This window comes from Candidatus Hydrogenedentota bacterium (genome assembly GCA_016791475.1).
Classification (GTDB): domain Bacteria; phylum Hydrogenedentota; class Hydrogenedentia; order Hydrogenedentales; family JAEUWI01; genus JAEUWI01.
Genome location: JAEUWI010000011.1, coordinates 115343 through 157996 on the forward strand (window position 1 = coordinate 115343; position 42654 = coordinate 157996).

The 42654-nt window shown below is 63.9% G+C and carries 19 protein-coding genes (1 of these 19 running past the window's edge); 9 read left to right on the forward strand and 10 right to left on the reverse strand.

The genetic code is table 11. The features are described from left to right. The 7 genes from JNK74_08170 to JNK74_08200 form a co-directional block, all read right to left on the reverse strand. Positions 1 to 487: the start of a glycoside hydrolase family 9 protein gene (locus tag JNK74_08170; protein MBL7646148.1), read on the reverse strand. 2093 nt of this gene lie to the left of the window's left edge; only the first 487 of its 2580 coding nucleotides appear in the window; it begins with the start codon at positions 485 to 487; its stop codon lies beyond the left edge, outside the window. A 408-nt stretch (positions 488 to 895) separates the two neighbouring features. Next, a complete protein-coding gene (locus tag JNK74_08175) occupies positions 896 to 3457 on the reverse strand; it encodes a glycoside hydrolase family 9 protein (GenBank protein ID MBL7646149.1) in 2562 nt (853 codons plus the stop codon). 253 nt (positions 3458 to 3710) lie between these two features. Continuing rightward, on the reverse strand, positions 3711 to 4334 hold the full coding sequence (locus tag JNK74_08180; GenBank protein ID MBL7646150.1) for a hypothetical protein: 624 nt from the start codon (positions 4332 to 4334) through the stop codon (positions 3711 to 3713). A 93-nt stretch (positions 4335 to 4427) separates the two neighbouring features. Beyond that, on the reverse strand, positions 4428 to 6374 hold the full coding sequence (locus JNK74_08185) for a hypothetical protein (protein ID MBL7646151.1): 1947 nt from the start codon (positions 6372 to 6374) through the stop codon (positions 4428 to 4430). A 217-nt stretch (positions 6375 to 6591) separates the two neighbouring features. Continuing rightward, on the reverse strand, positions 6592 to 27021 hold the full coding sequence (locus JNK74_08190) for a hypothetical protein (GenBank protein ID MBL7646152.1): 20430 nt from the start codon (positions 27019 to 27021) through the stop codon (positions 6592 to 6594). 495 nt (positions 27022 to 27516) lie between these two features. Then, the gene (locus tag JNK74_08195) at positions 27517 to 29004 is read right to left on the reverse strand and encodes a hypothetical protein (GenBank protein MBL7646153.1); all 1488 of its coding nucleotides are present in this window, start codon (positions 29002 to 29004) and stop codon (positions 27517 to 27519) included. 92 nt (positions 29005 to 29096) lie between these two features. Further along, entirely contained in the window at positions 29097 to 29672 is a 576-nt protein-coding gene (locus JNK74_08200; protein ID MBL7646154.1) for a hypothetical protein, read from the reverse strand. Between the two features lie 274 nt (positions 29673 to 29946). Between JNK74_08200 and JNK74_08205 the strand changes: the two genes are divergently transcribed. From JNK74_08205 to JNK74_08220, 4 genes are all read left to right on the forward strand, one after another. After that, positions 29947 to 31296, forward strand: a complete 1350-nt coding sequence (locus JNK74_08205; protein ID MBL7646155.1) for a hypothetical protein — start codon at positions 29947 to 29949, stop codon at positions 31294 to 31296. 62 nt (positions 31297 to 31358) lie between these two features. Then, positions 31359 to 32609 (forward strand): hypothetical protein, encoded by a 1251-nt coding sequence (locus tag JNK74_08210; protein ID MBL7646156.1) that lies wholly within the window; start codon positions 31359 to 31361, stop codon positions 32607 to 32609. 147 nt (positions 32610 to 32756) lie between these two features. Continuing rightward, on the forward strand, positions 32757 to 33005 hold the full coding sequence (locus JNK74_08215) for an AbrB/MazE/SpoVT family DNA-binding domain-containing protein (protein ID MBL7646157.1): 249 nt from the start codon (positions 32757 to 32759) through the stop codon (positions 33003 to 33005). 60 nt (positions 33006 to 33065) lie between these two features. Then, positions 33066 to 34082, forward strand: a complete 1017-nt coding sequence (locus tag JNK74_08220; GenBank protein ID MBL7646158.1) for a DUF1835 domain-containing protein — start codon at positions 33066 to 33068, stop codon at positions 34080 to 34082. 232 nt (positions 34083 to 34314) lie between these two features. On the opposite strand, the gene JNK74_08225 is transcribed toward JNK74_08220, so the two are convergent. From JNK74_08225 to JNK74_08235, 3 genes are read right to left on the reverse strand one after another with little or no spacing between them, the layout of a single operon-like run. Further along, entirely contained in the window at positions 34315 to 34893 is a 579-nt protein-coding gene (locus tag JNK74_08225) for a hypothetical protein (protein MBL7646159.1), read from the reverse strand. Position 34894: 1 nt separating this feature from the next. Further along, complete coding sequence (locus JNK74_08230; GenBank protein ID MBL7646160.1) at positions 34895 to 35263, reverse strand: hypothetical protein; 369 nt, start codon at positions 35261 to 35263, stop codon at positions 34895 to 34897. Further along, positions 35260 to 36537, reverse strand: a complete 1278-nt coding sequence (locus JNK74_08235; protein ID MBL7646161.1) for a DUF3592 domain-containing protein — start codon at positions 36535 to 36537, stop codon at positions 35260 to 35262. The genes JNK74_08230 and JNK74_08235 overlap by 4 nt, the downstream gene beginning before the upstream one ends. Positions 36538 to 36831: 294 nt before the next feature. Here JNK74_08235 and JNK74_08240 point away from each other — a divergent pair, with 294 nt between their 5' ends. From JNK74_08240 to JNK74_08260, 5 genes are all read left to right on the forward strand, one after another. Next, a complete protein-coding gene (locus JNK74_08240; protein MBL7646162.1) occupies positions 36832 to 37719 on the forward strand; it encodes a hypothetical protein in 888 nt (295 codons plus the stop codon). Positions 37720 to 37800: 81 nt separating this feature from the next. Further along, entirely contained in the window at positions 37801 to 40209 is a 2409-nt protein-coding gene (locus JNK74_08245; GenBank protein ID MBL7646163.1) for an FAD-dependent oxidoreductase, read from the forward strand. Positions 40210 to 40283: 74 nt separating this feature from the next. After that, on the forward strand, positions 40284 to 41531 hold the full coding sequence (locus tag JNK74_08250; protein ID MBL7646164.1) for an ATP-binding protein: 1248 nt from the start codon (positions 40284 to 40286) through the stop codon (positions 41529 to 41531). A 408-nt stretch (positions 41532 to 41939) separates the two neighbouring features. Continuing rightward, positions 41940 to 42257: a transposase gene (locus JNK74_08255; GenBank protein ID MBL7646165.1), complete on the forward strand. Its 318-nt coding sequence runs from the start codon at positions 41940 to 41942 to the stop codon at positions 42255 to 42257. A gap of 152 nt (positions 42258 to 42409) precedes the next feature. Then, positions 42410 to 42646, forward strand: coding sequence for a hypothetical protein (locus tag JNK74_08260; protein ID MBL7646166.1), 237 nt, complete (start codon positions 42410 to 42412; stop codon positions 42644 to 42646). Positions 42647 to 42654 lie beyond the last annotated feature (8 nt).

A 42654-nucleotide genomic window follows, 5' to 3' on the forward strand; every position in this document is an offset into this window, starting at 1 on the left:
CCAGGGTGCGGCCCACCTGAAGCGGGATCAGGGGCACGCGGTAACGCGGATCGGCCGCGCTCGATATCTGGTAGGAAATCGGCAGATCGAGCAGATCTTCCCCCGCGTTGATGCGCCCAAGCGCGTAATACTGTTCGCGGAGCGACCGCATGGTATTGCGCGCCGTCCAGTTCGGGCGATCCGTGTCGCGCGTCGCATCCCACAGCGCCACCGCCGGAAGCATCTTTCCCCCGGAGAGTTTGTCGATCTCGTTCACCACCTCCTGCTCCGTGGACGTGGCGACGATGAGCCAGCGATCCGACAGCACGAGCAACTGCTCCACGCCGTCGTACGTGGGAATGGATATGGGATAAGCCGTTTGAAATTCGGAGAGGCTGGAGGGCGGGGCCGTCTGGGCGACGCCGGAGAGGGGGGGTAGGAAGAGTGCGCATAGGGCCACCAGGGTGGCGGACAGAGATGGTGAGAGAAGGGATGGTTTCAAATGCATAAGATACCTCCGCGGCAACAAAATCGCGTTGCCTGGTTACTGCCCGGTGTGGCGAATAGGTACACCACACCCGTTGTGGGTGTCAGGAATCTGACGGCCTGGTCATCGGTGAGACACCGGCGCTACGCCGGCACAATACGGAATCGGCCAGAATCAGTGGAAACAATGATTTGGCCAGCGCCCTGTGTTTACGGCCAGATACCGTTTACAGAGGCGGACGCCGTGTATCGCATACGTTGTGGAGACGAGCCCCACACCCGCTGACCACTGCAACACCCGACGCCAGTGAGAACATTTTTGTCAACAATTTACAAGCAACGAAATTCTACCATACGATTCGCCGACGCGCAATTCAATACCACAAAAAAAACCAGCAATTTTCGGGTTTGTTCCATACTTGGGCGCGCTTCAGGGCAAATAGTATTTCCCATACAAGGCGGACTCGGGGCGCGCCTTTCGCGAAAGGAGCGCCGCGGGCGGTGTCCAGCCTTCGTTCAACAGCAACGCGCTGCAGAATATCGTAGAACTCATTGTTTCCTGCACGGTGAATTCACACTGGGCGACATTCAAAGTCGGGTGGCACGACCAGCGCCGCCATACGGGAACCTCCGGCACCTTGAACGCGATCAGGTCCTTGGAACCGGGGCCCGCCGGAGAGTTCCAGACGGTGCTTCGAAGCGCACCGTACATCACGCCCGTGATGCCGTAAACCGTGATACCGGGGACCGGATCCGCGATGCCGTCCGTCATGCTCACCTCGTGCTGGATATTCACCGGATAGGCCTGCCCCAGTCCCGTGGTCCACGACATGCCCATGGGGTTCGCGCCCAGCATGAAATCAAAGTTCAGAATTGCCGCATCGCGATACTTGCTCTCTCCTGTCAACGCATGCGCGATGAGAAGCGCCCGGCCCGCGTTGGTCATATCGCTCAGACCAAAGCCCATATAGTAATCCTGATCCCGGGGCCACGTCTGCCGGTAAGGACCGCCGTCCAGATAGCCCACCAGCTTGTCGGCCTGGGGAATCAGGCGCTTCTTCATCAGTTCCTTCCGCTGGCCCTCCGGAATGAAACTGTCCGCGCGGTGACAGAGGCTGAAATAAATCCAGGGAGAATAGTCCATCAGCGTGTAGGGCCAGGCATAGGGCGCCGGAGCGACGGCCAAAGCTTCTTTCACCCCGTCGAGGAATTGCTCCTCCCCGGTCAGCCAGAACATGCGCGCTTTCGCCATCAATAGAAACGGAATCAGATAGGAGTCCTTCTCCTCCCAACTCACCGTGTAGGGCGCGCCACGCCCCCGATCCGCCTTTGCGGGGATCTCGATTTTTCCCAGGCTGTTTGCCGGGTTTGTGCCGAAATCGTAGGCCTTACGCGCCAGGCCCGCCCACCGTTCCGACGCCTCGGCGGCCAACGGCTTCAGATGCTCCGCAAGCTGCGCCGCCGCCGCCGCGAAAAGCAGTGAATCCCAGCGGGTCCGTCGGGAAAACGCGTAAGGGGCGTCTGAATCCATGGGCACGTGGCCGATCGTCTCCACGTGGCCCGAAACCCCGCCCTCCGGCGTCATGCTCTTGGCCCAAACCTCCAACCCAAAGGCCGCCTCGTCCAGTATATCCGGTATGCCGTTGCCCGACTCCGGTAGATTGAGCTGGCCATCCACAAAATTCTTCGGGGCGATCTCATAGGCGTTCAACAGGTCGAAAAGCACCGTGTAGTGCTGATTCCGGCGATCCCAGTCGGCCGCGTCGTGCCAGCCGCCCCACACATGCTCCGTCGCCTTCGACTTGTCCATCGTGGCCGCGTAAATATCAAAAACATTGTAGGGCTTGGGCAGGCCAAACTCTCCGTAGGCAAAGGCCACATAGCCCGATTCGTACACCGGAGCCTGGTGGCAGATCGCCCGCTTCCACGGGGTATGGGCCGGGTCATAGGCCACGCCGCAACGCTGGTGGTAAAGGCCCCGCGCCGACGTGTAAAACGCCTCCCCATACACGTCGTCGCCCACCTGGAAAGGCCAGGATCGCCCCACGCCCGGAATGCGGATGTAGTAGCCGCCCGGTTCGTTCAACGCACCAAGATCGAGCTCGTACACATCCTCGCCCGTGATCAGCGGGGGAACGACGGACTTCTCGCCTTTCTTATCCGCCTTCGGAATGATGCGTGAATTCCTGTCCCGCAGCCGCACCGCACCCTCCAGCGCCACGGTACCGTCCGAGGCCCGAACCACCTCATACTTCGGGTACATACTGCAATCCATCGCGCCAATCTCGTACAGATGACAGCCGAGATAGGCAAACTTCCGCGGCGCATCGGTCAGATATCCCACCTGATTCACCTTGATGGCCCGGGAGATTGTCTGGTCTTCATCGAATCGAAACGTCGCCCGCTTCTTCCCCTGTACCGCCACAGTGTAGGTCCGCCCCGATTCCATCGGCTCGGGAAGGCCCACGTAGGAATAGTGCGCGTAGTCCACCTCGGGCGCGCCCGCATAGCGCGCCGCGCCAATACCCACCAGCACCCGCCCCACCTGGGCCGGCGCGCGCGGTGTGCCATAACGTCCATCGTCGGCGCTCGTGATGCTGTACGACGAAACCGAATCCAGCTCCCCTTCCCCCGCCCGCACCCGCGCCTCGGCGATATACTGCTCCCGAAGTTTGTCCGCCGTCCGCTTGGAGGTCCAGTCCTTCTTGTCGGAATCCCTGGTCTTTTCCCAGCCTTCCGCCGCACGCTTGAGCTGACCATGGGACAGCGCGTCTATCTCCCCCACCACCTCCGCGATGTTGGAGGTGACCACAATCACCCAGCGGTCGGACAATACGAGGACCTGCTCCACGCCGTCATAACTCGGCGCGGGTATTTCCGGTATCGCCTGGGACGACGCAGCCGGACACGCCAGGGCCCCCAGAAGTATCACCACCATCGAAAAAACCGCCGAATACCCCCGGTCCGTCAACCCACTCTGCTTCCGTTTCATGCGCTCTGGCCTCGCTTGTTGCTGCTCATCGGACGTGTCTACCCGCCGTTCCCCGGCATCGCTGCCGCCTGCCGCGCCCGGCGCCAGCACCCGACCCATCGGAAAAGGCTGGGATTGGGCCGAGATAGCCTCGCCGTAAACGGGCGCACCTCGTGCAGGCCGATCCATCACGACGGGTGGCCGGTACGCTGGCGATGCACGTCCGGCGGGAGCCACGACGGGGGGCAGGCGATTTACACCCGCAACTGTGGACTTAATCCACGAGATGCTCCGTAACCGTCTCCGCTCCGCCGTGGCGGCGGCCGTTTTCACTGCGAAGGGGGGCCGCGGCCGGTGCGCCACCTTGTGGGCCGATCATGCCCGCCAGCCGCGCCACCAGCTCCGCCGCCTGGATCTGCACGGCGTCCGTCGCCCCGTGCAGCATCTTTTCCATCGCCACACGGCGCACCGCGCGCATCGCGTCTTCGTCCAGCTCGTCCCCGGCCACCTGGCCCGCGTACGGGCCGGGCAGGTGGAGCGGATCGCGACTCCGCGCTTCGGCGCACTGCCGCCGCGCGCGCTCTATCTCGATACTGTCCGGAAACTCGGCCTGAAGCGCGTCGAAAATCGCCAGCGCTTCGCCATAGTGCCCCGCGCAGTACAGATCCACCGCGCGACCGAACTGTTGCTTGGCATCCATCGAGGGGCGGTTCCGCGTGCCCCATCGACCGCGGGAAGCCGCACCGACCGACGCGGTCGCCTGCGGCTGGCGCGTGGTGGTCTCATGATTGATCGGAATCTTCTCGCCGCACGAGGGGCACTGCCCCATCTTGCCAATGGCCGACCGAGGCACCTGCATCTGCTGACCGCATTCGCAGGTAATGTAAAGTTTTCGCATAAGGCTCTTGTATTCCACTTCGGGCGTTGGTAACACGCGCGCCGAAGTCCAAACGGACCTTGCCGGCTACCGGGCGCGTGGCCCTATTGTACCCTACTTGTTGAGAAAATCCGACAGCGCATCCATCATTTGCTTCTTCTCGAGCTGGCGGCGCTGCTCGGCGCCCGCGTCCGGAGGGACCACCGTGGCCCCCGACGCCGGGCGACCGCCCGATTCGGGACCCAACAGAATAAAACCCACGTCGCCCTCATCTTCGTCGCCTTCCCCGTCTTCCTCCTCGCTTTGCGCCCGCGCCGCCGCCAGCGCCGCCTCCAATTCCGCTATGCGGGCCCGAGAGGCACCCAGGGCTTCGGCGAGATGCTCCTCCTCCACCTGATGCAGCGAAGAAAGCTCTTCATCGCGCTCGCGCCGCGCTTCCAGTTCGGCGATGCGCTGCTCCGCCGCAACCAGGGCCTCCCGAAGGCCCGGTGCATCCAACGCCTCCGCCGCGGACACCCGCTCCTCTTCACGATGGAGCGCCTGGCTCAAATTCATGATTTCGGCCTGAAGTTCCGCCACGGTGTGCTCCAGCGACGCCTTCACCGCCGCGCCCTCCTCCTCCGCGCGCTGAAGCGCGCGGCGAGACTCGGAAAGCTCCGCCTGAAGCGCCGCCGCCACGGGCTCGTGGGAGGCCTTCGCCGCCGCATCCGCGCGGGCCGCCTCCAGCGATTCGTTCAATGAGGCAACCCGGGCCGCGAGTTCCGCCGAGCTCCGCTTCAACCCGTCGTTCTCCGCCGCACTCCGGTCCTGCGCATCCTGAAGCGCCTGTAGTTCCGCAGCCAGCCGCTCCGCGCGACTCTCGGCCGACTTGGCCAGGCGCGCGTTCTTCTCCAGCTCCAGAACCGCGTCGCCCTGGCCCGCCGCCATCAATTGCAGCTCTTCCGTAAGCTTGCGGATCTGCTCGTCGCGCACCGCAAGCTCGCGCTGGAGGTGCTCCGACGCCATGCCGCGCTCGGCCTGTGCGGAAAGCGCCTCGGCCAGCGAGGCCTCAATCGCCACAATCTTTTTCTGGAGCAGCGCCTCGCTCTGGTGGGCGCCGTCCAGCGCCAGGGACGTGTCCAGACGCTCCTGTTCCAACTCTTTGATCCGCGACTGGAGCCCCGCCATCCGCTCTTTGATTTCGTTAAAGAGCAGAACCTGCGATTCCATCGCCGCGATCTGATCCCGGGTGCTCCGGCTCGATTCTTCCCGCTGGGCCTTCAGTTCGCTCAACGACGCATTCAGCGCATTGATCTCGCGATCCTTCTGGAGCAGCAGCAGTGCGCTGTCGCCGGCTTCCGTCGTTCCCTCTTCCAGAATCGACGCCAGGCGATCACGCTCCGTCTCGGCCTGGTGCAACTGAGCCTTGAGGGTTGCAACCGCGCCCTCCAGCGCACGGAGGTTCACCCGATCCGCCGCCGACGTCTCTTCGAGCCGTTGCAACGCCGCCGCCGACGCCCGCAGGGCGACGACTTCCGCTTCAAGCTCGCCGAAAGCGCGGTCGCGCTCGGCGAGTTCAAGGGTTAATTGCTCGCGGACTTCCCGCGCCGCGGCAAGGTCGGCGCGCACCGTCTCCAACTCGACGGTGCGCCCCGCATCGGCCCCCGCCGAGCCATCGCTCAGCGCCTGCTCCAGCTCCGCCACCCGGGCGTCTTTCTGGAGGAGCGACTGGGCAAGGGCGTCGTACTCCGTCCGGAGACGCTCCTGCGCCCCGTCCCGTTCGGAGAGGGCCACACGCGCCTGCTGGAGCAATTCCTCCAGATGCGCGGTGTGTTCCTGCTCTTTCGCCTGGCGCGCCAGATGGATCTTATATTTGTCCGCCTTCGTCGCGGCGTATTGGAGCAAGCGCTGAAGCCGCTCGTAGCCCTCTTCGGGGGGAAGATCTTCCACACGCTGAACCGGGCCGTCTCCGCCCGGAACGATCACCATCCGCTTGCAGACGCGGCACCAACCGTCACGCCCCGCATAGGTGTCGTTAAGGTGCAGTCCTTTTCCGCAATGCTGGCACTTGAACTCTATCATCGTGGCAAGCCCTGTTCATGCCCGCCGGGCGCCGCCGTCGTGGCCGATAAGCCAGACGCGCCCCGGTCTTACGCCAGCATAGCAACGCCCTTACCCCTAAACCAATCTTCTAACGCCGGGCACGGGGGCATCGCCACCCGGAATGGGGTGGCGTGCCGTTTGCGGCGCGCGGCTCATACGCCGCATACGCCGAATGCCCGTCAACAACCTCAGCTTTTCAATCACGGACGTCCGTGCGGGGCGCCCGGCGCCGCGCCATCCGCGACACCGCAACCAGCAGCAAAACTACAGCCAGCATCACCGCGCCGTCGCCGCTCCGGGCGCCGAAAAGCGCCTCAAGCGGAAGGGCGCTCGCGCCGCTCACCGCTTCGCTCTTTCCCGCCGCCGGGCCCATGCGGACCACCGCGCCGTGGCGCACCACGAAGCCCACATAGCGGACACCGTTCAACTCCAGCTCGAGGATACTGTCGTCCACGAGCCAGCCCTTGATATCCGATGCGGCAAGCCAGCCGCTTTCCTCGCCGGCCTTGTCCACGAAGTAGTAGTAGGGCGCGACATCCGAGGCTTCCACGCCGTCTTCCAGCGGTATCCAAACCCGCTGGTGGAGCGGGTAGGCCTCGTCCGGAACGATGGCATAGGTCTCACCCGTGCCGCCGGCCAGCGGTGCGGGCGTCGTCGTCAGCGTGTACACGGACACCTGGTCGTTGCCTTCCAAATTCGTGTTGATCCCGCTGGAATCGAATTCGCCATATCCCGGCTGGTAGATGGCCTCCGCCGAAGCGCCCAGGCGCTCCAGGAAGAACTCCTCCGTCTCGATGGTGAAGCTGTAGCTCAGCGGCCCGATCGATTCGCCGGAAAGCGTCGACGCGCTCACCGTGAAGGTCACCGTGTCACCTTCCACAAACTCGCCCTCGGCGGGAACGTAGATCGCCCAGCCGTCGCGCAGGCCGACGGTATCGATCGCCAGCCACTCAACTTCCGTGCTGCTGCCGCCTTCAAACTCCACCAGACCTTCCACGGTGCTCGGATCGATCGCCGTGTCCCGGCGCAACCGGATCGCCAGCGCAGAATTGGCCCGCGCCGTCAACGTCCGGTTCTCCGTTTCCAGCGTCGGCAGGACGGGCTCGAAAAGCTCACGCGCCGGGGGCTCGCCCGCGCCCGGGAATCCATCGTTGGGCGTGCTGAAGGCGCCCGTGCCGCAGACGCTCGTGGCCCGCACCCAGTACAGATACGTGTCGGTCTGGCTTCCGGAATTGCCGGGCAGGAAGCACCCGCCGCCCGAGGAGCCGGAGGGCAGCGCGCAGCCGCCGGGTTCATCGCCGTCGATGAATTCGGCCGTATTGTCGGTGTACGCCGTTCCCGTCACCGTGGCCAACAGCTCGGCATCTTCGGGATCGGTCGTGCGGCCGCGGAACACCTGATACTGATCCGCACCCGAAACGCGATCCCAGGTTACGCGAACCTGGCCCGGCAGGGTGCCGTTGGTTGCGAGGACATCATCCGCCACGCCGGGCGCCGTACAGGCGTCCTGGGTCAGCGGGATCTCCACCGGACTGCCGGCGGCATTCGGGGCGGTGACGCGGATCGTCGCGCCGCGGCCCGCCGCCCCCAGATTCTCTTCGACGTTCAGGTGGATCGTGCCGGTGTTCACACCCGACCCGCCCGACTCGATGCTCACGAAGTCGCCGCTCACGATCTCCGCCTGCCAATTGAGCGGCGCGAGACCCGAGTTCCGCACGGTCAACCGCAGCTCGCCCGCCTCGCGGCTGGCGGACAGCGTGCCGGGGGTCACCCGAAGGATGGCGGGAGCATCCTGATCGTTCAACGGGTTGGTGCCCAGCGATACTTCCAGGCCGTCGTTCGCGCCGTCGCGATCCGTATCCGAAAGAGACGGATTGGTTCCGGCCGAGAACTCGTCCCGGTTCGCCAGGCCGTCGCCGTCGTTGTCGTCATCCGCACCGCTGTTCAAATTGCCGAAATACTCGCGTTCCCAGGTGTCGGAAAGGCCGTCGGCGTCCGTGTCGTCATTCGTCAGCACCACCGCCTTCTCGAGGCTGGCACCCTGCGCATCCGTGGCGCGAAGCCGCACGCTGAACCGGGCGCTCGCGTCGAAGGTCAGGAGCTGGGTGGTCGCCAGGGAGCTACCCGTCACTTTGAAGAGCGCGTTGTTCGTCGCCCCTTCGCCGTTTACCAGACTGAAGGTGTGCGTGTCGCCCAGATCCTGGTCGATGGCGAACAAACGGGCCACCGTGGTGTCCGCGGGGACATTGTCCAGAATGCCGGTCGGCGTCACCACAAGGTCCGCGGGCGCGTCATTCTCATCCGTCACTTCTACGACGAAGACGGACTCGATGTTCAGACGCTGGCCGTCCGAAACACGGACCCGGATGCTCAACATGCGGCCCTTTTCGAAGTCGAGCGCCGACGCGCTCCGCAGCTCGTCGCCCTCGATCACAAACTGGCTGTTGTCCGTCGAGCCTTCCCCCGCCACGAGCAGGTACACGTGATCATCGTCGAAATCATCGTCCGTCGTTTCAAACGTGCCGACCAGCGTGCCCGCGGGCTGATTTTCAGCGATAACGCCGCCATTGAGATTGAACCCGCTCGGGCTGTCGTTGGTATTCTCCACCACAATCGGGAAGATCGCCTCCACGAAGGCACCCGCCGGATCCGTGCTGCGAACCCGGACGCTATGACCCGTCTGGGCCTCGTAGTCGATGGTTCCGTTTGTCACCAGCGCGTTTTCGCTGATTGCAAAGAGACCGTTGCCCGTGGCGCCGTCGCCCTCCACCAGCGTATAGGCGTGCACGCCCGCGCGATCCTCGTCCGCCGTGCTGAAGGTGCCGACCGTACTGCGCAGCGCCGCATTTTCCACCACCACGTTGTTGGAGAGCGTAATGCTCTGGGGCAGATCGTTCGCGTCAATCACCGTAACGATGAGCGCTCTGGCGAAAACACCGTCCTGTCCGTCTTCCGACTGAACACGAATGCTGTAGGAAGAACGGGATTCGAAGTTCAGCGGTCCGCCGGTGCGCACTTCGTTGCCCGCAATTGTAAACAGGCCGTTGTCCGAATCGCCCTCACCCGCGGCAAGCGTGTAGCTGTGAACATCGCCCACGTCCAGATCGGTCGTGGTCAACACACCCACCGGGGTACCCGCTGGCAGATTTTCGGCCACACTCGACGGCGTCAGCGTGATGTTCGTCGGATTCTGGTTGTCGTCCACCACGGTTATGGTGATTGTCTCGCTGGCGCTCCGGGGCGGCGTGCCGTTGTCCGTGACGACCACCGTCACCTCATAGGTACCCGCCGCCAGGATATTGGGTGTCCAGCGGAACTGTCCCGTTACCGCGTCTATCGCGCTGCCCGCGGGGCCATTCTCCAGACTGAAGGCCAGGGTATCGCCCAGATCCGGATCCGTGGCCGAGACGGTAAAGGCCAGATCTTCGGCCTCCACCACCGTCTGGGCCCCGATGGGAGCCAGCGCCGGGGCGCCGTTGGCATCGGATACCCGCACCTGAAGCGACAACACATCGCTGCGCTGCGGCGCGCCGTCGTCCGTCACCACGATACCGATCGTGTAGTCGCCCGCATCGCTGAATCCCGGAGTCCACGTAAGCGCGCCGGTAACCGGATCGACCTCGGCATCGCCCTGGCTCGCCGCAAGGGAGTAGACGTGGGTATCGCCGGCGTCGTTGTCGGTCAGGGTCGGCGTGAACTGGAAAAGCTCGCCCTCGATCGCGTCCAGCACGCCCGGATCCGCAAGCTCGGGCGCCTGATTGATTTCCGCCACCTCGATCACCACCGTCTCGGCGATGCTCAACGGCGGAGCCACGCCGGACTGGGTCGCGATAAAGGTCACCACATAGGAACCCGAATCCTCGAAACTGGGGGTCCAGGCAAAGGTCGCCGTACCGTCGCCGTTGTCCGTGAACTGGGCGTTGTTGCCCTCGGGCAGGGTCGTCAGGGACGCCGAAAGCACCAGCGGATTCGAACCGGAATCCACCGCCGTCACGTCAATGGTAATGGCCTCGCCTTCGGCGGCTTCCTGGTCGCCGATCGTGCCCAGCACGGGACCGCCGACGCCGCCGTTGAGGGAGTACACCACTTGAAGCACCGGCCGCTCCGAAACCGTGGCGTGATCGTCGCTGTAGAAGGGCTTCACCGTGCCCGGCGTACCCTCGGGTCCCAGCGCGATCCAGCCAAAATTGGTCGCGGGATTGTCCAGCCAGTCCTGGGCGTCCGCCGCAAGGCCGGGCGTGTCCCAGCTATACGAACCAACGCCAGCGACGGGGGCCGTGGCGCTCGCGCCCGCCGCAAAATCACCGCCCGGCGCGGTCCAGAACTCGGTATTGAAATCGGTGTGAAGCCAGGTCACGTCGCCGTCCAGCGCGGCCGCGCCATCCAGCACCGCATCGCCCGCATCGGATTCCCCCTGGTTCCAATCGCTCTCGACGCGGTGGAGGCTCACATCGCGCGGCGTATTGTCGCCCGGCGCGCCCGGATTTGTCAGCACCAGCACCGCATCGGAGATCGTGGAACCGGCGGGGATATTGCCCGCGACGTCAAACTGCATCAAACTACGGCGGACTCCGCCATCGGCCGTGGTGCCCGCGAGAAGCAGTGCGCCCGCGCCGCTGGCCACGTCGCCTTCGCCATCCTCATAGAGGGTGCCACTCCGGCGGGACACGATGTTGGCCGTTATTAGACCGTCACGGCCCGCTTTCACGTCCGTCGCGCTGTTCGGCGTGCCCAGCGGGTTGCCGGCTTCGTCGGTCACGCCACTTGCGGTGATCGTTATATCGCGACCGTTCACCATCTCGCCCGAAGTCCAGGCGAGGCGGTACACGCCCGGCGAAACCTCCGCGACGGTGTCCGGCGTCGCCGCAAGCGTGCCGCGACCGGCGCCGCTCAAGGCATAGTTGGTCGCCACGAGCGCGTCCGCGCCCATGGGCTCGCTGAAGCCAATATTCACCGTGAGCCCGGTGATCACGTCCGCCAACTGAACCGTCGGGGAGACACCGATACCCGCGCCAACATCCGTCGCGCTGTTCGGCGTGGTTACCAAATCGCCGCTGTTGTCTTCCACACCCGTTACGGTGATCGTGAGATCGCCGCCCTGAAGCATTTCACCGCCATTCCAGGTAAGCTGATAGGTGTTCGGCGGAACGACAATCTCCGGCGCTCCGGGTTCCTCCTCGATATCCGTCAGCAGCTCCACACTGGCCGGCTGCGCCGCGAGCGTGCCGCGGCCGGAACCACTCAGCGCATAACTATTGGGCTCCGTGGCGCCGAGCGCGACCGGCTCGCTGAAGCGGACCGTCGCCGAAAGCGCGCCCGTCACCTGGAAATCCGTTACCGTGGGCGCAACGCCCAGGCCCTCGATCTGAATGGTCACGCTGTTGTCCGCGCCGATCAGGTTCGTCACCGCGTCGGTTACGTTCAGCACCGTCACCAGGATCTCTTCGCCATTCACCGCCGCGCCCGTGCTCCAGATAAGGCGGAAGCGGTCGGGCGCCGTGCGCACCACGAGATCGGGATTCGCCGCGAGCGTTCCCTGGCCGGGGCCGGATATCGTGTAGTTCGTGGGCTCCAGCGCCGTGTCGCTCATGGCCTCGTCATACGAAACCACCAGGATACCCTGGTTCGCCACGCCGCCATTCAGCAGCTTCGGAGCCGTGTTGTCCACGTTCACCAGATCGATCGAAATGGCGCTGTCCGCCGGATTGCCCGAGCTGTCCACCGCACTGCCGCCCACAATGGCGACGCCGAGGTAGCCGTCGCCCGTGATGTCCGACACGGTTACCGTGCGCACGGAATTGCCCGTGCCGGAAATGCTGATCGTGCCCTTCGCGGACGCGGTCGAGATCGGGAAGGTCTTGTTCGTGCTGGCGATCGCCTTCGGATCAAGCACCGTCGTCACGTTGGCTTCCAGCATCGCAAAGGTCGACACGTCGCTCAGCAGCAGGCCGACCTTGGCGTCGGGCCCGTAGTGGATATTGAAACTCACGGGACCCGTCTGCGTCGCGGCCACGCTTGGCCCGCCGATTTCCACGGACGGTCCGAGGGTGTCAATCGTCAGCTCGTTCACGGTGGAGTCCGTGCTGGTGACGACACCCAGGGCTTCCGCGGCGACATCGTAGGTACCTTGATCCAGCGGGCTCAATGTATCGTCCGCCAGGGTCCAGGTACCGTCGCCATTGTTCGTGGCGCTATGCGTCTGGCCGCCCACCGAGATCAGGATTCCGACGCCCGGTGCGCTCACCGTGCCGCTCAGGGCCGGTGTGCGATCGCGCGTTGAAAGGCGATCCACCGTAATCAGCGCGGCGGCGAGGTTAATCGTCAATTCGTTTGTGGTGCCGTCCGTGCCCGTATTGCCGAGCAGATCCACGGCCTCCGCCTGGACGTTATAGGTACCCTCGGCCAGGGGCGTCAGCGTGTTGTCCGCCAGGCTCCAGGTACCATCGCCGTTGTTCGTGGCGGGATGAGTCTGCCCATCCACCGTCACGGTTATGTCGGAGGTGGTCTGGTTGATGAGGCCGTTCAACTGCGGCGAAGCATCGCCCGTAACCTGCGGTATGACCGTCACCACCGGCGGCGCCGTAAGGATAAACAGGTCATCCGCCAGGGTCGGGTCCGTGCCCGCGTTGCCCGCGGCGTCTTCCGCTACCGCGGTCACGTTGTAGCTGCCATCGGCAAGCGTCGTCAGCACGTTGTCCGCGATGCTCCAGGTGCCGTCGCCGTTGTTCGTGGCGATCACGCTCTGGCCCGCCACCGTGACCGTCACCGTGGCGGTCGCATCGTCGACCGTACCGCTGAGCGGTGGCGTATTGTCGTTCGTGGCCAGTTCGTCCACCGTCACCACCGGCACGCCCAGATCCACCGTGAGCTCGTCGGTCGTCGCGTCGGTCGCGATATTGCCCGCGGTATCGCGCGCTTCAACCGCCACGTCGTATACGCCGGACGCCAACGGATCCAGCGTGCCCGACACCAGCACCCACGTGCCGTTGCCGATGTTCGTCGCCGGGCGGGTCTGGCCGCCCACCGTCACCGTAACCGTCGCAAAGATATCGTCGATGGTGCCGCTCAGGTCCGGCGACGCCAGGGCCGTGAGGCTGGTCGCCACGGTCACCACCGGAACGGTCAGATCCACCGTCAGCTCGTCGCTTGTCGTGTCGGATCCCGCGTTTCCAAGCCCGTCGGAGGCCACCGCCGCCACGTCATAGGTGCCCGCGGCCAGGGCCGGCGCAACCGTATTGTCCGCCAGGGTCCACGTGCCGTCGCCATTGTTCACGGCGGGGTAGGTATTGCCCTCGACCGTGACATTGACCACAATGCCCGCTTCGTCCACGGTACCGGTAATTCGGGGCGTGGGATCATTCGTCACCAACCGGTCAATCGTGACCACGGGGCCGCTCGTGTCGATCCGCAACTCGTTCGCCGTCGACTCGGCGCCCACATTGCCCAGGCTGTCCGTCGCCGTCGCCGTCACGTCATAGACGCCGTCCACCAGGGCCTCCAGCGTATTGTCCGCCAGGGTCCACGTGCCGTTGCCGTTGTTCGTCGCATTTTCCGACTGGCCCGCGACCGTCACCAGAATGACGGCGGTCGTATCGTCCACCGTACCCGTGAGCGCGGGTGTCGTGTCGGTGGTCACCAGCGTGTTCACGGTGATCACGGGCGCGGTAACGTCCACCAGCAGCCCGTTGGGAAGGTTCGCGGTTCCCGCGTTGCCCGCCGAATCCGTCGCGGATGCGTCAATGTCGTAGGTGCCCGACGTCAGCGGTGTGAGCACATCGCCCGGCAGGGTCCAGGTCCCGTTGCTGTTGTTCGTCGCGTCTACCGTCTGGCCGTTTACCGTTACCCGGATCGCCGCGCTGTTGTCGTTCGTCGTACCGGTTATGGACGGCGAGGCCTCCTTGGTCGAGACCGCATTAATGCCCACGGTGGGCGCGGTCGTGTCCACGCGCAACTCGTTCGTTGTCGTGTCCGCACCCGCGTTGCCCAGTGTATCCGTCGCCGTCACGGTAACGTCGTAGCCCACGGCGTTGTCGGGCAGGGCGCCGGCGATCGTATTGTCCGGAAGCGTCCACGTCCCGTTGCCATTGTTCACCGCGACAAGATTCGTCTCGCCATTCACCGCCACGCGGATCGTGGCGCCGGCGTCGTCCACCGCGCCCGAGAGCGCGGGACGGTTGTCGTTCGTCAGCAGCGCGGCCACGGTTACCACCGGGGCCGTGGCGTCGATTTGCAGTTCGTCCGTGGTGGTGTCGGTGGCGCTGTTACCCTGAAGGTCGACCGCCGTCACGATTACGTTGTAGGTGCCGTCCGAAAGAGCGGTCAGCGTGTTGTCCGCCAGGGTCCAGGTTCCCGCACCGCCGTTGGTCGCGGGCAGGCCCGACTGGCTGCCCACGGTAACGGTAATCGTCGCGGAGGGATCGTCCACCGTGCCCGAAAGCGCCGGGGTGCGATCATTCGTGGCCAGACTGGTCACGGTTACCGTCGGGGCCTGGCTGTTTATGGTCAACTCATTCGCGGTGCCGTCCACGGCCGAGTTTCCGGCCGCGTCCGTCGCCCGCGCAACAACGCCGTAAACGCCATCCACCAGCGGGCTCAGCGCGCCGTCGGGAAGGATCCACGTGCCGTCGCCGTTGTTGGTCGCGGGGACATCGGTCTGGCCGCCGATAGTCACGGTAATCGTCGCCGCCGGGTCGTCCACCGTGCCCGTCACGGGCGGATCGGGATCGTTCGTCTGAAGTGGCGTCACCGTTATCACCGGCGCCGTAAGGTCCACCACCAGTTCGCCCGTCGTCGCGTCCGTACCGGCATTTCCGAAACTATCCGTCGCCGTCGCGGCCACGTTATACGTGTTTGAGGCCAGCGCGGGCGCGATGGTTCCATCCGCGAGACTCCACGTGCCGTTGCCATTGTTTGTCGCGGGATAGGTGTTCCCATTCACCACGATGCTGATGGTCGCGGTGCTGTCGTTCACCGTACCCGAGAGCGCGGGGGTGCTGTCGTTCGTCAGGCGGCTGTTCACCGTAATTGTCGGGGCCGTCCCGTCGATCCGGAGCTCGTCCGCCGTCGCATCGCTCGCACTGTTACCCACCGTGTCCGTCGCCGTCACCGAAACGTTGTAGACGCCGTCCGAAAGGCTCGAAAGCGTATTGTTCGGCAGGGTCCACGTGCCGTTGGCGTTGTTCACCGCCACCACGTTCGTCTGGCCGCCCACAGAGACGCGGATCGCCGCCGTGTTGTCGTTCACCGTACCCGAAAGGGGCGGCGTGCGGTCATTGGTATTGAGCGAAGCCACCGTCACCGACGGCGCGGCGGTGTCGACGCTGAGCTCGTTGTTCGTCGCGTCGTTGCCGACGTTGCCCGCCTGATCCGTCGCCGTCACCGAAACGTTGTAGGTACCGTCGGGAAGGGTGGTCAGGGCGCCGTTCGCCACGATCCAGGCGCCGCCCGCCACCGACGCCGCGCGCGTCTGGCCGTTCACCGTTACGGACACCGCAATCGTGCCCGCGGCGATGTTGTCGCTCACCGTGCCCGAGAGGCCGGGCGTGTTGTCGTTTGTGCTGAGCGACGCAACCGTGACCACCGGCGCCGTGTTGTCCACGTGCAGCTCGTTGGTCGTGCTGTCGGTACCCACGTTGCCCGCCGTGTCCGTAGCGCGGACCACGACATTGTACGACCCCTGCGCCAGCGCCGGGTTGATCGTGTCATCGGGCAGGGTCCAAGTGCCGTCGCCATTATTCACCGCGACGCGGTTCGTCTGGCCGCCGACGTCCACACGGATCGTCGCATTCGCCGTGTTCACCGTGCCGCTCATCGCCGGCCGCGTATCCTGCGTGAAGCGCGTCGTAATCGCCACGATCGGCGCGGTCACGTCGATGGTCAATTCGTTGTTCGTCCCGTCCTGGCCGGTGACCGCCGCGGCGTTGGTCGCCCGCGCGATCACGCTGTAGACGCCCTCGGCCAGCGCCGGCGTGATGGTGTTGTTGGCCAGCGACCAGGTGCCGTTGCCGTTGTTCGTCGCCGGGAACGTGATGCCGTTCACCTGAACGGTGATCGTCGCCGTCGTGTCGTTCACCGTGCCCGACATCGCCGGGGTCGTATCGTTCGTCGTCAGCGCGTTCACCGCGATGACGGGCGCCGCCGTGAGGATCCGCAGTTCGTTGGTCGTCGCGTCCGAAGCCGCGTTGCCCAGCGTGTCCGTCGCCGTAGCCGTCACGTTGTAGGTGCCGTCGGCCAGCGCGGGCGTGATCGTGTTGTCCGCAAGCGTCCAGGTCCCGTTGCCGTTGTTCGTCGCCGGGAAGGTAAGGGCGTTCACGGTAATCGACACGGTCGCCGTGATGTCGTTCACCGTGCCGGTCAATTGGGGACGGTTGTCCGCCGTCGTCAGCGTGTTCACCGTCACCGACGGCGCCGTCGTGTCGATCCGAAGTTCCGCCGTCGTGCTGTCCGTACCCGCATTGCCCTGATCGTCGGTCGCCGTCGCGCGCACGTCATAGGTGCCGTCCGCCAGGACCGCCAGCGCATCGTTCGCCAGCGTCCAGGTCCCGTCGCCGTTGTTCGTTGCCGCGCGCGTCTGGCCCCCCACCAGGATGCTGATCGTCGCCGTGTTGTCGTTGACCGTGCCGGTCAATGGGGGCCGGTTGTCCGCCGTGGCGAGGGTATTCACCGTGACCGTCGGGGCGTTGGTGTCAATCGTCAGCTCGTTCACCGTGGCTTCCGTGCCCACGTTGCCCGCGGCGTCGGTCGCCGTCGCCGCAACGCTGTATACGCCGCCCGCCAGCGGAGTGAGCGTATTGTCCGGCAGGGTCCAGGTGCCGTTCCCATTGTTCACGGCCGACAGGTTGTTCTGGCCGCCCACGCTGATACGCACCGTCGCGCCGGGGTCGTTCACCGTGCCGCTCAGCGCCGGGGTCGTGTCGCTTGTGGTCAGCACCGTCACACTGACCGTCGGGGCGACCGTATCCACCACCAGTTCGGCCGTCGTACCGTCCGTGCCCGCGTTGCCCGCCGCGTCCGTCGCCGTAACGGCCACATCATACGTATTCGAGGCAAGCGCGGGGTTGATCGTGTCGTTCGCCAGCGTCCAGGTCCCGTCGCCGTTGTTCGTCGCCGCAAGGTTCGTCTGGCCACCCACGTTCACGCGCACGGTAGCCGTACTGTCGTTCACCGTGCCCGTCAGCGGCGGACGGCTGTCGTTCGTCGTAAGCGTGTTAACCCCAACGACGGGCACCGCGGTATCGATCCGCAACTCGTTCGCCGAACTGTCGTTCCGGCTGTTGTTGAACGTATCCGTCGCCCGCGCCACCACCTCGTAGGTGCCGTCCGTCAGGGCCGGGCTGATAAGATTGTCCGCCAGAGTCCAGGTGCCGTCGCCGTTGTTCGTCGCCGTGCGCGTCTGGCCGCCCACCGTCACGCTTATCGTCGCCGTGTTGTCGTTCGTCGCACCCGTCAGCGAGGGTCGGTTGTCGTTGGTCGTCAGCGCGTTGACCGTGATCGTCGGCGCGGTTGCATCGATGACCAACTCGTTCGTCGTAGCGTCGGTGCCCGCATTGCCGAGGGTGTCCGTCGCCGTCGCCGCCACGTTGTACGTGTTATCCGCGAGATTCGGGTTGATCAGGTTGTCCGCCAGGGTCCACGTGCCGTTGCCGTTGTTCGTCGCGGCGCGCGTCTGGCCGCCCACCGTGATGCTGATCGTCGCCGTGTTGTCATTCACCGTCCCGGTAAGAGGCGGGCGACGGTCATTCGTCGAAAGGGTGTTCACCGTGATCGTCGGCGCCGTCGTGTCGATGCGCAGTTCGTTGGACGTCGCGTCGCCGCCCGCGTTGGTCGCGGCGTCGGTCGCGGTAACCGCCACGTCGTAAGTTCCATCCGCCAGAGCCGGGTTAATCGTGTTGTCCGCCAGGGTCCACGTGCCGTTGCCGTTGTTCGTCGCAGCGCGCGTCTGGCCGCCCACGACCACGCTGATCGTCGCCGCGTTGTCGTTCACGGTGCCCGAGAGGGCCGGCGTGGAATCAACCGTGCTCAGGCTGGTCACGGTGACCGTCGGCGCCGTCGTGTCCACCGTGAGTTCGTTCGTGGTGGCGTCGCTCGCCGAATTCCCCGCCGTGTCGGTGGCCGTCGCCACCACGGGGTATACGCCGTCCGCCAGCGGGGTCAGGCTGTTGTCCGCAAGGGTCCACGTGCCGGCGCCGCCGTTGACCGCCGCGCGCGTCTGGCCGTTCACCGTCACCGACACCGCCGCCGTATTGTCGTTGATCGTGCCGCTAAGCGCCGGTGTGTTGTCTTTCGTCAACAACGTGTTCACCGTGATCGTCGGCGCGGTGAGGTCGATGACCAGCTCGTTGGCCGACCCGTCCGTCCCGGCGTTGCCCGCCGCGTCGGTCGCCGTCACGGCAACGCTGTAGGTGCCCGCCGCAAGGTTCGCGGGAATGACATTGTCGGCCAGGGTCCATGTCCCGTCGCCGTTGTTGGTAACCACCAGGTTGCTGTGCACCGACACCGTCAGGCGGATCACCGCCGCGGGATCGTTCACGGTGCCGCTCATCGCGGGCCGCTGATCGTTGGTCCGGCGGGCGTCCACCGTAACCACCGGGGCCGCCGTATCAATCACCAGCTCATTCGATGTGCTGTCCGTGCCGGTGCCGCTCGTGGTGGCCCGTACCTGAACGTCGTAGGTTCCGTCCGCGAGACCCGGATTGATCGTGTTGACCGGCAGGGTCCAAGTCCCGTTGCCATTGTTTGTCGCCACCAGATTGGTCTGACCGCCCACGTCGACCTGGATGGAGGCGGCGGGCGTGCTTACCGTGCCGCTCAGCGCCGGGCGGTTGTTCGACGTGGCAAGGGCATTCACCGTAACCGTCGGCACGGATCCGTTGATCACCAGCTCGCTGGTGGTGCCGTCCGTCGCCACGTTGCCCAGACTGTCCGTCGCCGTCACCGCCACGTTGTAGGTGGCGTCGGGCAATGCCGGGGTGATGGCGTTGTCCGCCAGGGTCCACGTGCCGTTGCCGTTGTTCGTCGCGGGATAGGTGCTGCCGTTCACCACCACGGAAATCGTGGCCGTTGTGTCGTCCACCGTCCCGCTCAGCGCCGGGCGGTTATCGCTCGTGGTCAGCGTGGTCACGGTCACGTTCAGCGTCGTATCGATGCGCAGCTCGCCCGTGGTCGCGTCCGTACCCGTATTGCCCACGCTGTCCGTCGCCGTCACCGCCACATCGTAGGTATTGTCCGCAAGGGCCGGGTTGATCAGATCGTTCGCCAGGGTCCAGGTGCCGTTCCCGTTATTCGTCGCGGCGCGCGTCTGGCCGCCCACGGTCACCGAAATCGTCGCCGTCGTGTCGTCTATCGTGCCGGAAAGGGGCGGGCGATTGTCCCGCGTTGCCAGGGTGTTCACCGTCACGGCCGGGCCCGTGGTATCGATGCGCAATTCGTTGCTCGTGGAATCCGTACGGCTGTTGTTCGCCGTGTCCCGGGCCGTAGCGGCAACGGAATAGGTGCCGTCGGGAAGGGCCGTCAGCGCATTGTCCGCCAGCGTCCAGGTGCCGTTGCCGTTGTTCGTCGCGGTCAGCGTCTGGCCGCTCACGACCACCGTAATCACCGCGGCGTTGTCGTTCACCGTACCGGTCAGGGGCGGCGTGCTGTCCGCCGTCACCAACGTGTTCACGGTGATGGTCGGCGCCACCGTGTCCACGCGCAGCTCGTTCGTCGTTCCGTCCACCCCGGCGTTGCCGGCGCCGTCCGTGGCGGTCACGGTCACGGGGTAGGTGCCGTCCGCAAGCGCCGGATTGATCGCGTCGTTCGTCAGGGTCCACGTTCCGTCGCCGTTGTTCGTCGCCGCGCGGGTCTGGCCGCTCACCAGCACGCTGATCGTTGCCGTGGTGTCGTTCACCGTACCACTCAGCGGTGGACGGTTGTCGTTCGTCAACAGTGTCGCCACCGTCACCGTCGGCGCGGTCGTATCAAGGATCAACTCGCCCGAGGTCCCATCGGTCCCCGCGTTCCCCGCGGTGTCCGTGGCTGTCGCCAGCACATCGTAGGTGCCCGCGGCCAGCGCCGGGTTGATTGCGTCGTTCGCGAGCGTCCAGGTGCCGTTGCCATTGTTCGTCGCCGTGCGTGTCTGGCCGCCCACCACAATCGATATGGTCGCGGTGGTGTCGTTCACCGTGCCGCTCAGCGGCGGGCGCGTGTCGTTGGTCGTCAGCGCGTTCACCGCGATTGTGGGCGCGGCAAGATCGATCACCAGCTCATTCGCCGTGCCGTCCGTGCCCGTGTTCCCCGCCGTATCCGTCGCCGTCGCGGTGACGCTGAAGGTTCCCGCCGCGAGCGCCGGCGTGATCACATCGTTGTTCAGCGTCCAGGTCGTTCCGTTGTTCGTCGCCGGATAGGTGGATCCGTTCACCGTAACGCTGATCGTCGCGGCGGCGTCGTTCACCGTGCCGTTCAACGCCGGGGTCGTATCGTTTGTGGTCCGCGCCGTCACCGTAATCGTCGGCGCCGTCGTGTCCACCACCAGCTCGCCCGCCGTGGCGTCGGTGCCGGCATTGCCCACCGTATCCGTCGCCGTCACCGCGACGTCATAGGTGCCCGCGGCGAGCGCCGGGGATATGGTGTTGTTCGCCAGGGTCCACGTCGCGCCATTGTTCGTCGCCGTGCGCGTCTGACCGCCCACCGTCACCGAGATCGTCGCCGTCGCATCGTTCACCGTGCCGCTCAGGGGCGGCGTCGTGTCGTTTGTCGTGAGCGTGTTTACCGTCACCGTCGGCGCCGTCGTGTCCACGCGCAACTCGTTCGTCGTGGCGTCGCTGCCCGCGTTCCCCGCGGCGTCCGTCGCCGTCGCCGATACGTTGTAGGTGCCGTCGGGCAGGGCCGCGAGCGTGTTGTTCGCCAGGGTCCACGTGCCGTTGCCGTTGTTCGTCGCCGGATTCGTCTGGCCGCTCACCGTCACCGAAATCGTGGCGCCCGGCTCGCTCACCGTACCGGTCAGCGCGGGCGTGTTGTCCGCCGTGCTCAGCGTGTTCACCGTCACCGTTGGCGCGGTCGTATCGATGGTCAACTCGTTCGTCGTCGCGTCCGTGCCCACGTTCGAAGCCGCGTCCGTCGCCCGGACCACCACGTTGTAGGTCCCGCTCGCCAGGGCCGGGCTGATCGTGTTGTCCGCCAGGGTCCACGTGCCGTTGCCGTTGTTCGTCGCCACAAGATTCGTCTGGCCGCCCACATCCACGCGGATCGTCGCCGTCGTGTCGTTCACCGTGCCGCCGAGGGCCGGGCGGTTGTCGTTCGTCACCAGCGCGCTCACCGTTACCGTCGGCGCGGCCGTGTCGATGCGCAGCTCGTTGTTGGTCCCGTCCGCGCCGGCGTTGCCCGCCAGGTCCGTCGCCGTCACCGACACGTTGTAGGTGCCCTGCGCCAGCGCCGGGTTGATCGTGTCATCCGCGAGGGTCCACGTGCCGTTCGCGTTGTTGGTCGCCGTGTGCGTCTGGCCGCCCACCGTCACCGAGATCGCCGCGCTGTTGTCGTTCACCGTGCCCGTGAGCGCCGGGCGGTTGTCGTTGGTCGTAAGTGTGTTCACACCCACCACCGGCGCGGTCAGATCGATCACCAGTTCGTTCGTCGTGGCGTCGCTGCCCGCGTTGCCCAGGGTATCCGTCGCCGTCACCGACACGTTGTACGTGCCCGCCGCCAGCGCCGGATTAATCGTATTGTCCGGGAGCGTCCAGGTGCCATTTGCGTTGTTGACCGCCACCAGGTTGACCTGGCCGCCCACGCTCACCCGAATCGTCGCCGAATTTTCGTTCACCGTACCCGTCAACTGGGGTTGCGCATCGTTTGTATTCAGCGCGTTGACCGTAACCACCGGCGCCGTATTGTCCACGGTAAGCTCGTTGGTCGTGCCGTCCACGCCGGCGTTGCCCGCCGCGTCCGTCGCCGTCGCCGCCACGTTGAACACCCCGTTGGCGAGCGCCGTCAGGCTGTTGTCCGCCAGGGTCCACGTGCCGTTGCCGTTGTTCGTCGCCGCGCGCGTCTGACCGCTCACCGTAATGGATATGGCCGCGCCGGTCTCGCTCACCGTGCCGCTCAGCGCCGGCGTCGTATCCGTCGTCGCCAGCGTGTTCACCGTGATTGTGGGCACAATGGTATCCACGGTCAACTCGTTGTTCGTGCCGTCCGCGCCCGTATTGCCCGCCGCGTCCGTCGCCGTCGCCGCCACGTTAAACACGCCGTTGCCCAGCGCCGAGAGCGACCCATTCGCAAGGGTCCACGTGCCGTTGCCGTTGTTCGTCGCCGATCGCGTCTGACCGCTCACCGTGATCGAAATGGTCGCGGTCGTATCGTTCACCGTGCCGCTCAGCGGCGGGGTATTGTCGTTGGTCGTCAGGCTGGTCACCGTGATGACCGGCGCGGTCGTATCGATTACCAGCTCATTCGTCGTACCGTCCGTACCCGCGTTGCCCGCCGCGTCCGTCGCCGTCGCCGCCACGTTGTACGTGCCCGCCGCCAACGCCGTAAGCGACCCGTCCGCCAGGGTCCAGGTGCCGTTCCCGTTATTCGTCGCCGCGCGCGTCTGACCGCTCACCACCACCGAAACCGTGGCCGTCGTATCGTTGATCGTGCCCGAAAGGGACGGGGTCGTGTCGTTCGTCGTGCGCGCCGTCACGGTGATCGTCGGCGCCGTGGTATCGACCGTAAGCTCGCTGGCCGTGCTGTCGGTACCCGCGTTGCCCGCCGTATCCGTCGCCGTCACGGCAACATTGTAGGTGCCCTGCGGAAGCGCCGGATTGATCAGGTCGTTCGCCAGAGTCCAGGTGCCGTTGCCATTGTTCGTCGCCGCGCGCGTCTGCCCGCCCACCACCACACTGATCGTCGCGGTCGTGTCGTTCACCGTACCGCTAAGCGGCGGGCGCGCGTCGTTCGTCACCAGGGTGTTCACCGTAACCACCGGCGCCGTACCGTCCACCACCAGCTCGTTGCTCGTGCCGTCCGTGCCCGCGTTGCCCGCCGTGTCCGTCGCCGTCGCCGCCACATCGTAAGTGCCGTCCGCCAGGGTCGTCAGCGCATTGTCCGCCAGGGTCCAGGTACCGTTGCCGTTATTCGTCGCCGCCACGTTCGACTGGCCGCCCACCGCGATCCGGATGGCCGCGCTGGTGTCGTTCACCGTACCCGTAAGCGACGGCGTCGCGTCGGTCGTGTTCAGCGGATTGACCGTGATCGTCGGCGCGGTCGTGTCGATCGTCAGTTCGCCCGTGGTGCTCTCCGTGCCCACGTTGCCCGCCGCGTCCGTCGCCGTCGCCACCACGTTGTACGTGCCCGCGGGAATCGCCGTCAGACTGCCGTCCGCAAGTGTCCACGTCGCGCCGTTGTTCGTCGCGGTGCGGGTCTGGCCGTTCACCGTCACCGAAATCGTGGCCGTCGCGTCGTTCACCGTGCCGTTCAGCGGCGGCGTCGTGTCGTTGGTCACCCGCGTCGCCACCGTTATCGTCGGCGCAACGGTATCGATCACCAGTTCGTTCGTGGTGCCGTCGCTCGCCGCGTTGCCCGCCTGATCCGTCGCCGTCACGGCCACGTTAAACGTGCCCTGCGCCAGCGCCGTAAGGCTGCCATTCGCCAGCGTCCAGGTGCCGTCGCCATTGTTCGTCGCCGCGCGCGTCTGACCGCTCACCGTCACCGAAATCGTCGCGCTCTGGTCGTTCACCGTACCCGTGAGCGGCGGGGTCGTATCGTTCGTCGAAAGGGTGTTGACCGTCACCGTCGGCGCGGTCAGATCAATCGTAAGTTCGTTGCTGGATCCGTCGTTGCCCGTGTTGCCAGCCGCGTCCGTCGAAGTGACCGCCACGTTGTAGACACCCGCCGCAAGCGCCGTCAGGCTGTTGTCCGCCAGCGTCCAGGTACCGTTGCCGTTGTTCGTCGCCGCGCGCGTCTGACCGCTTACCGTCAGACTCACCGCCGCCGCAAGATCGCTCGTCGTACCCGAGAGGGACGGCGTCGTATCGTTCGTGATCCGCGTGTTTACCGTCAGCACCGGCGCCGTGGCGTCCACGGTCAATTCGTTCGTCGTGCCGTCCGTGCCCATATTGCCCACGCTGTCCGTCGCCGTCGCCGCCACGTTGTAAACCCCGTCCGCAAGCGCCGTCAGGCTGCCGTCGGGCAGGGTCCACGTGCCGTTGCCGTTGTTCGTCGCCGTACGCGTCTGGCCGCCCACCACCACCGTCACCGTCGCACCCGCCTCGTTCACCGTACCCGTAAGCTGCGGGGTATTGTCGTTCGTGAGCCGGCTGTTTACCGTTACCGTCGGCGCCGTACCGTCCACGACCAGTTCATTGGTCGTGGCATCCGTACCCACATTGCCCGCCGGGTCCGTCGCCGTCGCCGCCACGTTATACGTGCCGTCCGCAATCGAGGTCAGACTGTTGTCCGCCAGGGTCCACGTGCCGTTGCCGTTGTTCGTCGCCGTGCGCGTCTGACCCGCCACCGTCAGGGAAATCACCGCCGAATTGTCGCTGACCGTGCCCGCCAGGGAAGGCGTACGATCCGTCGTCGTCTTCGCGGTCACCCCGATCGCCGGCGCCGTGTTGTCCAGGGTATAAGCCTGGGGCGATGACCCGCCGCCGAAGCTGTTGCCCACCAGATCCGTAATCCCCGTGCCCACCGAAAGGCCGATGGTGCCTTCCGCGTTCGGGTTCGATGGCGTTACAGCCACCGTAAACTGGATCGGCCCGCCACTCACCGCCGCCGATGAACTCGCGGCGAGGGATCCCGTCACGGTGACATCCGCCGCCGTGAAGGAAGTGCCTACGCTCTCGCTGAAGTCCACACTGAAATTGACGGTGTTCAAATTCGTCGGAGTCGGGTTGTCCAGGCTGATCACCGCCGTAGGCGCGCCGCCCAGCCCCGTGAACGTCGCCGTGTTGGCGCCGCTGTTCACCTTGTTGCCCGCCAGATCGCTCGGGCCACTCGCGCTCACCGTCGCCGTGTAGCTCGTGCCGCTGATCATCTCATTCACCGTCACCGACACCTGCGTGGCGTTCAGGCGCGTCACGCCGCTCGCCGTAAGACCGCCCGTAAACGTATAGTTCGACGCCGTCGTCAGCGCCGCATTGTCCAGCATCGCCTCGTCGAAGGAAATCCGGACCGTCGTGCTCGTAAGCGCCGTCGCGCCCGTCACCCGGGGCGCCGTGGTGTCCGTGGACGACGCCTCGCCCACCTGCGCCCAGTAGTTCGCCCCCTTGTTTCCGCCCGCGGCAAACTCCTGCACCGTCCAGAAGGTTGTGTCGTCGCTCGGATCCACCACCGTGGCGCTGTAGTCGCCCCAGCGCGGCCCGGAGTAAATGCCCAGGCCCGCCTTGTACTTGAAGGGAATATCCGTCAACCCCGCCGCATAGGTCGGCGCCCGATACGCGTAGTACGACGACGCGTACTCCAGCGCGCCGGATCCGCTGAATCCCACCAGAACTTCGTTGTTCTTGTTCACCGCAATGGAGGGGTAGTAGTAATAGCGGCCCGTCGTGTTGTCGAAGGTGCCGGTCGGGCCCACATCTTCGATCAGACCCGACTGTATCACCGTACCGTCGGCCGGGGTCAGTTCCCACCATTTGATGGCCGAGTGATCCCGCGTCGTCGTGTCGAAGGCCACGTTGTGAACCGTCCAGAGGCGACCGTTTCGGATGACCGCATTCATCAGGCGATCATCGTTCGTTTCGATCGTCGCCGTGGAGCCGAGCTGTTTCGCGTTCGGTAGCGAGATACTCCACGCCGGCCCGATCGAGGCAAAGGGAATGGTGTTGAACGAGATCGATCCGATTGTTCCCGTAAGGCTGTAGACCTGAAGGCGGCCCGATCCGAAAAGATTCGACGCGCCAACACGTACCAGATACTGGGTCGTCTCGCCCGCGTCGTAGGTCAGCGCGGGAACCAGCGTGCCGCCCGCGTTGGTCACCTTCAACAACTGCTGCGTAAACCCGCCCCCGTCCAGCACCGTGGACTTGCTCAATACCCAGATGTTCACACCGCCAAACGCATCGGCCGAGTTGCTGAAAAGGTTGCCCGTAAGGGTGATCCAGTTGGCGGTCACCCCGATATTCGGAAAGTCCACCCAGTTCACATTCGCCGCGTCGCCGTCCAGCAGCCACAGGTGCCATGTGCCCGTCGGGTCGCTCGTCGCCGTGACGCCAAAAAGCATGCCCGAGGTCGAGGAACGGCGCTGGGCGCAGGCCATCGCCATGAAACGATCACTGTGGGGATCGTAAATCACCTTCGGATCGAACACGTCGGTAACGCCCAGGCTGCCCCAGAACGTCGTCAGGCCCACATTCGCCAGTACGGTGCCCGTGCGATCCTGCACGATCGCCTGGCCGTTGATATGCGTCACCACATGGGTTGCGCTCACCGCGCCATGGCTGTCCGGGGGCGTCGAATTCGCCGGATTGATGCCCGTGAAGCTGGACACGGGCGCGGGCGAGGGATTGCCCGTATCGCCGAGTACCAGAGAAGGAATCAGTGAAAGCGCGCGCGTCGGCAGGGCATCGGCGTTGAGAGAAAAGAGGCTGCAAGCACCCAGTAGGCCCACGATGGCGACGAAGCTACACGCGCAGCGACGAAGCCCGCAGGCAGAGGGGTGACGTTGGTCAACGTTCATCAAGATGTCCTTGTTGAATACGCGCACACGCAAACAGATCGCCCCTGAAACAGACGCGAACCGCTTCCCGGGATCTGCCACCACGACGAGCCGATGTTGCTTGAACAATCATACCACATCTGCGGCTATGTCCAGGAAAATCTGTTGTCAATGGACCGGTGCCTTTTTAGTTTTGAGTACCAGATTTCTTACATGCTTCTCCATTGTACAACAAAATATATAACAAACGCCGCATTATTTACAGAAGAAGTTTTTTGGGCAGACTGTCCAGGCACGAAGCACCCCGCGCGGAGAGGCGTTGCAGCGGTTCCCGGAGGCACACAGAAACGCAAATTATTGAAAATAAACATCTTACAGCGAATATCAACCGGATTTTCGGGTAGGGCTCTCAGGCGAGGAAGGGTGCCTGACGGCGGACTACAACGGGCCTTGAAGGTGCCCAGGCGACAAAAGGCGACCAAAACCCATATATATTGTGCGCCCCAACTTAGCAGTTTATGGAGTTTTGACAACTAAATACTGTCTGCGTACCCACCAGCCCAAACCGCACAGAAGCGCGAAGAGCACACCCATACCAACCCAACCCAGCGCGGGCAGGCTGTTCCGCTGATTCACGGTCAACTGAACCCATTGAATCCCCCAGCGATTCGACGCCTCGGCATATTGCTGCAATACCCAAAGGGACGTCCCATCGACCGGGTCTACGTAGATGCCGCTATAATCGCCCCAGCGCGGCCCCGTGAATGGCCCCACCCCCGCATGGTAGCGCTGAGAACCCTCCAACCCGCCCAGCACCGTATCCGGATTTCGCCAGGCATAGTACGCGCCCACATAGTCCGCCGCCGAGCTGCCGGAGCAACCCAGCATCATCAGGCCCTGGCTGTTCACCGCAACGCTCGGGTAATAATAGGAATACTGATTCGCGGGGTCGTCCAGCACACCGGACTGGTGCGGCAGGCCCGTTGCGGGCTCTACAGACCACCACTTCGCCGCCGTTCGGCTCGGTCCCGAAACCGGAAGGCCCACCGTATGGGCGCACCAGATTCGACCGAATCGATACACCGCCGACTGAATCCGGTCATCATTCGTCTCGATCCGCGACGAGGTGCCCAGTTGAGGCGCATCCGGCAGGGCAATGGACCACGCCGAGCCCAGCGCCGCACTCGGTGCCGTCGCGAGGCTCGAAGCCCCCAGCACTCCGTCAAGTTGATACAACTGAACGCGTCCAGTTCCGAAAAGGTTCGAACTGCCCGTCCGGATCACATACTGGATATTCTGCCCCAGATCCAGCGTCACCGCCGGTACCAGCGTCCCTCCAGCCCCCGTCACCCGGAAGGTCTCCATCGTCAGCGAACCGCCATCCATCGCCGAGGCCTTGTCAATCCGCCAGAATTGAACCCCGCTGAAAGCGTCCGCCGCATTCGTGAAGAGATTGACCGTAAAGGTGATCTCCCCCGCCGTAAACCCCAGATTTCCATAGTCGGCCCAGTTGATGTCCGCCGGATCCGCGTCCAGTACCCAGCGATGCCAGTTCCCCGTGGGGTCGTCCGTCTCGCTCACCGCCAGCAGCATCGCCGAGGCCGCGCTGCGGCGCTCCGCGCAGGTAATCATGAAAAAGCGCTCGCTATAGGGATCGAAATAGCTCCGCGGATCGAATACGTCCGACACGCCAAGCCCCGACCAGAAGGACAGCAGATTAACCGAGCTCAGCACCGTGCCCGCCCGGTCCTGGATACGAACCGTGCCATTGGTCGCCACCAGCAGGTGATTCGGGCCCACCGCGCCGTTTGTATCCGGCGGCATGGACGTTCCCGGCGCGATCGCGGGAAAGTTCCCGGCCTCCACCGGCGGATCGAGCTCGGGCACAAAACCCGCCCCCCCAGCCTGCTGCGCCGCAATCGTCAACGGAAAAAGCCCCGACAGGGCGAGAGCAATGAGGCCGGAACCGCAAGCGGCGCCCCGTACAAATCTGGTCAGAATCATGAGATGGGGTTCCCTTACCACCAAAAGTTGAAGTCGGAGTATAGCACAACATTCCGCAACTGGACAGGCCCTCCTTCAACCCTTCGGCCGTCTCAGGCTCCCTTTCGGCCCCGGGCCAGCAGAAAATACAGCGCCATGAGGAACGACCACAACGTGATGGGCGGCAGATACCCCGGCCAGCCGGACGGCGCCAGCCAACCCGCAAAACCCATAATCAGGACATGGACCGCGCTGAGCCACAAAACCGCCCGGCCCCAGCCCGCCCGGAGCGAAGCCCCCGCTTCCCGCGCCTGAAGGTTCGCCGTATACAAGCCGCCAAGTACCACGCAACCCAGCACGCCCGCCAGCATGGATGCCTCGCCAACCCCGTTCATCCGGCCGGATTCCGAAAAAAACTTCGTGAAGTACGCGGGACTCAACACCAGCACCGACATCACCACATGCGCAAGAATGGCCCCCGCCGCCAGCGTCCCATAGCCCCGCCGATCAGCCTTCTCCCGAGACGCGACCGAGAGCCCAAAGAGCGCCAGCCCGGCCCACGAGAGCCCCTTGTTCGTCACGTAGACGGGAACATTCGCCCAGGCGACCTCGCCCAATACGTTGTAGCGCACCACCGCGTAGATCATGGCCGCGAGAAAAAGATATATCGCGTGCTTTGTGTGCTTCATGCTGCCTTCCCTGTCGCCAGCCCAGCGCCGGTCCCAGAGCTTACCCCAGCGCCCACCCAGGTTTCACGCCCCAAATCGCTCCACAAACTATTTTGAATATCCCGCTGGACGCCATCGTCCCTTGAACAACAGGGGGGCCCTCCCCTATCGTGAACGGTAACCGCACTTGCAGTACGAACCCAGGGAGCTTCGCATGCATCCGCCACTCCGTATTCTCGCCACCACCCTTGGCCTCACCCTGACCGCCCTCGCCAACGCCCAGGAAAAGCCGCCTGTGGAGATCAGCGGCGTCTTCCCAAGCCTCACCGTCATGGCCGAGGGTGCGGGAAGCACCTCCGAAACCGGCATCGGCGCACTCATCCCCTGGGCCGAGAAACTCTGGGCCGTCGGCTACGTCGCCCACATCAAGGGCGACGGAATCGGACTCTACGCCATCGACGACGATATGACCATGACGAAACACCCGGAATCCGTCACCGGCACCTTCGCCAACCGCATGATCCACTGGGAAACACAGCAGGCCATCATCGGTCCCCACGTGATCGATGCTCAGGGCACCGTCCGCACCATCGAAGCGCTCGAGGGCCACCGCCTCACCGCCACCGCCCGCCACCTCGTCAACCCCGAGACCCTGGCCTACTTCCTCACCATGGAGGGCCTGCTCTTTGAGGTCGATCTCCAGTCCCTCGATGCGACCCAACTCTTCGATCTCGTCCAGGAGCTCGGCATCCAGGGCCAGCCCCACTTCAAGGGCATGCACAGCGCCCAGGGCAGACTCGTCGTCGCCAACAACACCTACGAAGAGCCCGAGTTCCTCGGACGCCGCGCCAGCGGATGCCTGGCCCAGTTCGACGGCGCCGCCTGGAGTATCGTGGAGCGAAATCCCTTCGTCGAAGTCGCCGGCAAGCAAAATCCCAAGGCGGGCGAGCGCTACGGCAACACCCTCTTCGCCACGGGTTGGGACAAAGGCTCCGTCATCCTCCGCGTGCTCCACGACGGCAAGTGGAGCCGCTACCTCCTCCCCAAGGCCAGCCAGTCCTTCGACCACACCTGGAACACCGAGTGGATGCGTATCCGCGAAGCCCAGACCGAGCGCTACATCATGGACGTCCACGGCATGTTCTACGAACTCCCCACCCAGGTCTACGACGGCCATATCTGGGGCGTGCGGCCCATCAGCACCCACCTCCGCATCGTGCCCGACTTCTGCTACTGGCGCGGCCTCTTCGTCATGGCCGGCGACCAGACCGACAACGCCGTCGGCCAGCCCCAGTCCGGCTTCTGGTTCGGCAACATCGACGACCTCTGGCAGATGGGCAAGCCCAAAGGCTGGGGCGGCCCCTGGTGGGAGAGCGACGTCCGCGCCGACACCTACTCAGACCCCTTTCTCATGACCGGCTTCGACAAGAAAGTCCTCCATATCGCCCACGAAAGCGAAGAGACCGTCAAATTCCGCATCGAAGTCGACTTCCTCGGCAACGGCGCCTGGCAGTGGTACGACACCTTCGAGCTCCCCGCCAAGTCCTATCAGCACCACGTCTTCCCCGACGGCTACAGCGCCCACTGGGTACGAATCAAAACCGACAAAGCCTGCAAAGCGACCGCCCACTTCATGTATAACTGACACGACTACCGCAGGCCCAGCGGGCAACACCCAACTTCTTTCAACAACCTGAAAGTTCCATCATGACCCGACGCAGAGTTCTCCTGACCGCTGCCCTTGTGACGGCAGCCGCGGCCTCTGCCCTGGCCTTCGCGGCGTACAGGGCGGTGGGCACCTTCCCGGTGGTCCTGCCGGTCACCGCGTTGGACAGCGGGCCCGGCGGCCTCGTCGCGGCGGAGAGAATTGGGGCCTACCCCCGCCTCGCCCTCCAGACCCTCCTCGACCGCGCCGGACTTCCCGACCCGGTTACCGTCGCCAATGGCGCGACGGTCTATCGACTTCGCTATCGAACCACCAACCATGATGGCGCACCTGTCGTTGCTTCGGGACTGGTCGCCCTGCCGGACAACAGGGCGCCCCGGAGCGCGGTCGCTTATTTTCACGGCACGAACGCGCAGCGTAATTCCGCACCTTCGCAGAAAACATCCCAGGAGGGATTGCTTGCGACCGCACTGGTTTCGGGCGCCGGTCATCTCCTGCTGGCGCCGGACTATATCGGACTGGGCGAAAGCCACGACCTGCATCCCTATTTGCACACGAAGACGACCGTTGAAACCTGTGTCGATTTTCTTAAGGCCGCCCATGGGCTGCTCGGTGCGCTTGGCACGCCATGGCCGGAGTCGCTTTACCTCATGGGATTCTCCCAAGGTGGCCATGCAACCCTCGCCGTGCAGCGTGCACTCGAAAAGCTGGAAGATCCCCGCTTCAGGGTGGCCGCATCCACCCCCGTGGCAGGCCCCTTCAACCTGCGCGACATCAGCTTTCCCCAGGCCCTGACCGGACAGACCGACTCCCACGTCTACTACCTGGCCTACCTCGCCAGCGCCTACGCCGCCGTCTACAAGCAACCCATCGATTCCCTGCTCGCCAAGCCCTACGCGGAGACCGTGCCGGTTCTATTCGACGGCGATCACGAATCCGACATCATCTCGGCCGCCCTGCCCGAGAATCCAAGAGAACTTTTCGTCCCCGAATTTCTCGCCGCCTACGAGAACGGCACCGCCCATTGGTTTCTGGATGCCCTCGCCGAAAACAGCATTCGCGACTGGACCCCAAAGGCGCCCGTGAAGATATACTTCGGCGAGAACGACGTGGATGTCTTGCCGGAAGAAGCCCGAAGCGCCGAGCGGGAACTGAGAGCCCGCGGCGCGGACGTCACGGCAGTCTCCGTGGGCCCGTGGGAACACAACACTTCCGTCCTGCGCGCCGTGCCGCTCGCCCTGACATGGTTTGCGACGCTGGAGGGCAACGAAGCGCAAGCCGATGCGAAGTAATCGATGCCCGCTCCCGCGATGCTTTGTTTACGTCCTGCGTGGTGCAGCCTGAGCGATCTGCCGCGGCCGACTTCTCGGTGTTGACAGATGCCACTCGTCTCCCTAAAATGAAGTAAGGAATTGATGCAGGCACAAGAGGGTCCAAGAATGGAATCCACGCTCACAAGCAAGGGTCGGATCACCCTTCCCAAAGCCCTCCGGGACGATCTCCATCTCAAATCCGGGGACAGGATCGCATTCGAACGAAGACACGATGGCTCGTACGTCCTTCGGCCCAAGACCGTGAGCGTTGCAAGTTTGAAGGGAATTTTGAAAGACAAGTATCAGGGCCCGCCGAAGACCGTCGAGGAAATGCAGGAAGCGATCCTCGAAAACGCCGCACGCCGTAACCGTTGAGCGCGCTGGAGCGCACCGGCTTGGCAAGATGGCAATCGTAACAACCGCGCGGGCATAGCAATGAACATCACCGACCACGGTCTCCACATCGTTCCCGGCGAAGTCGCCGCGGCAACATGGAGCATGGTCTTCGGGGCGAAAGAACGACTGCTGGTCCACCGGGATGACCTCGCGTGTGGACCGCTACGCGATTTCGACTCCCTGGCCACATGGACCGAAGTGCGACAGAGCTTTTGGAACACCGTGGCTCCGGCGCGGGAGGAAGATGGTAGCGTTTTCGGCGACCACGGAGAGCCGTGCGAGCATCCACGCGCCTTGGAACGCCTCCGCGAAGCATCCGAGATTTACCTTTGGGCGGGTGACGAGCTGCACGATCAGTTGTTTGTGCTCTTCACCGTCCATCTGCTCGATTGGGTCGGAACCGTTCCAAGCGCCATTCACGTTGTTCCTTTCCACGTCCGCCCGCACCACAACGGGCGTTACATTTCCATGGGAAGTTTGAGCCCCGATGACCTGAAGCTACACCCAGAACCGGTCCAATTATCGCAGGCCGACTTCGCCACGTGCAGGGCCGCATGGACCGCCATCACAAGCAACACGCCCGAGGCACTCGTCGAGTTTACGCGCGATGGCACGTCCATGCCCCGCCATATCCTGCTCAATCTACTGCGCCGCTATCCGAAACGCGAAACCGGACTCTCCCTCTGGGACAGCATGCTCCTTGCACACACCGGTGCAAACGGCCCCAAGGCCATCCGCGTGATTGCAGAGGTACTATGCGACACCTGGGAGAATGGCGACAGTACTGGGGATGGATATCTATTTTACCGGCTCAAGCAAATGGCCAGCACCAGAAATCCACAGCCCCTTCTGCAATTGAAAGGCCCCGCAGATTCCTACCGCGAAGCGGAGGTCACCCTCACCGACTTCGGCAGGGCCGTCCTCGAAGGCCGCGCGTCGTCCTACCCAACCAACCCCATCGACGAATGGATCGGCGGTGTCCACCTTTCGTCCGCCGAAGATCGCCTGTGGTTCTACGAAGATGGCACACTTCATCGACACCGTATCGAAGCGTAAGTAATTCAAGAAATCGCGTGACGAAATCGAGTTACAACCTAATATATTCCCTTTGCGTCTTCGCGCCTCCGCGTGAGTTCTCCTGATGATCTGCACGCAAAGACGCGAAGGCGCAAAGCAACCAACATATTGTACCTCCGAGTCCCTTCAGCTTTTTCCTTCGTGCGCTTCGTGGCCTTCGTGGTAAAGTAAGATTCCCACGGCTTCCGTGAAATTCCGTGCCCTTCCGTGGTCAAATCTTCCCCCCGGCACAATCGTCATACAACGCGAAGAACACCTCCCGCACATTCCCCTTACATCGCACGAAATGTTCCCGCGCCCGTTCCCAATACCACTCCCTCTCCTCCCCCACCAGTTGCTCCAGCAGCTCCCGCAACAACCCCTCGCCCGTTTGCGTCGTGTATATCGTTGGCAAACGCCCTGGCTGGTGAATCGTAATAACAAATCCCCGCAAGCGACGCGCGCGCCACTTCACCCACTGCCAGGTCAGCCCATCCAGTTGCTCCGCGCCATCGAGAAACAGCACGGCCTCCCGAGGCGTCTCCGCCACCAGCGCCCGGGCCTGGCGCGCCTTGAAGCGAGTCTCTTCATTCAGAAATCCGTAGCGCACCGGGATGCCCCGCGCCTTCAGGCGCGCTTGCGCCTCCAGCAGCAACGTCGTCTTCCCCGATCCATGGGGCCCCACGATCGCCCCGCACAGCCCTGGCGCCACCAGCCGCGCCAGAAAGGCCTCCCACTCAAAATCCGGCGCGCGATACGCCAGCCCCTCAATGCGCGCAACCCGAAAAGGATTCTGATCCGCCGAAAGCACCCTACTCCACTTTCTTCAGGCTCACCTGCTCCACCCACGGCGACACAATCAGGTCCAGCCGCTCCACCAGATCGCCCTTGTCCACCAGCAGCTCGATGGCCCACTTCAGCGTGATTAACTGGCCGCAAAAACTGTAGGGCGCGGCGGGGATTGTAAATCGGAAAGTGCCGCTCAACTCGGCCAGATGGTGGGGCAGCGTCAACTCCTCCACCACGCCCACATCGCAGGTCCCTTTGCCCTCCGTAAACCAGAAGAGCCGCAAGATCGCGTCCCTCGGCGCATCGTCCAGTCGCCAGCCCGCGACCCCGTCGATAATCTGGCCCGGCACGAGCGTGTTGGGGTCTTGATTGATTCGCAGTGTGAGGCTCATGCGCTTTCTCCCGATCCGGAAAGGTGAAATTCAGCAGGCTGATGGGTGGAGCCCTCGGGCAGCGGCAGGGGATGAACCACCAGTTCGAACTCCTCGTTCACATCGGGCCAGCGATGGATTTCGCCGTGGACCTTCACCTGCCATTGAATCTTGTTGTTCGGCCCGTTGAACGACGGCGCCGTAAACTCGGGCATCGTAAACGTGGCCTCGCCCGCCGCAATGGCCGCGGGCTCCACCGTCTCAATCGCCACGATCTTTTCGAACACGCTCCGGTCGGTCGAAGTCGAAGTGCCGCGACGATACGTCGCCGCCTCCTGACCCTGCACAAAAATGGTTAGCTTCTGAATCCGACTCGGGTTGCCTCGAAAACTCCAGCTCACCACCACCGCGCCGCCCAGGGGCAGGTAACCCGGCGTCATTTTCAAATCGGGTCGCGGGTTGAACAGCGTAAGGAAAAAATACCCCACGCCAAAGATCAACCCAATACCAATCAGCACAAAGGGGATCAGGAACAGCGCCGAGACAACGTCGAAGGCGCCACCATCGCCTATGTCCACCGTGTCCCATACGGCGAAGCTGATGATGCCATTCCAGATTAAGGCGAAAATCAGCAGACCGACAAATCCGCCGATACTGTTGTAGCCCCCCTTCAGCGCAATCGTTCCCAAATCCGGAGCCTCGATCGGAATCGCGCTTGTGCCGCTGGAGATGGTGTAACTATAGGTCTTCGGCGCGCCCTCTCCGCGGAACATGGACGGCACGGGATGGGCCGCCCTGTCCACCGCCCGCGTGCCCGCAAACAATATAAACAACGAGACAAAAACGAATATCAGACCGAAGCCGCCGATGAGGTAGGTCAAACTGAAATCCCGGTTCAACACCGCCTCGCTCGGGGTCTCGGGATTGATGTAGCACTGCCGCAATTCGCCCGCCGGATACTGCTCCACGGCCGCCTGCTTGCCGTCGTAGCCCGAGGACGATCCCCCGAAGAAATTGTAGCGGTCGCTTTCATAGGGGACCCCGTCGTACTCGTAGGCATAGCGGATGTCCACGCTGTAGGTGTCCCCGCCGTCGGAAGACGAATGGGTGCCCACGGAACTGCTCAGGATCGTGCACGTCACCGAAGGCCACGACTGCGCATTGAACCAGTTCAGCAGCGGCACGCCGCTCAGGCCAATAAACAGCCCCGAACCCACCAGAAAGAACACCATCCCCACCAGCTTCAACACGCAACCGGACGCCGCCGTCGACTTTGATCTGGAAATCGCTCGCATGAGATTCCTCCTCGGCGAATACGATACTGCGGCGACGCGGACGATGCAAGAGAAACCATGAAATCCGCCAGCCACGCAGACCCCTGAAAGCGCTTGCAATCGACACGTCCAGCCCCGATACTGGTTACAATCAACCTGAACGGACTCGCTATCGCCATGCCAGGCCCACGATTTTCAACTCATATCGTCATCGCACTCGTCGCGTGCGCCGGCCTTTCCGCCTGCGATGTGCGTGAAGAACAATCCGGGTCACCCTCCGCTCCAACTACGTCAACACCAGCGCCCGTAGACACCGTGGCACCCGTCCACCAGCCGGAGACTTCGGCAACCGTCGAGCCGCCCCTCCCCGCCGCCCACCCCGAGCCCGCCCTCACCCCCGAACTCCATGCTCGCTTTATCCGAGGAATGTCCCTCGCCGATGCCCGGGCGCTCGTGTCGATAGAACCGATCCGCGTCGGTGGCGATGAGAAAGGCGCCGAAATCTATCGCTGGACCGACGCGCTCGGCGCGAGCTTCACGACGCGCTTTGACGCGGGCGTGCTGACCACAAAAAGCAACCTGCGCACTGCCCATGCACCAGACGCATCAACTTCCGCCCCATCCGCCGGACTCGATCTGGACAATATGCCCGTCGCCCAGATTGCGCCCGGCGTCTACATTCCCCTGGACCGCGCCGTCACCTCCGCCACGGAACAGCCGCTCGGTGCATCGGAGCTGCCCGAGGCCCCCGCGCCGCAGGCGAGTCAGCCCGACGCGCCAGCCGCCGACGCCCCGCTCGACGGGCCCACCATCGCCATCGCAGGCGCCGCGCGACGAAGCAGAAGTGATCGCGAGAAAACCTCTTCTTACAACCCCAGGGCGTCCCTCCCCGATTTCTCACGCTCCCTGGAAGAGGGCAGCTTCGAAATCCGCTTCCTCAACCCGTCCGACAGCCCCATGACCGCCGGACTCCGCCGGGACAAACTTGGCAGGGATGTATCCATCCCGCCGAAAGGAAAGGCATCCATCAAAGTGGACCGCGGCATCTACCAGCTCTTCTTCCTCCGGGAAAGCGAGCCGGACACCCTCTTCGAAGCGCCCATCATCACCATCGATGGATTTCAGGCCACAGACGTGGAAGTCCACCTTGAACCGGAAAATGTGGAAGTGCGCCTGATCGATTACAGCAAACCGGACAGTTGACAGTTGACGGCGTCTGAGAATCATCGACACCATACGACCCATAAGACCCATTCCGCCGCCCGTTACCCGAAAGGAAAGCCCATGTTCTGGAAACGCCGCGATTTCTTCCGCTTCCTCGGTGCCCTGATGGGCGGCTCGGTGCTCCCCGCCGCGAAGACCGGCGCCGCCGAGGTCCCGGTGGCCACCAGCCCACTTTCTGCTGTGCCTTCCCCCGCTTCCCTGGCCCTGCCCTTAGATCCGCGCCACTTGGGCGATGACCTCATCGAACTGTCCTACGACCTCGTCGTGATTGGTGGCGGCATCTCCGGTCTCTCCGCCGCCATCAGCGCCGCGCGCAATGGCGTGAAAGTCGCCCTGGTCCACGAGCGGGCCATGCTCGGTGGCAACTCCTCCAGCGAGGTTCGCCTCTACCCGGAAAACGCCACGGCCCACCAGGTATGGATCAAGGAATGCGGCATCTTCGACGAGATTCACGCGGAAGAACGGGTCCGCAACCACATTCCCTATCGCGAAGGCCTCATGAATTGCCACTGGGACCTCGTGCTCTATGAGTGGGTCCTCCGCGAGCCCAACATCACGCTCTATCTCAACACGCATATGCACCGCGCGGTTATGAACGCGAACGGCGCGATCCAATCCGCCTACTGCATCCAGCTCGGCTCGGAAAAGGAGTTTCTCCTCAGTGCGCAACTTTTCGTTGACGCCTCGGGCGACGGTGTACTCGCCCACCGCGCGGGTGCGGAATACCGCTGGGGCCGAGAAGACAAGACCGTCCACGGCGAGCCCCTCGCCCCCGACGTGCCCGATGAGCAAATCATGGGCTCCTCCCTCTTCTTCCGAGCCTTCGACACCGGCGCGCCTGTCCCCTTCAAACGCCCCGACTGGGCCGTGCAATTCAACAGTGAAGAAGAATTTCAGGGCCGCAACCACAGCTTTCTCGAAGGGGGCTACTGGTGGCTCGAAGTGGGACCGCCCCACCACCCCATCAAGGACAACAGCGTTATTATCCATGAAGGCCTGCGCCACCTCCTGGGCGTCTGGGACCACGTCAAGAACGGCGGCGATCACGGCGCGGAGAACTACGGCATCGACTTCGTCGGCTTCTGGCCCTACAAGCGCGAGTGCCGCCGCATCCTGGGCGACTACATCCTCACCCAGCAACATGTGCAGGATCCGCAACTCCTCGACGACAACGTGGCCTATGGCGTCTGGTTCATCGACATCCACACCCATGGCATACTTGATCGCTCGCAAAAGCCCTACAAGAGCCACTACGACGACGCGAACTGGGACTTGAAGAGCACCCGCACCTACGGCATACCGTTGCGCGCCCTCTACTCCCGCAACGTGCCCAACCTCATGATGGCGGGGCGCCCCATCAGTTGCTCCTATGTCGCCTTCTCGTCCTCGCGGGTGCTCTGCACCGGCGCGGTCGTGGGACAGGCCGTGGGCGCCGCCGCCGCCCTCTGCGTGAAGCACAAACTTCCGCCCCGCGAAGTCGCCACAAAGCATGCAAAGGAATGCCAGCAGCTTATACTCCGGCAGGACGGCTATATCCCCGGCGTGGTCAACGAAGATCCCGCCGACCTCGCGCGCACGGCGAAAGTCACCGCGACGAGCGAGGCCCCGCTGGTCTTCCCGCCCGCCACAACGGAACTGGAGATGACCCTCCCAAAGGCGCAGATCTTCCCGGTCTCCGGCAACCGCGTGGATCGCGTTTCGCTGCTGCTCCGCTCTGCTCTGGCGGACAACGCGGAGATGACGGTCGCCCTGCGCCGCGCGGATCATGTCTGGGACTTTCGCGGCACGGAGGACCTCGCCACCGCAACCGCAGTCGTGCCCGCAAACAGCGAGGGTTGGGTCCACTTCGATCTCAACGCGGACGTGGAAGGCGGACGCTTGTACTACATCCACACCACCGCCCACGCAGGCATCTTCTGGAAGCTCTTTGTGGAGGACAACGAGGATATCGCTCACCGCTGCCCCGTGGGCGTGGCCCCCGCCGAATTGCCCGGCAACATCTACTGGCGGCCCTTCCGTGAAGGAAAAAGCTTCTGCATGGCGGTCCGACCCGAAGTCCGGCCTTTCGCAGGACAAAATGTCGTCCAGGGCGGCAACCGCCCCGACCGCTGGACCAACCTCTGGCAGTCCGCGCCCGGTACCGCGCTGCCCCAATCACTTGAACTCGCTTGGAACACCACGCAGCGCTTTAACCGCGTCGAGATTACCTTCGACACCAACATGAACCGCCGCGTCCGCTTGCCCCTCTTCCGCTATCCCGAGTGCGTGAAAGACTACCGAATCGAAGCGCATGTGAACGGGGCGTGGACCATCCTCCACGAAGAACACGACAACTACCAGCGCCGCCGGGTGCTTAGTTTCGAAGTCGTCAATGCCGATCAGTTACGGCTGACTGTTTTGGCCACCAACGGCGTCCCCGAGGCCCGGGTTTATGAAGTGCGGGTGTATCTGGAGAATGGGGTGGTGTAGTACCCGAGCCAGGATCCGTACTGGGACGACTTGACTTTCATCCATGCAATTATGCAATCTGAATGCATAATTGCATGGAGCCAGTAATGCCCCCGTCAACCTATATATCGCGCGCCCTGGAGCCCGTAGTGCGCCGCGCCGCCCGGGAATTCCCCGCCGTCGTGCTCACCGGGCCCCGGCAATCGGGCAAGACCACGCTGCTGCGCCATATCTTCGGCGCAAAATGCCGCTACGTCTCGCTCGAAACGCCCGATGTGCGCCTTGCCGCATCCGCCGATCCGCGCGGTTTTCTGGACGCGTATCCGCCACCGGTGATCTTCGACGAGATTCAGTTTGCGCCCGACCTCATGATGTACATCAAGGAACGCATCGACGAGCGCCGCGACACACCCGGCCAGTACCTGCTGACGGGTTCGCAGAACCTTCTCATGGTGGAGCAGGTCACGGAGTCGCTCGCGGGCCGCGCCGCCATGCTGCGCCTGCTGCCGCTCTCGTTCCGGGAGGTCCAGGGCCACACGAAGTCCAAACTGCCCTGGGAAGGGCCAAAGGGAAACGGCGCCTCTTCCGGCGCGTTGCACCTTTCGGGCACCAAACTCTGGAAGGCCTTTTTGCGGGGAAACTTTCCCGAATTGGCGCGCAATCCGAAGCGAGACTCGGCGCTGTGGCATGCCAGCTATATCCAGACCTACCTTGAACGCGATGTGCGCACACTTCGCCAGGTCGGTGACTTGACCCTCTTCCAGAGTTTCCTCCGCGTGCTCGCGGCGCGAAGCGGTCAACTGCTCAGCCTCGCGGATGTCGGGCGTGATTTGGGCATCGCGCTCAACACGGCGAAGGCGTGGCTCTCCGTATTGGAGGCCACGTATCAGGTCATTGTCCTGCGACCCTACCACGCGAGTATTGGAAAACGTCTCGTCAAGACACCCAAGGTCTACTTTACCGATGTCGGCACCTTGTGCTATCTGTCGGGACTGAAGGACCCCGATCACGCGCGCCAGGGTCCGCTCGCCGGAGCCATCTTCGAAACGGCCGTGCTGTCCGAGGTCTTTAAGACACTCCTCCACCGGGGAGAACCGCCCCAGTTGTACTTCTGGAGAACCGCAAGCGGCACCGAAGTGGATATTGTCGTGGAGACCGAAAGAAAACTGACTCCGATCGAGGTCAAGCTCTCGGAAACACCGCATCCAAATATGGCGAAGGGTATTCTTTCGTTTCAGGAGGACTTCGCCGGCCGCGCGGAGCCGGGATACGTCGTGCATCCGGGAACGACCCGGCTGCCGATTGCACTGGGGGTGACGGCACTTCCCTTCGGGGAACTATAGCGTTCGAGCCCTGTGTAATTATGCAATTACAATGCATAATTGCATGAAGGGCTTCAGCACTCTTTATCCTTCCTGAAACCCCGCGATCTCCACATGTGATGTCCTATTGGCTCTTTGCGCCCTTTCGGCAATTCGTCCACACTTGCCCTGCATGGGTGGTCCACGTCGATGCGGAGGACGGTCGCCTCGTATAGCTCGACTAGGCCCAAAAGCGGACAGCATATTTGTGTTTATTACGCAAAGAATCACATCCTATCCATATCAACTACAGGGATTTGCGGCACACAACAACGAAATCTTGTTCGAACGCATCAGATTGAGGTGAGGTGCATACCGGATGTGTTTTGTTCCACTTGGAATCGGAGTGAATACCCTGTAAGTTAGTCACAACCTACGGAGGAATTCACAGTGAAACGTAAACGGAAGCATATCAGCGGGACTGAGAAGGTAGCTGCGCTGCGGCGCCATCTTTTGGAGGGGGTTCCGATTTCCACCCTCTGCGATGAGCTCGGGGTGGCGCCGACGGTGTTCTACCGCTGGCAGAAGGAGTTCTTCGAGAACGGGGCGTCGGTGTTCGAGAAGGCTTCCAAGGGACGGCGGGAGCAGGAGAGCGAGCAGGCGCGGCGGGTGGAGTTGCTGGAGGCGAAGCTTGCGACGAAGAACGAGGTGCTCTCGGAGCTGATGGAGGAGCACGTCAAGTTGAAAAAAGAACTTGGGGAGCTCTGAAGGACCGCTGGGTTCCCCATGACATTCGCGACGCGGTCATCGATTTCGTCCGTTACTGGTCGGAGCGCGCCGGGCTGTCCGCAGCCCGCTTACTTGGCTGGTTGGGCCTCTCGCCCGGCAAGTTCTACGACTGGAAGGAGCGCTACGGGAAGGTGAATGAGCACAACGCGTGGGTGCCGCGCGAGCACTGGCTGCTGGATTGGGAGAAGGAAGCCATCGCCAATTTCTTCATGAAGCACCCCCGCGAAGGGTGCCGCCGCCTGGCCTTCATGATGCTGGACGCGGACGTGGTGGCGGCGAGCCCGGCCAGCGTGTGGCGCACCCTGCGGGCCAAGGACCTGTTGCGGCCCTGGGACAAGAAACACTCCAAGAAGGGCACGGGCTTCTAGCAGCCGCT

Coding starts and splice junctions, on each gene's coding strand:
- JNK74_08175 (MBL7646149.1), bottom strand. CDS start 3,457: ATGAAACGGAAGCAGAGTGGGTTGACGGACCGGGGGTATTCGGCGGTT.
- JNK74_08180 (MBL7646150.1), bottom strand. CDS start 4,334: ATGCGAAAACTTTACATTACCTGCGAATGCGGTCAGCAGATGCAGGTG.
- JNK74_08185 (MBL7646151.1), bottom strand. CDS start 6,374: ATGATAGAGTTCAAGTGCCAGCATTGCGGAAAAGGACTGCACCTTAAC.
- JNK74_08190 (MBL7646152.1), bottom strand. CDS start 27,021: ATGAACGTTGACCAACGTCACCCCTCTGCCTGCGGGCTTCGTCGCTGC.
- JNK74_08195 (MBL7646153.1), bottom strand. CDS start 29,004: ATGATTCTGACCAGATTTGTACGGGGCGCCGCTTGCGGTTCCGGCCTC.
- JNK74_08200 (MBL7646154.1), bottom strand. CDS start 29,672: ATGAAGCACACAAAGCACGCGATATATCTTTTTCTCGCGGCCATGATC.
- JNK74_08210 (MBL7646156.1), top strand. CDS start 31,359: ATGACCCGACGCAGAGTTCTCCTGACCGCTGCCCTTGTGACGGCAGCC.
- JNK74_08215 (MBL7646157.1), top strand. CDS start 32,757: ATGGAATCCACGCTCACAAGCAAGGGTCGGATCACCCTTCCCAAAGCC.
- JNK74_08220 (MBL7646158.1), top strand. CDS start 33,066: ATGAACATCACCGACCACGGTCTCCACATCGTTCCCGGCGAAGTCGCC.
- JNK74_08230 (MBL7646160.1), bottom strand. CDS start 35,263: ATGAGCCTCACACTGCGAATCAATCAAGACCCCAACACGCTCGTGCCG.
- JNK74_08235 (MBL7646161.1), bottom strand. CDS start 36,537: ATGCGAGCGATTTCCAGATCAAAGTCGACGGCGGCGTCCGGTTGCGTG.
- JNK74_08245 (MBL7646163.1), top strand. CDS start 37,801: ATGTTCTGGAAACGCCGCGATTTCTTCCGCTTCCTCGGTGCCCTGATG.
- JNK74_08250 (MBL7646164.1), top strand. CDS start 40,284: ATGGAGCCAGTAATGCCCCCGTCAACCTATATATCGCGCGCCCTGGAG.